Origin of the sequence: Streptomyces sp. NPDC020875 (assembly GCF_040641415.1) — a bacterium.
Classification (GTDB): Bacteria; Actinomycetota; Actinomycetes; order Streptomycetales; family Streptomycetaceae; genus Streptomyces.
Genome location: NZ_JBFADP010000029.1, coordinates 56,280 through 101,359, shown reverse-complemented (window position 1 = coordinate 101,359; position 45,080 = coordinate 56,280). Strand labels below are relative to the sequence as shown.

Genomic DNA, 45,080 nt, shown 5'->3' with positions numbered 1-45,080 from the left:
GCGCCGGTCTCCTCCCGCAGCCGGTGCAGGAAGGTCGAGCCGCCGGTGTTGACGGTGTCGTTGACCAGGATGGTGGTGATGATCTCCCGGCGCAGGGGGCGGGCGACGGCCCGGCGGGGGCGTTTGGCGGTGCTTGGGCCGTACTGGTTAAGGGGTGTGCCGTTCCTGGTCGCTCGCCGGGAGTGGTGCGGTTGGCGCGAGCATGCGGCGGGCGGTTGAGGGATGTCGTTTCCGGTGGTTGATTCCGTGGTCCGAGCGGGCTTTCGACGTGGGTGTCGTCGGGTGCTGGACGCTGACTCCTCGGTTGATGGCCGGCGGTTCATCGTTGAGCGGTGCTGATCGGGACGGCTCGTACGACGGACGGACGTACCGGGCGCCCGGGACCGGGCCCGGCCCCGTGGTGACCGTGACACCACCACGGACCCGACTCGGTCACTCCGGCGCTTCCCGGGCCACCCCGGGATCCGCGCCCCGGTACGAGGCGGGGACCCGGGTCAGACCAGGGGTATCGGCTCGGCGCCCGCCGCGGGCGACCACGCGGCGAGGGGAAGCGCCCCCGAGTGCCCGAATTCGGCGAAGACCGTGACCGGTTCGCCGCCGGAGAGGGCGATGAGCTTCCAGAGGCCGGGTCTGGAGAGCGCGGCCGGTGCCAGCGGGATCGCCGCGTCGCCGGTCGCGTCGGCCAGTTGCCATCCGTCGGCGGTGCCGTCGCCGGAGGGGACGGGGACCGGGACGACTCGGGTGAGCGTCACCGGCCGGCTCTCCAGCCACGGGTCTTCGGCCAGGGCCCGCCCGTAGGAGGCGAGGGCGGCCGTCACCGGGCCGCCCGGTGGCGGGGCGGCCGGTTCGCCGGTGATCCGGTGGTCGTCGCGCAGCTCGGCCCGGAGCTGTCCCGCTCCGGCGTGAAACACCAGTTCACCCGCCAGTTCGCCCCCGACGGGCAGGGCGAGCCCGGGGGAGCGGCCGGCCGCTCCGAAGGAGAGCAGCAGGGCCGTACGGCCGGATTCGGCGCCGTGGACCCAAACGCGGCGGGTGGTGACCTTGCCGTCGGACGAGTCGTACTGCGCGAGGACGCGCCAGCGGTCCCGTACGGCCGGACCGGCGGCCGGGGAGCTGATCCCCACCCTGGTGCGGACCGTCGCGGCCAGCGGCTCGGGCAGGGTGTCCCGGCCCAGCCAGGCCGTGTCCAGCAGATGGATCAGGGCGCATTCCTCCAGCAGCCGGACGTGCCAGCCGGGGCCCGAGCCGGGGATGGCCCCCAGCTCCCGAACCCGGGCCGCGAGGCCGGGCGCCTGGGCGTCGACCATCCGGGCCGCGGTCTCCTCCCAGAGGCCGTATCCGCCGTGGTCCGCCGAGGCGAGTCCGCCGCGCAGCAGGTCCGCCAGGCGCTGTTCCAGTTCGGTCGCGCCCGCCGTGATCCGCTCGGCCCGGCGCTCGGCCCGGCGGCGGGCGGCGTCGGTGTCGGCGGCGCGGCCGGACCCGGCCGCGCCCGCCTCCGTACTCCCCGCATTCTCCGCACTATTCGCGTCCCGCTCGCGCTGCTGTTCCGCGCGCTTCCGCCGCCCGGCCAGCCACTCCCCGGCGAAGTCGGGTGCCGTGCCGCCGCTCACCGCGTGCTCGTCGCCCGCCCAGAGCAGCAGCAGCCCCAGCGCGTGCTTGCACGGGAACTTGCGGCTGGGGCAACTGCAGCTGTACGCGGGCCCGGTCGTGTCGACGACCGTCTGGTACGGCTTCTTGCCGCTGCCCTTGCACAACCCCCAGACGGCGCCCTCTCCGTCGCTTCCCGCGCCGGACCACGGTCCGGCCGTGGCGAGCTTGTTCCCCGCCTTCTGTGATGCCGCGTCAGGAGCCAGTGACAGCACCTGTTCCGGCGTCCAGCGAACCCCCGGTGCATTCATGTCTCCGACCGTACGCGGCACCACTGACAACGCCCCTGGAACCCGCCTCCACCTGCGGAAACGGTCAATTGTCAGTGGGGTGGTGCAGGGTGGTGAACAGCTCGGACCGACCTTGCGGAACGACGTTTGAGGGGGAGTCACACCCGTGTCCGGAACCATCGAAGAGACCACCGCGGCCAGCACCGGCGAAGACACTGGCGAAAGCACCGGCGACAGCGCCGGACAGCCGCCCGCAGACGCCCTGCGTCCGCACGCGGAGGACGCCTTCGCGGCCGAACTCGCCGCGCTGGCCGCCGCCGACGACCGGCCCCGCCCGGTCGGCTGGCGGATGTCGCCGTGGGCCGTATCCCTCTATCTGCTCGGCGGCACCCTGCCCGACGGCACGGTGATCACCCCGAAGTACGTGGGGCCCCGCCGGATCGTCGAGGTCGCGGTCACCACCCTCGCCACCGATCGCGCGCTGCTGCTGCTCGGCGTCCCGGGTACCGCGAAGACCTGGGTGTCGGAGCATCTCGCCGCCGCCGTCAGCGGTGACTCCACCCTGCTCGTCCAGGGCACGGCGGGTACGCCGGAGGAGGCCATCCGCTACGGCTGGAACTACGCCCAGCTGCTCGCCCACGGGCCCAGCCGGGACGCGCTCGTTCCCAGCCCGGTGATGCGCGCCATGCGGGACGGCATGACGGCCCGGGTGGAGGAGCTGACCCGGATCCCCGCCGATGTGCAGGACACCCTGATCACCATCCTCTCCGAGAAGACCCTGCCCGTGCCGGAGCTGGGCGAGGAGGTGCAGGCGGTCCGGGGCTTCAATCTGATCGCCACCGCCAACGACCGCGACCGGGGGGTCAACGAGCTGTCCAGCGCCCTGCGCCGCCGGTTCAACACGGTCGTGCTGCCGCTGCCCGCGACGGCCGACGACGAGGTCGACATCGTCTCCCGGCGGGTGGACCAGATCGGCAGGTCGCTCGATCTGCCCGCCGTGCCGGAGGGCGTCGAGGAGATCCGGCGCGTCGTCACCGTCTTCCGCGAGCTGCGCGACGGGGTCTCGTCCGACGGCCGTACCAAGCTCAAATCCCCGTCGGGGACCCTCTCGACGGCGGAGGCGATCTCCGTGGTCACGGGCGGTCTCGCCCTCTCCGCGCACTTCGGCGACGGGATACTGCGCCCCGCCGACATCGCGGCCGGGATCCTCGGCGCCGTGGTTCGCGACCCGGCGGCCGACCGGGTGATCTGGCAGGAGTATCTGGAGACCGTCGTCCGCGAGCGCGACGGCTGGAAGGACTTCTACCGCGCCTGCCGTGAGGTCAGCGCATGACCACGGCAGGGAAGGCGCCGACCGCGGCGCGGACCGGTCCGACCGGGCGGCCGACCCCGGCGGGTGCCGGACGTGTCGTCCCGACGGGCGCGCGAGCCGGGTCGGACGGGTCGCCCCTCCGGGCGGCCGTCCCGACCGGAGAACCCGTCCCGGCCGTTACCGGAAGCCCCGCGTCGCGAGCCGCGACCGCCGCGCCGGCCGGGCCGACCGGTCGGGCGGCGGCGGGACGTGCCGCCTCGGCGAGCGGGCCGGTCGCGTCCGGCGGGATGTCCGTCCGGGCGGCCGTCGTACCGGCGGGGGAGCCGGTGCCGACGGTGACCGTGTCCGCCGCGACGGCCGGGAAGCCCGTCGGGGTGGTGCCGGTGTCCGCGGCGTCGGCGGGCGGGCGAGCCGGGTCCGGCGGGACGCCTGTCCGGGCGGCGGGCGTCTCGGTCGGAGAGCCCGAACCGGTGGGGATCGCGACGGGCGCGATGACGGGAGCCGAGGCCACCGCGTCGGTGCGGAAGCCCGTCGGTGGCCGGGCAGGGTCCGGCGGGATGTCCGTCCGGGCGGCGGCCGTAACGGCCGGAGGGCCCGAACCGGCGGTGAACGCCACCGCCGAGACGGTTCGGGAGACCGCCCCCGAGGTGGCCGGAAGCCCCGTACCGGCCGCGCGGACCGCGCCGCCCGGTACTCGGAAGGGTGAGGTCGCGGCCGCGCGTACAGCCGGAGCTTGCCCGTCCGGTGACGGCGGGCCGCTGCTGCTGGGCGTACGGCATCACGGCCCCGGGTCCGCCCGGGCCGTCGCCGCCGCCCTGGCCGCCGCCGCGCCCGAGGCCGTACTGATCGAGGGACCGCCCGAGGGCGACGCCCTGCTGGCGCTCGCCGCCGACGAGGGGCTCCGGCCACCGGTCGCCCTGCTCGCGCACGCGGTGGACGACCCGGGGCGGGCCGCGTTCTGGCCCTTCGCCGAGTTCTCCCCCGAATGGGTGGCGATCCGCTGGGCCCTCGCCAACGACGTCCCGGTGCGCTTCATCGACCTGCCCGCCGCGCACTCCCTCGCCCTGTGCGGCGAACCGAAGCCGGGCGCCGACGGCGGTACCGGCACCCCGGACGAGCCCGAGGGCACCGACAGCACCGCCGACACGGACACCACCGGCACGGGGGCCGAGGCGGCGCCGGACGCGGTTCCGGGGGGATCCGCGTCCGGCCCCGCCGAGGACGGCGGGCCCGTACTCGTACCCGTACCCGACCCCGCCGCCGAGCCCGGTTCCCCGGAGTCCGAGGACGCCGACCCCGACCGGATGCGGATCGACCCGCTCGCCGCCCTCGCCGAGGCCGCCGGATACGACGACCCCGAACGCTGGTGGGAGGACGTCGTCGAACACCGCGGCTCCGACGACCCGTTCGCCGCCTTCACCGCCCTCGCCGAGGCCATGGCCGCCCTCCGGGAGACCTACGGCCACGGCGGACACGAGCGGGACCTGGTCCGCGAGGCCCATATGCGGCTCCGGCTGCGGGCCGCCCGCAAGGAGTTCGGCGACCGGATCGCCGTCGTCTGCGGCGCCTGGCACGTCCCGGCGCTCGCCGAGAAGACGACCATCACCGCGGACAAGGCCCTCCTGAAGGGGCTGCCCAAGGTCAGGACCGAGACCACCTGGGTGCCGTGGACGCACCGGCGGCTGGCCCGCGGCAGCGGCTACGGCGCCGGAATCGACTCGCCCGGCTGGTACGGGCATCTCTTCAGCGCCCCCGACCGGCCCGTCGAGCGATGGCTCACCAAGGTCGCCGGACTCCTCAGGGACGAGGATATGGGCGTCTCGTCGGCCCATGTCATCGAGGCCGTACGGCTCGCCGGGACCCTCGCCGTGATGCGCGGTCGCCCCCTGCCCGGCCTCACCGAGACCACCGACGCGATCAGGGCCGTGATGTGCGACGGCTCCGACGTCCCGCTCGAACTGGTCCGGGACCGGCTGATCGTCGGCGACGTCCTCGGCGAGGTCCCCGACTCGGCGCCCGCCGTCCCCCTCCAGCGCGATCTCACCCGGCTCCAGCGCAGTCTGCGGCTGAAGCCCGAGGCGCTGGAACGCACCCTCGAACTCGACCTCCGCAAGGACACCGACACGGCCAAGAGCCGGCTGCTGCACCGGCTGCGGCTGCTCGGCGTCGACTGGGGCGTCCCCGCCGCCGGACGGACCGGGACCGGCACCTTCCGCGAGACCTGGCGGCTCCGCTGGGAACCCGAACTCCACGTCAAGATCGCCGAGGCCGGGGTCTGGGGGACCACCGTGCTCGCCGCCGCCACCGCCAGGGCCGAACACGACGCGGCGGTCGCCACCGAACTCTCCGCCATCACGGTCCTCGCCGAACAGTGCCTCCTCGCGGAACTCACCGACGCCCTGCCCGTGGTGATGCGGACCCTCGCCGACCGCGCGGCGCTCGACAGCGACGTCGCCCATCTCGCCGAGGCCCTGCCCGCCCTCGCCCGCGCCCTGCGCTACGGCGACGTACGGACCACGGACACCGCCGCCCTCGCCGGGGTCGCCACCGGCCTCGCCGACCGGATCTGCGTCGGACTGCCGCCCGCCTGCGCCGGACTCGACGCGGACGGTGCCGCCGCCATGCGGGAGCGGCTCGACTCCGTCCACACCGCGATCGGACTCCTCCCCGGCGCCGGGGACCTGCCCGACCGCTGGCGGGACGTGCTCGGCGTACTCGCCGCCCGGGACACCGTCGCCGGGGTCATCAGGGGCCGGGCCGCCCGGCTCCTCCTCGACGACGGCGAACTCGCCGAGGACGAGGCCGCCCGGCTGATGGCCCTCGCCCTCTCCCCGGGCACCCCGCCCCCCGACGCCGCCGCCTGGATCGAGGGCTTCGTCGGCGGCGCGTCCGGCGGCGGCATGCTCCTGCTCCACGACGAACGCCTGCTCGGCCTGGTCGACGACTGGCTCACCGGAGTCCACCCGGACGCCTTCACCGACGTACTGCCGCTGCTGCGCCGCACCTTCTCGGCCTACGAGCCGGGACTCCGCCGCACCCTGGGCGAACTGGTCCGGCGGGGCGCGGGCACCGGAGTCCGGGCCGCCGCCGCCGGATCCGCCGCGGACACCGCCGCCGTCCCCGGCTTCGGCCCCGGCCTCGACCAGGACCGGGCCGACGCCGTCCTGCCCGTACTGCGCCTGCTGCTCGGCGCCCCCGACGACCGCTCCGTACACCTTCAGGAGGTGGCGACATGACCACCGACCACACCATCGCGCCCGCCCCGGCCGCCGGTCCGGCCCCGGCCGCCGGGCCCGACGCCGCGCGGGAGCGGCTGCGGCGCTGGCGGCTCGTCCTCGGCGGCGACCAGGCCGACGGCACCGGCTGCTCCCTCGAAGGCCGCGACGCCGCCATGGACGCCACCCTCACCGCGCTCTACGGCTCAGGCCGGGGCGACGGCTCCGGCCGCGGCGGCTCCCGCGGCGCCGGGCTCGGCGCCTCCGCGCCCTCCGTCGCCCGCTGGCTCGGCGACATCCGGACGTACTTCCCCGGCTCCGTCGTCCAGGTCATGCAGCGGGACGCCATCGACCGGCTCGATCTGTCGGCCCTGCTGCTGGAGCCGGAGATGCTGGAGGCCGTCGAGGCCGACGTCCATCTCGTCGGAACCCTGCTCTCCCTCAACCGGGCGATGCCCGAGACCACCAAGGAGACCGCGCGGGCCGTGGTCCGCAAGGTGGTCGAGAAGCTGGAGAAGCAGCTCGCCACCCGGACGAAGTCGACCCTCACCGGCGCCCTCGACCGCTCGGCCCGGATCAGCCGCCCCCGCCACCGGGACATCGACTGGGACCGTACGATCCGCGCCAATCTGAAGAACTACCTCCCCGAGTACCGCACGGTCGTCCCCGAACGGCTGATCGGCTACGGCCGGGCGTCCCAGTCGGTCAAGAAGGAGGTGGTGCTCTGTATCGACCAATCGGGTTCCATGGCGGCGTCCGTCGTCTACGCCTCCGTCTTCGGCGCGGTCCTCGCCTCCATGCGCTCCATCGCCACCCGTCTGGTGGTCTTCGACACCGCCGTCGTCGACCTCACCGACCAGCTCGACGACCCGGTGGACGTCCTCTTCGGCACCCAGCTCGGCGGCGGTACCGACATCAACCGCGCCCTCGCCTACTGCCAGGAGCGCATCACCCGTCCGGCCGATACCGTCGTCGTCCTGATCAGTGACCTCTACGAGGGCGGAATCCGGGAGGGAATGCTGAAGCGGGTCGCGGCGATGCAGGCCGCCGGGGTCCAGTTCGTCACCCTGCTCGCCCTCTCCGACGAGGGCGCCCCCGCCTACGACCGGGAACACGCGGCGGCCCTCGCGGCGCTCGGCGCGCCCGCCTTCGCCTGCACTCCCGACCTCTTCCCGGACATCATGGCCGCGGCCATCGAGAAGCGCCCGCTGCCCATACCGGACACCGCGGCGCGCTGACCGCCGGGCCAGTAAGGGCCCCGGTCCCGGGCCCGTCCCGTGGGCGATCTGTGACTGTTATCACCACCCATGTGTGAGCTGCAATTTAGGAGGCCACGTTCCACGGGGATAACCTGCGAGACGGACATGCCGCGTGCCGGTCAACCGTGTGCGCCTCCCTTGTGACGATCGCAGTCACGTTGCCCTCCGCGGCACGCCCACGCCTACTAGGAACCGCGATCATCAGAAAAGGGACGGACGCGCGTGGACCTGTTCGAGTACCAGGCGAGGGACCTCTTCGCCAAGCACGGCGTACCGGTGCTGGCCGGTGAAGTCATCGACACGCCTGACGCGGCGCGCGCGGCGACCGAGCGGATGGGCGGCAAGTCCGTCGTCAAGGCGCAGGTCAAGGTCGGCGGCCGGGGCAAGGCCGGTGGCGTCAAGCTCGCCGCCAGCCCGGACGAGGCGGTCGAGAAGGCCGGTCAGATCCTCGGAATGGACATCAAGGGCCACACGGTCCACAAGGTGATGATCGCGGAGACCGCGCCCGACATCGCCGACGAGTACTACGTCTCGTACCTCCTCGACCGGACCAACCGGACCTTCCTGGCCATGGCTTCCGTCGAGGGCGGCATGGACATCGAGGAGGTCGCGGCCACCAAGCCCGAGGCCCTCGCCAAGGTCCCGGTCGACGCCAGTGTCGGCGTCACCCCGGAGAAGGCCGCCGAGATCGTCGCCGCCGCGAAGTTCCCGGCCGAGGTCGCCGACCAGGTCGCCGACATCCTCGTCACCCTGTGGAAGACCTTCGTCGCCGAGGACGCGCTCCTCGTCGAGGTCAACCCGCTGGCCAAGGTCGCCGACGGCCGGGTCATCGCGCTGGACGGCAAGGTGTCCCTGGACGCCAACGCCGACTTCCGCCAGCCGGACCACGAGGCCCTGGAGGACAAGGCCGCGGCCAACCCGCTGGAGGCCGCCGCCAAGGCCAAGAACCTCAACTACGTCAAGCTGGACGGCGAGGTCGGCATCATCGGCAACGGTGCCGGTCTGGTCATGTCCACCCTCGATGTGGTCGCCTACGCGGGCGAGGCCCACGGCGGCGTCAAGCCCGCCAACTTCCTCGACATCGGCGGCGGTGCCTCCGCCGAGGTGATGGCGAACGGCCTGGAGATCATCCTGGGCGACCCGGACGTCAAGTCCGTGTTCGTCAACGTCTTCGGCGGCATCACCGCCTGCGACGAGGTCGCCAACGGCATCGTCCAGGCCCTGGAGCTGCTGAAGACCAAGGGCGAGGACGTCACCAAGCCGCTCGTGGTCCGTCTCGACGGCAACAACGCGGAGCTCGGTCGCAAGATCCTCTCCGACGCCGCCCACCCGCTGGTCCAGCGGGTCGACACCATGGACGGCGCGGCCGACAAGGCCGCCGAGCTGGCCGCGAAGTAAGGGACGAGGGACTCCACCACCATGGCTATCTTCCTGACCAAGGACAGCAAGGTCATCGTCCAGGGCATGACCGGTGCCACGGGCATGAAGCACACCCGGCTGATGCTGGGCGACGGCACCAACATCGTCGGCGGCGTCAACCCGCGCAAGGCCGGTACGAGCGTCGACTTCGACGGCACCTCCGTACCCGTCTTCGGCACGGTCGCCGAGGCGATGAAGGAGACCGGCGCCGACGTCTCCGTCCTCTTCGTCCCGCCGGCCTTCGCCAAGGCCGCCGTGATCGAGGCCATCGACGCCGAGATCCCGCTCGCCGTCGTGATCACCGAGGGCATCGCGGTCCACGACTCCGCCGCCTTCTGGGCGTACGCGGTCGCCAAGGGCAACAAGACCCGGATCATCGGTCCGAACTGTCCCGGCCTGATCACCCCCGGCCAGTCCAACGCGGGCATCATCCCGGGCGACATCACCAAGCCCGGCAAGATCGGCCTGGTCTCCAAGTCCGGCACGCTGACCTACCAGATGATGTACGAGCTGCGCGACATCGGCTTCACGTCGGCGGTCGGCATCGGCGGCGACCCGGTCATCGGCACCACCCACATCGACGCCCTCGCGGCTTTCGAGGCCGACCCGGAGACCGAGCTGATCGTGATGATCGGTGAGATCGGCGGCGACGCCGAGGAGCGCGCGGCGGACTTCATCAAGGCGAACGTCACCAAGCCGGTCGTCGGCTACGTCGCGGGCTTCACCGCCCCCGAGGGCAAGACGATGGGCCACGCCGGTGCGATCGTGTCCGGCTCGTCCGGCACCGCGCAGGCGAAGAAGGAGGCCCTCGAGGCCGCCGGTGTCCAGGTCGGCAAGACGCCGACGGAGACGGCGAAGCTGGCGCGGGCGATCCTCTCCGCGTGATCGATCCTCTGCGGTCGGGTGGTCCTCCGGGGCGCGCCCGCCGCGGAGCTGTGGCCCGGGCCCGTACCCCACTCAGGGGGTACGGGCCCGGCCCCGTTTCCCCCCGGGCCCCGCGCCCGGGCGTGCTCCTCGGGAAGGTGCCGCTCCTCCGGGCAGGCGACAGTGCCTCCTCCGGAGGAGTCCCGACCGCGGCCCGGCCGTGGCTGTTCGCGCAGTTCCCCGCGCCCCTGGGTTGCTCTCCTCGCCGCCCTTGCCGAGAGGCGGGCCCCACTTTTCAGGGCCGCTGCCGGGGAGAGCATTTAGGGGCGCGGGGAACTGCGCGAGCAACCGACGACCGCGGGTGGTCGGCATTGTCGGGTGGGGATCGCCCACGGGTTCCGGGGTATGACGCTCAGCCGGAGGGCTAAGGCGCTGGGGGTCCCCATTGCCGAAGGCATAGGGGGCGGAACTGCGCGACCAGCCACGACGGCGCGCGGTCGGCATTGTCGGGTGGGGACCGTCCACGGGTTCCGGGGGAGAGGGTCAGCGGGGGAGAGGGGTGAGGCGGGCGGGGGTCGCGGCGGGGTGGGTGGAGAGTTGGTCGCGGAGTGCCTGTTCCGCCGGGGTGAGGTGTTCGGGGCCCGCGTGGCCGGGGACGCCGCCGACGCGCTGCCCGGGGGACACCTCGGGGATGTACCGGGTCGGCGCCGTCGCCAGGGTCATCCCCGTCAGGCTGATCACGGCCACCGTCGCGGTGAGCGCCGCCCGGGTCCAGAACCAGGCCCGCCGCTCTCCCGTGGTCCGTACCGTCGCCGCCGGAGCGGGCTGCTGCCCGGGGCCGCTGTCCGCCAGCAGTGCCGTGAGCCGGGCGCGCAGCGCGTCGGGTTCCGCCAGGTCGGGCAGCCGTTGGGCGACCGCCTCCCGGGCGTGCAGCAGTCGGTGGGCCGCCGCCGGGGTGGTCGCCTCGGTCTCCGCCGCCGTTTCGGGCAGGTCCAGCCCGAGGCCGTCGTAGAGCAGTACGGTCCGCCGGTACGAGGGCGGCAGTTCGAGGAGTACGGCCAGCAGTTCCCGGCCCGCCCGGTCCAGCGGTGGTGCGTCGGGGTGCCGGTGGGCGGCTCGCAGCCGGTGCCACGGCGAGAGGGCGAGTTCGTACGCCGTCGCCCGTACCCAGCCGACCGGGTCCCGGTCTCGGGCGACTTCGGGCCAGCGCTGCCACGCGGTGTGGAAGGCGCGTTCGACGGATTCCTGTGCCAGCCGCAGTCGCCCGGTCAGCAGATACGTCTGCCGTACGAGGCCGGGCGCGGCATGGCCGTACAGGGTGTCGAACGCCTCCGCCGGGGTGCGGGCGGCGGCCAGTCCGGGGGGCAGCAGAGGCGCGGGTGGTGCGGGCGGTACAGGTTCGGGTGCCACGTGCTCCGGCTCGGCGGCCGGAGCGACGGCCGGGGCGGCGGATTCCGGGGGCCCCGCCGGGCCCGCCGGGGCTTCTACGGGTGCCGCCGCCTCGGGCTCCGGAGCGGCGGCCGTCAGCGGTGGTTGACCGATCGGGTGTTCGGGCTCCGGTGGCGCGGGGGCGCTCGATGCGTCCAAGGGCGCGAGCAGCTTGGCGTACGCCTCCCGGCGGCGCCCGCGAGGTTCACTCCGCCCGGTCTCCCAGGCCCGTACCGTCGCTTTCGTGACCCCGAGGACCCTGGCGAGCTGCTCCTCGGTCATCGAGCGGGCCTCGCGCAGTCTGCGCCGTTCCTTGGGTGCGGGCAGGGATGATTCCCCGGACTGAGGATCGGGGGAGGGGGTGGTGCTCCGGGTCATGAAGGGCCCCCCGGACCGGTGCACTTTTCATAGAAGTACATAAACGTATATTGAGCGACACTACGGTCATTCGCCTGTTACGCCGGGAAAGCGCGTGTCGTTGGGAGCATGGCCCGGTGACCCAGACGACCGATCACGGCCCCGCCTTCCCCCAGATCCCGGTCCAGGTGCAGGGCGGCCGGAGAGCGGCGCTCGCGGGCTGTCTGCTGCGCGGCGCGACCGCCGCCGGGCTCGGGCTCGGCGTTCTGACCGTTCTGGTGATGGTGGTGTGGATCAGTTCCCCCTATCCCGACAGCGGTCCGCACGGCGCGCTCCGGGTCGCGGCCTCCCTCTGGCTGCTGGCCCACGGCACCGAACTCGTACGATCCGACAGTCTCTACGGCGCCGTCGCGCCGGTCGGAATCACTCCGCTGCTGCTGGTCCTGCTGCCCGCCCTGCTGGTGCACCGGGCCGCCCGCGACCCCCTCGTGCCCGATCCCGAGGGGCGCCGCCCCCGCCCGTCCGCACGCGGTGCCGTGGTCGCCGTGACCCTCGGATATCTGCTGGTCGGGCTGGCCACGACCGCCTACGCGGCCGGTGGCGCGATCGCCCCGGACCCGCTGAGCGCCGTCGGCCATCTGCTGCTGCTCGTCCCGGTCGCCGCGACGGCGGGTGCCTGGACCGCGAACGGCCGCCCCTGCGGACCGCTGTCGGGCCGGCTCCCGGACAGGCTTCGGATCGGGCTGACCAGGGCGTTCTTGCCGGGCAGCCGGGCCGGGGCCGCCGTCCGGACCGCGACGGCGGCCACCGCCGTACTGCTCGGCGGCGGTGCCCTGCTGGTGGCGGTGTCCCTGGTCTGGCACGCCGACGCCACCCAGGACTCCTTCCTCCATCTCTCGGCCGTCTGGTCGGGGCGGCTCGCGGTTCTGCTGCTGGGGATCGTGCTGGTGCCCAATGCGGCGGTATGGGCTGCTTCGTATGGTCTGGGCCCCGGCTTCGCCGTCGGTACGGAGGCGACCGCGACGCCCCTGGCGCTCTACGGCGACCCGGCGCTGCCGCCCTTTCCCCTGGTCGCGGTCGTCCCCGGCGAGGGCCCGGGGACCTGGCTGAACTGGTCGGCCGTGGTGGTTCCGGTGGCGGCGGGGCTGGCGGTCGGCTGGTTCGCCGCCGCGCCCCGGGGCGGCCCGGCGGGGCGCGCGGGCGGTGCGGGGAGCTTCGTACGCCGTCGGGACACGGCGCTCGACGCGCTGCTGGGGGCCGTGCTGTGCGGGGTCGCGGCGGCGCTGCTCGCGGCGGCGTCGGGTGGTCCGCTGGGTACTCACCGGCTGGCGGAGTTCGGTCCGGTGTGGTGGCTGACGGGGGCGGCGGCGCTGGTGTGGACGGCGGTGCTCGGGGTACCGGTGGCGCTGGTGCTGCGGATCTGGCGCGAGCGGGGTACGGGACGGCCGTGGTACCGGCCCTCGCCACCCGGAACCGGAACCGGAACGGCCGACGCGCTCTCCACGGCACCCGGCGCGGGCATGCCCGGGCCACCCGCGCCGGGCCCGGCCACCGGAGGCGACGCCCCGGGAACAGGCACGGGAGCAGGTACGGGCACGGGCACGGCGCCACGCGTGTCCCTCCGGCGGCCCCCGCGCACCCGCCCGGTGTCCGCCCCCGCCGAGGCGCGCGCCCAGGGGCCGAAGACCGGGGCCGACGCGAAGCCGGACGCCCGCCCGGCCGCCGAGCCCGACGCAAAGGCGGTACGCAAGGACCCCGAGCCCCCGGCGCGGGCGTCGGCGCTGGAGGTACTGGACGCCCTGGACGAGGCGGCGGGGCCGTACGACTTCCTGCCTCCGACGCCTCCGACGCCCGCGACGTCTCCGATGCCCCCGGCCGCCACGTCGGATCCGGCCCGCCCGTGGGCGGCCCCGCCGAGTCCGTGGCCGTCGGCCCCCGGCGCCGTACCGAAGCGGACCCGGAAGCCGAGGCAGAAGCCGGACCCGGCTCCGAAGCCCACCCCCACGGACCAGCCCCACGACTGAACCGCGACCGCGACCGCGACCACTACCGAAGCCGCAACCGCAACCGCATCCGGAACCGGAAACGGAGCCGGAAGCAGGCCGTACGCCGACGGGCCCGGTCCGGGGAATCCCCCGGACCGGGCCCGCCGTCGGCCAGGTGGCCGGATCAGTCCTTGACGCCGTAGACGTCCCGCAGCGGCTCCGGCAGCTTGCTGTTGCACGCGGACTGCGCCGTCTTCGTCAGCGCGTCCCGCTCACAGACGAAGAAGTCGCGGTAGACCAGCTGCGCCGTGTACATCGAGCCCACCACCAGCAGGGTGACCGCTGACATCACCAGACCGGCGATGGCGCTGGTCTTCTGGGTGCGCCGGACCACCTGCGGGGTCAGCCCGCCGGCCTGCGACGCCTGGTCCGGGGCCTTCGGGCCGGTCCGCAGCGCGCTGATCGCCCAGTACAGACCGGGCGCGGCGAGCAGCAGGCCGATCTCCGGGAAGTCGAAGAAGAGCGTGAAGAACAGGGCCCAGAGGCCCGCGATCATGGCGTAGCGGGCATGTCGCTGCGCCGGGTCGGTGGGGTCCCATCTGGGCCCCGGCTTCCGGTCGCCGCCGTCCTGGGAGTTGGAGCCGGGGCGGCCGCCGAAGCCGCCGTTGGAGGAGCGGCCGGGCTGGCGGCTGCTCCACTGGCCGCCCCAGCCCGAGCGGCCACCGGACGAACCGGAACCGGAATCGCCGGACCCGGAGCCGTCGCCCGAGCCGCTGCCGCCGTTTCCGCCATTGCCCCCGGACGAACCGGAACCGGAACCGGAACCGGGTCCGCCGTCGCCGTCCGTGGCGGTGCCGTCGGGATGGCGCGGCTGCCAGGGCTGGTCCGGCCTGCCCTCCGGCGGCGGCGCGAAGGGATTGTTGTCGTCGGTGGACTGGCGCTCCCGCGGCAACAGGAGGTCCGTACGGCGGCGTCGGTCCCGCATCTGGTGAACGTCTTCCCCTCAGACCCGGTGCACGGTTCGTGTGCTGCCGGTCTTTGTGTCGTCGTCGTGCCCGTCGGGGACGGGTGGTTGTCCCCTGACGCTACCTCCCGGGCGCGCCCCCGTCCCGTGGGGGCCGTTCTGTGTGCCGGTATCGTTGCTGACGGTCGGCCCTTTCGTAGAGTTCCCCGTATTGAGGGACACGATTCGTTTGTACGACCACACAAAGTCGAGCCGTACACGAAAGAGACCCCGCCGTGGCCCCCGCTCCTGACCGATCCGACCACGACCAGGCCCGCCGCGACCCCTCCTCACCGGCCCGGATCGTCGTCCTCGTATCCGGTTCCGGAACGAATCTCCAGGCCCTGCTCGACGCGATCGACGCCGATCCGAACGGTCCGGACGGCTTCGGCGCCCGGATCGTCGCCGTCGGGGCCGACCGCTCCGGCATCGCCGGTCTGGACCGGGCCGAGCGCGCCGGGCTGCCGACGTTCGTCCGCCGGGTGAAGGACTTCCCGAGCCGTGAGGCGTGGGACGCGGCGCTGGCCGAGGCCACCGCCGGATACGAGCCCGATCTGGTCGTCTCGGCGGGCTTCATGAAGATCGTGGGCAAGGAGTTCCTCGCCCGTTTCGGCGGGCGCTGCGTCAATACGCACCCCGCCCTGCTGCCCAGTTTTCCCGGCGCCCACGGGGTGCGGGACGCACTCGCGTACGGCGCCAAGGTCACCGGGTGCACCGTCCACTTCGTCGACGACGGTGTCGACACCGGGCCGATCATCGCGCAGGGCGTGGTGGAGGTCCGGGACGAGGACGACGAAGCCGCTCTGCACGAGCGCATCAAGGAAATCGAGCGCGCGCTGCTCGTCGAAGTCGTCGGCCGGCTGGCCAGGGACGGCTATCGCATCGAGGGACGAAAGGTTGTTTTCCCGTGACTGTTGAGGCTGCCACGAGCGGCAAGCGGCCCATCCGGCGGGCGCTGATCAGCGTGTACGACAAGTCGGGCCTCGAGGACCTGGCCCGCGGCCTGCACGCGGCGGGTGTCCAGCTCGTCTCCACCGGCTCCACCGCCGGGCGGATCGCCGCGGCCGGGGTCCCGGTCGGCAGGGTCGAGGACCTGACCGGTTTCCCCGAGTGCCTGGACGGCCGGGTCAAGACCCTGCATCCGCGGGTCCACGCCGGGATCCTCGCCGACCTGCGGCTGGACTCCCACCGCGAGCAGCTGGCCGAGCTGGGCGTCGAGCCCTTCGATCTGGTGGTCGTGAACCTGTACCCGTTCCGGGCGACCGTCGCGTCCGGCGCGGAGTACGACGAGTGCGTGGAGCAGATCGATATCGGCGGCCCCTCGATGGTCCGGGCCGCCGCCAAGAACCATCCGTCGGTGGCGGTTGTCACCAGCCCCGGCCAGTACGCGGACGTGCTGAAGGCCGTCGCGGACGACGGGTTCGGCCTGGCCGCCCGGCGGCGTCTTGCGGCCGCGGCGTTCGCGCACACCGCCGCGTACGACGTCGATGTCGCCAACTGGTTCGCGGACCGGATCCCGGCGCTGGAGGCCGCCGAGTCGGCCGGGGACGGTTCCGGCGAGCAGGCCGAGGCCGACACCGCCCCCGCGTTCCCCGAGTTCCTGGGCGCGACCTACCGGCGGGCCGGGGTGCTGCGCTACGGCGAGAACCCGCACCAGGGCGCGGCGCTCTACGTCGACGGCACCGGCGGGCTGCCCGGCGCCGAGCAGTTGCACGGCAAGGAGATGTCGTACAACAACTACACGGACACCGAGGCCGCCTGGCGCGCCGCCTGGGACCACACCGAGCCGTGTGTCGCGATCATCAAGCACGCCAACCCGTGCGGGATCGCGATCGGCGCGGATGTCGCCGAGGCCCACCGCAAGGCGCACGCCTGCGACCCCCTCTCCGCCTTCGGCGGGGTGATCGCGGTCAACCGGCCGGTGTCGGTGGCGATGGCCGAGCAGGTCGCCGAGATCTTCACCGAGGTCGTCGTGGCCCCGGCCTACGAGGACGGCGCGGTCGAGGTCCTGGCGAAGAAGAAGAACATCCGGGTCCTGCGGTGCGCGGACGCGCCCGGGTCGGCCGTGGAGCTGAAGCCCATCGAGGGCGGCGCGCTGCTCCAGGTCACCGACCGGCTCCAGGCCGCCGGTGACGACCCGGCGAACTGGACCCTGGCGACCGGCGAGCCGCTGTCGGACGCCGAGCTGGCCGAGCTGGCGTTCGCCTGGCGGGCCTGCCGGGCCGTCAAGTCGAACGCGATCCTGCTCGCCAAGGACGGCGCGTCCGTCGGCGTCGGGATGGGCCAGGTCAACCGGGTCGACTCGGCGAAGCTGGCGGTCGAGCGGGCCGGGGCGGAGCGGGCCCGGGGCTCGTACGCCGCGTCCGACGCCTTCTTCCCGTTCCCGGACGGGGCGGAGATCCTGATCGAGGCCGGGGTGAAGGCGATCGTCCAGCCCGGCGGTTCGGTCCGGGACGAGCTGGTGGCGGAGGCCGCCCGCAAGGCGGGGGCGACGATGTACTTCACCGGGACGCGGCACTTCTTCCACTGATTCGCAGGCAGCCTTACGCGGCGAGGCCGCGCACCCCGGGGAGGGTGCGCGGCCTCGTGCGTACGGGTCCGCCGCGACGGCGGACAGGACCGGCCGTCGGGAAGCGGATTCAGACCTTGACGACGACGGTGGAGCAGACCTTGTCGGCGAACGTCTGCTTCTTGTCGTCCCACAGCGGCCAGAGGTAGCCGACGTAGCAGGGCAGGCCGTCGAGGATGTGGGCGAGGTACCGGACGACGGCCATACCGAAGCCCACGGTCTGTCCGTCGCGCTCGCGCAGCAGCTTGATGCCCGCGGCCTTCTTGCCGGGGGTCTGGCCGGTGCTGCCCTCCTGGGCCTTCAGCCCCAGCATCAGACCGATCATCAGTACCCAGCCCGCGAGCATGAGGATGCCCGATTCGGCGACGGCGCCGATCGTGCCGAGCACGATGTACGGGACCAGCACGATCAGCATGTCGATCAGGAACGCGCCGACGCGCAGCCCCCAGTGCGCCAGCTCGGGCATCCCGCCCGGGCCGCCGGGGAAGCCGCCGCCCGGGTAGGCGTCGTAGGGCTGGACCTGGGGCGGGGGAGCGGGGTAGCCGTACTGGGGCTGGCCGTACGCGGGCTGGCCCTGCTGCTGCGGATAGCCGTAGCCGGGCTGCTGGCCGTACGGTTGCTGCGGCGGCTGCTGGCCCTGGGGCTGGCCGTAGGGGTTGTTGGGGTCGCCGAAACTCATGGCGAGATTCCTCCGTTGGATGGTGCGCCGGGGATGGCGCGGCCCGTGCGGGAGGAGAGCAGCGAGCGGGTCTGCGGATTTTCCCCCCGAACCCGCCGCGGCACGATAACCCCATCATCGTGTGCTTCTTACAGACGTATTGTCCAGCCGGTGGGACGAGTGTTGTGCAAGCGCAATCTGTGGTTTCGACCGTTTTCCGCACCGTGGAAGGGCGATCGGGCGCGGGAGGAGGGGCCGGAGCGGGCCCGGGATTGGAACCGGGACGGGTCCATCCGCGAGGATGGGGGTATGACCGCCCAGATTCTCGATGGCAAGGCCACCGCAGCCGCGATCAAGTCCGAACTGACCGCCCGCGTGGCGGCGCTCAAGGAGAAGGGAGTGGTCCCCGGTCTCGGCACCCTGCTGGTCGGCGACGACCCGGGCAGCCGCTGGTACGTCAACGGGAAACACCGCGACTGCGCCCAGGTCGGCATCGGGTCGATCCAGCGCGAACTCCCCGACACCGCCACGCAGGAGGAGATCGAGGCGGTCGTCCGGGAGCTGAACGAGAACCCCGAGTGCACCGGTTACATCGTCCAGTTGCCGCTGCCGAAGGGCATCGACACCAATCGCGTCCTGGAGCTGATGGACCCGGCGAAGGACGCCGACGGGCTGCACCCGGTGAGCCTGGGACGGCTGGTGCTCGGCGTGCCGGGGCCGCTGCCCTGCACCCCGTACGGCATCGTCCAGCTCCTCCGGCACCACGACGTCGAGATCGCCGGGGCCAATGTGGTGGTCGTCGGCCGGGGGATCACCATCGGGCGGCCGATGCCGCTGGTGCTCACCCGTAAGTCGGAGAACGCCACCGTGACGCAGTGCCACACCGGTACGCGTGACCTCTCCGCCCATCTCCGGCAGGCGGACATCATCGTCGCGGCGGCCGGAGTGCCGCATCTGATCAAGCCCGAGGACGTCAAGCCGGGCGCCGCGGTGCTCGACGTCGGTGTCAGCCGGGACGAGCACGGCAAGATCGTCGGGGATGTCCACCCCGGAGTCGCCGAGGTCGCGGGCTGGGTCGCGCCCAACCCCGGCGGTGTCGGTCCGATGACCCGGGCCCAGCTGCTGGTGAACGTCGTCGAGGCGGCGGAGCGCGCGGCGGGGACGCGGGACTGACGCGGAACCGGCGGAGCGGCGGGAGCGACGGAGGAGAGCGGCCATGGCCGTGACGACGAACGACGACCGGGGTGCCGGTACGGGTACGACAGGTGCCTCGGGTGCCGGTGGTGCGGGTGGTGCCGGTGACGGCGGAGGGTCCCCCGGGACGCCGGACGACCGCGACGGCGCCCGCCCGGCCGCCGCGCGGGACGCGGACCCGGCAGACGGTTCCGGTTCCGGGACGGCGGGCTCCCGGGACGCGGATTCGGGTACGGGTACGGGTACGGACAACGACGCGGCTACGGGTACGGATGCGGATTCCGCTTCCGAGCACGGATCCGGACCCGGTGACGGAGCCGATCCGGCGAACGGGGACGTAAGCGGCGCCGAGCAAGGTGCCGACACTGGCAGCGACGCCGACAGCGACGCCGAGTCGGGTTCCGGTACGGGCTCGACGCGTCGTCCGCCCGCCCTGACGCAGGACACCGCCCGTCCCGAGGGCGGCGGCCGGGCCGCTCCCGGCGACGCCCCCGCCCCCGCCCGGCAGTGGCCCCTGCTCGCCGTCCTCGGACTGGTCGGCCTCGGTCTGGTGATCGTCGGTACGGATCCGTTCGCCGAGGCGGCCCGGGTCGGCACCCTGCTGATCGGCGCCGCGCTGATCGGCGCCGGAGTGCTCCGGCGGCTGATCCCCTCGGTGGGCATGCTGGCCGTACGGTCCCGCTTCACCGACATGGTCACCTACGGCCTGTTCGGCTCGATGATCAGCCTGCTCGCCCTGATGCTCCAGCCCGACCCCTGGCTGGAGATCCCGTTCCTGGAGGACTTCGTCCACTTCCTCGTGGGACGCGAGTGACCGGCTGACCCGCAGACGGCCGCCTCGGCGGACCGTATCTCGCGACCGATCGACGACAGCCCGCCCGCCGTCCCGTGAACCGGGGCGGCGGGCGTCGTCGTCCCAACCACCGGGGCCGTTGTGACCCGTGGCACGGAGATGACCATTCCGCCGCGGTGTGATCGTCGGTCCGGGATGGGAGACTGGACCGTCGGGCCGTGAGGCGCGCCTGAGGCGCACGGCACGCGGAACGGGGGAGCCGCGCCGCCGCCGCGAGGACGCTCGCCCCGGCCCGGGACCGGACGGATGTCCGGGGAACGCAGGGGGGTTGGACATGCCGGAGTGGAAGGCGCTGCCGGAGGGGCTCGATCCGGACATCCGGGCACTCACCGAGGAGCTGCGCCGGATCGTCGACGCGGGCGGGCTCGACATCGCCGGGCTCTCGGTCGCCACCGGCTTCGGCGTCACGTCGTGGGAGCGGTATCTCGACGGCCGGGTCCTGCCGCCGCAACGGGCGATCGCGGCGCTCGCGGAGCGTACCGGGACGAGTGGCCACGGCCTCGCGTCGCTGCGCTCCCGGGCCGAACGGGCCTGGCACCGGCTGGAGGCCGGACGGGACCGGGCCACGGAGCAACTGCGGGTGGCGCGGACCCGCAGCTGGGCGTCGGTGCCCGGTGGCGTACCGGGCTCGCCCGCCTCCACTTCGCCCTCGTCCCCTCCCTCGCCCTCCTCCTCTTCAGCCCCTTCCTCCTCTTCCTCTTCCTCCTCCGCCTCCTCTTCTGCCTCTTCCGCTTCCGTCGGCTCCTCGCCGTCGTCCGCTGCGGTCGCGGGCCCCGGTCCGGACGGCGGGAGCGATGCCGTCACCGACGACGGCCGACCCGTGTGGAACGCCGTACTGCCCGACGACGGGGGCCCCGCGACCCCGCCGCAGGGCGCGTACCGGGTACCCGAAGGCGGTGGCCGGGCCGCCGCCCGCCGGGCCCGGCGGGCGGCCGAGGCAGCGGCGGCGGCCGCCGCCGGAACCGCCCCGGCCGAGCCCGGAGCCCCCGGGACCGCCGCCGGACCGGCGCGTACGGCCTCCGGCGCCGAGGCTCCCGCCGCCACGGCCGGTTCACCCGCCCCGCCGCCCGCCCCGGCCGCGTCCGGGGGGCTCGACAAGCGCCGCGTCCTGCTCTTCCTGTCGGGTGTCGTCGGCGCGCTGGTCCTGGTCGCCGCGGCCGTTCTCCTCACCGACCTCGGCGGTACGGGCGGCGGTGACGACGGCCGGAACGACCGTACGGAGACGGTGGCGAAGGTTCCGCCCGCGTCGTCCGCCGGTACGAAGCCCCGCCCGGGCGGCGGCGAGGAAACCGGGGGCGAGGAAACCGGCGGCGAGTCCGCCGCACCGCCCGCGAACGTCAAGTGCGTCGGCGCCACCTGTACCGGGAAGAGCCCGGAGGCCATGGGCTGCGGCGGCGACCTGGTCCGTACCGTCTCCCAGGCGACCGTCGGCAAGGCCAGGATCGAGGTCCGCTTCAGCCAGGTCTGCCAGGCGGCCTGGGCCCGGCTCGTGGACGCCTCCACCGGCGACTCCGTCGAGATCAGCGTCGGCGGCGAGGGCCTCCAGCGGGGCACGGTCAACGGCGAGAGCGATGCCTACACCCCGATGACGGCCGCCGTGAAGGGCTCCGACGCCAAGGCGTGCGCCGAACTGACCAACGGCACCACGGCGTGCACGGTGGTCCAGTGACTCACGGCGTACGCGGTGGTCCGCTGACCCGGGGCTGACCCGCGGCGCCCGGCGGCCCGTGGCGGCGTGAGCGCGTGGTGGGCGCGGCAGTGAGCAAGGCAACGAGGGGGCGAACGACCGGCGCGGCCCGGGTCGGATAGCCTGACCGCTGGGAAATCTCTTCACATCAAGATTCGTGAGAAGCGGCTCATGAGGACCCCGGTCCGACCGGCGCCGCCGACCCGGGGAAGGGTGCGGGGAGAGATCCGACCCAGGGGCAGGTGCCCCCACCGCCAGCTGTCTTACGGAGATCGCCATGACCCGCACTCCCGTCAACGTCACCGTGACCGGCGCGGCCGGCCAGATCGGCTACGCGCTGCTGTTCCGCATCGCCTCCGGCCACCTGCTCGGCCCGGACGTGCCGGTCAAGCTGCGCCTTCTTGAGATCACCCCCGCTCTCGGCGCCGCCCAGGGCACCGCCATGGAGCTGGACGACTGCGCGTTCCCGCTGCTCCGCGGGATCGACATCACCGACGACCCGAACGTCGCCTTCGACGGTGCCAACGTGGCCCTCCTGGTCGGCGCCCGCCCCCGGACCAAGGGCATGGAGCGCGGCGACCTGCTGGAGGCCAACGGCGGCATCTTCAAGCCGCAGGGCAAGGCCATCAACGACCACGCCGCGGACGACATCAAGGTCCTCGTGGTCGGCAACCCGGCCAACACCAACGCGCTGATCGCCCAGGCCGCCGCGCCGGACGTACCGGCCGAGCGGTTCACCGCGATGACCCGGCTCGACCACAACCGCGCGATCTCCCAGCTCGCCGCGAAGACCGGTGCCGCCGTCTCCGACATCAAGCGGCTGACGATCTGGGGCAACCACTCGGCCACCCAGTACCCGGACATCTTCCACGCGGAGATCGCGGGCAAGAACGCCGCCGAGGTCGTCTCCGACGAGCAGTGGCTGGCCGACACCTTCATCCCGACCGTCGCCAAGCGCGGCGCGGCGATCATCGAGGCCCGTGGCGCGTCCTCGGCGGCTTCGGCGGCCAACGCGGCGATCGACCACGTCCACACCTGGGTGAACGGCACCGCCGACGGCGACTGGACCTCCATGGGCATCCCGTCGGACGGCTCCTACGGCGTCCCGGAGGGCCTGATCTCCTCCTTCCCGGTCACCACCAAGAACGGCACGTACGAGATCGTCCAGGGTCTTGAGATCAACGAGTTCTCCCGGCCCCGGATCGACGCGTCGGTCAAGGAGCTGGCGGAGGAGCGCGACGCGGTGCGCGCCCTCGGCCTGATCTGAGTCGTAGCACCGGTACGACGGACCCCGGGTCCGGCCCCTCGATGAAGGGGGCCGGACCCGGGGTCCGCGTCGTTCGTGCCGCCGGTACGGGTCCCCAGGCACCGGACTCCGTAGCCCCGTAGCCCCGAACACCCCGCGCACCGGCCCGTCCCCGCCGCTCCGGCGCCGCTACTGGCCGTACCCCTCCGGCGCGGGGACCGCGTCCTCGGCCGCGCGGCTGGTGGCCTCCCAGGCCCGCCAGGTCTCCAGCCGTGCCTCCGTCGTGGTCATGGCGACGTCGTAGGCGAGGCCGCCCAGCAGCAGCCGGAGCGGCGGGTCGTCGGAGGCGACCAGCTTCAGCACGGCGTCCGCGGCGAGTTCGGGGAGGCTGTCCCTGGAGCCCTCGGCGAACTGCTCGTGGAGTTCGGTCCGCAGCTCCGCGTAGACGTCCAGCGGCTCCGTCATCGTCAGGCCCTTGGTGTAGAGCCCCGTCCAGTAGCCGCCGGGCTCCACGAGGGTGACCTTGACGCCGAACCGGGCCGCCTCCGCCGCGAGCGACTCGCTCAGCCCCTCCAGGGCGAACTTGCTGGCGCTGTAGAGCCCGGTGAGGGGGAAGCCGCCGAGCGCGCCGATGCTGGAGATCTGCACGATATGGCCGGAGCGCCGGGCCCGGAGGTGGGGGAGGGCGGCCTGGCTGACCCAGAGCGCCCCGAAGAAGTTGGTGTCGAGCTGGGCGCGGGCCTGCTCCTCGGTGAACTCCTCGATCATGCCCATGGCCAGGTAGCCGGCGTTGTTGACGACCACGTCGAGCCGGCCGAAGTGGTCGACGGCCCGGTCGACGGCGGCGATCACGGCCGTACGGTCGGTGACGTCGAGGGGGAGGGCGAGCAGTCGTCGCTCTCCGTGAGCAGCGGTCAGTTCGTCGAGCGGTCCGATGTCCCGGGCCGCCGCGACGACCCGGTCGCCCGCGGCCAGCGCCGCCTCGGTGAAAGCCCGGCCCAGGCCGCGGCTGGCGCCGGTGATGAACCAGACACGGTCGGCTGAAGTGGTCACAGCGGGCTCCTTACAGGGCGTGACGAACAAGCGCGATGCTTACGGTTTGCGAGACGGTGCGTCTCGTTCCGTGGTGTCGACTGTAGACCGCCGGGAGAGTGTTGGCAAGACGGTTCGTCTCGTCTTGTTGGGAGGGGTGTCCGGTGGCTGCCGTGCCACGTGGGGTGAAAGTTCTTTCATCCGGCCGGGGGCGACCTTCGTGCGGCTCTGCCCCTTGAGTCCCCGGTCAGGGCCCGGACGTGCCGTATTCGCGCGGGGCATAAGGGACATGAGAATCACGGTGTAAAGGTCCAGACCTATTGACGCGTTGGTCTAGTCCTCTTAATGTCTCGTTCACCTCTGCGGATCCGGCCCCGGGACGAGCACAGCCCCCGGGACCAACGTGCCCACCCCCCATGCCAGTTGAGCTAGGCCGAACACCCTGCGTCCTGTTGACGGACGCGGGCCCCCCACCTGGAGGATCCGAACGTGCTGTCCCCCCGACGAACGAGAGCGACGCTGTTCGCCGCCGGTGCCGCCGCCGTCGGCGCGCTGCTGGCGACGACGCTCTCGTCAGGCGTGTCTCAGGCCGCCTCACCGAATTCCTCGTGTCGCCCCGAGGGGCTGTACACGACCCCGGGCGTCGACGTCCCGTACTGCTCCGTCTACGACGCCGACGGCCGCGAGAAGATGGGCGCCGACCACCAGCGCCGCATCATCGGCTACTTCGCCAACTGGCGTACCGGCAAGGACGGCAGGCCCGCGTACCTCGCCAACAACATCCCGTGGGACAAGATCACCCACATCAACTACGCGTTCGCGGGCATCGACTCCGCCGACAAGATCACCGTCGGCGCCGACAACGCGGACAACCCCAACACCGGGATGACCTGGCCGGGCGTCGCCGGGGCCGAGATGGACCCGGCCCTGCCGTACAAGGGCCACTTCAACCTGCTGAACAAGTTCAAGAAGCAGCACCCGAACGTCAAGACGCTGATCTCGGTCGGCGGCTGGACGGACAGCGGTGGCTTCTACAAGACCACCACGAACGCCGACGGCTCGGTCAACCAGGCGGGCATCAACACCTTCGCCGACTCGGCCGTCGAGTTCATCCGCAAGTACGGGTTCAACGGCGTCGACATCGACTACGAGTACCCGACCTCGATGAAGGACGCGGGCAACCCGGCCGACTGGCCGATCGCCAACGCCCGCCGCGCCGGGCTCAACAAGAGCTACAGCGTGCTGATGAAGACCCTGCGGGAGAAGCTGGACCGCGCCAGCGCCACCGACGGCAAGCACTACCTGCTGACCGTCGCCGCGCCGTCCTCCGGCTACCTGCTGCGCGGCATGGAGACGTTCGAGACCACGAAGTACCTCGACTACCTCAACATCATGTCGTACGACCTGCACGGCACGTGGAACGAGCACGTGGGTCCGAACGCCGCCCTCTTCGACGACGGCAAGGACTCCGAGCTGGCGGGTGCCGGGATCTACAACACCGCGCAGTACGGCGGGATCGGCTACCTCAACACGGACTGGGCGTACCGCTACTTCCGCGGCTCGATGCCGGCCGGCCGGATCAACATCGGCGTGCCGACCTACACCCGCGGCTGGAAGAACGTCCAGGGCGGCACCGACGGCCTCTGGGGCAAGTCGGCGGCCACCACCTGCCCGCCCGGCTCCGGTCTGACCAAGTGCGGTGACGGTGCCGTCGGCATCGACAACGTCTGGCACGACAAGGACACCAACGGTCAGGAGTCCCCGGCGGGCTTCAACCCGATGTGGCACGCCAAGAACCTGGAGAAGGGGATCGTCCCCGACTACCTGCCGAAGTTCGGGCTGCCCGCGGACACCAAGCTGACCGGCGCCTACGTCCGCAAGTACGACTCGACCCTGGTCGCGCCGTGGCTGTGGAACGCGCAGAAGAAGGTCTTCATCTCCACCGAGGACGAGCAGTCCATCGGCGCGAAGGCCGACTACGTGGTCAACAACGGCCTCGGCGGCACCATGATCTGGGAGCTGGCGGGCGACTACGACTACAACGCCGCCAAGGGCCAGTACGAGCCCGGCTCGTCGCTGATCAGCCTGATGTACAACAAGTACAAGGCGGCGACCCCGTACGGCGCGAAGAAGTCGAACATCACGCTGCCGACCGAGGCGATCAACGTCGGTGTCGAGTTCAACCAGTTCGCGCTCGGGGACAGCAACTACCCGATCAGCCCGAAGCTGAAGATCACCAACAACACCAAGGCGACCCTGCCCGGCGGTACGGAGTTCCAGTTCGACTACGCGACCTCCGCGCCGAACAACGCCAAGGACCAGTCCGGCTTCGGTGCGAAGATCATCCGCAGCGACCACACCGGTCCCAACGTGGGCGGTCTGAAGGGTGACTTCCACCGCGTGTCGCTGAAGCTCCCGGCCTGGCAGACGGTGGCCCCGGGTGCCTCGGTCGAGCTGGACTTCGTCTACTACCTGCCGACCTCGACCCCGTCGAACTGGACCGTCACCTTCGGTGGCAAGTCCTACTCCATCGCGGCCGACCTGGCCCGCGGTACGACGCTCGTCGAGCCCGGTGACGGCGGTGCCACCAACGGCGGTGCCAACAACGGTGGCGCGAACAACGGCGGTGCCAACAATGGTGGCGCGAACAACGGTGGGGCCAACAACGGCGGTGCGAACAACGGTGGCGCGAACGGCGCCGGTGGCACCTGCACCGCGACCCCGTGGGCCGCGACCTCCGAGTACGGCAGCGGTGTGACCGTCTCCCACCAGGGCAAGAACTGGAAGTCCAAGTGGTGGACGAAGGGCGAGGAGCCCGGAACCAGCCAGTGGGGCCCCTGGCAGGACCTCGGTCCCTGCTGAACGACCGGATGACCACCCGATGACGGGTACGCGCCGGGCGGGATGACCCCGGCGCGTACCGACCACCGGTCACCAGGACCGAACAACAACTGAAGACACAACTGAAGACACAACCGAAGAGACAACTGAACAGATCCGCTGACAACCCGGCGGCGCAGTCCCTGACCCTGCGCCGCCGGGTTTTCGTATGCCCGGACGGCGTTCGGCGGGCAGCGGTCGGCGGGCGAGGTCGGCGGACCGCCGGGTGGGTGTCGGGAAACCCGGGCGCGATGCGATTACCGGAACTGTGCAGGGGATGTCAATGAAGTCCGCACGGAAAGTCAATTCGCGGGCGGCCGGGGCCCGTAGATTCGAGCAGGAACGGGTGCCCCTGTTCACCGGGGAGGACCGCGGCGCTCCCGGCTATTCGCCGGCTGGGAGCCGACCGTGACCGACCCGGCGGGCCCGTCCTCCGCCGCCCGCGTTCGGCGGAGGACGGGACCCGAGGAGTGCGGAGCAGTCCGTACGGCTCAGTCGCCGCTGACCGGGAACGGGAACATCCCCGGCTCGTAGTGGCCGGGCACCATCCGGGCGGTGAGGGAGAGCCGGTTCCAGACGTTGATGAGGTTGATCGCCGAGATCACCCCGGTCAGCTCGGCAGGCTCGAACTCCTTGGCCGCCCGCTCCACGACGTCGTCCGGGACGAATCCGTCCGTCGGGACCGTGATCGCCTCGGTCAGATCGAGGGCGGCGACCTCCTTGGCGGTGTAGAAGTGGCGGGATTCCCGCCAGGCCGAGAGCTGGACGATCCGCTCCACGGTCTCGCCCGCCGCCAGCGCGTCCTTGGTGTGCATATCGATACAGAACGCGCAGCGGTTGATCTGCGAGGCGCGGATCTTCACCAGTTCGTGCAGAACCGGGTCGACCACCTTGTGGACGGCCCGGTCCAGCTGGTTCAGCGCCCGGTGGACGCCCGGGTCGAGGGCGCCGAGATCGATCCTGGGGGTGTGTTCGGGTAACCGCTCGGGGGCCCGTTCCGCCGCCGGGGCGGTGGCCGACTCGTCCTGACTTCCGTTGGATGTCGTCATACGGAGGAATCTAGTGCCGGGCCCTACCGCCGTACGCGAACGGAACCGGCCGGGTTCGGATCCGGTCCGAACCCGGCCCCGGCGGGGGCTTCGATCCGGCCTACCCCGCGAGAACCGCCCGCAGCTGGTCCAGCCCCCAGTCCAGGTCCTCCTTGGTGATCACCAGCGGTGGGGCGAACCGTATCGTCGAGCCGTGGGTGTCCTTCACCAGCACCCCGCGTTCCATCATCCGCTCGGAGATCGCCCGGCCGGTGCCGTACGCGGGGGAGATGTCGACGCCCGCCCAGAGCCCCCGGCCCCGGACCGCCTCGACCGCGTCGCCGCCGGTGAGCGCCCCCAGCTCGCGGTGGAGATGTTCGCCCAGCTCGGCCGCCCGCTGCTGGTACTCGCCGGTGCGCAGCATGTCGACCACCTCCAGCGCCACCGCGCAGGCCAGCGGGTTCCCGCCGAAGGTCGAACCGTGCTCACCGGGCCGGAACACCCCGAGCACTTCCCGGGACGACACCACCGCCGAAACCGGCACGATCCCGCCGCCGAGGGCCTTGCCGAGGATGTACACATCGGGCACGACGTCCTCGTGCTCACAGGCGAAGGTCCGGCCCGTCCGGCCGAGACCGGACTGGATCTCGTCGGCCATGAAGAGGATGTTCCGCTCCCGGGTCAGCCTGCGGACCGCGGGGAGATAGCCCGGCGGCGGGACCAGGACCCCGGCCTCGCCCTGGATGGGTTCCAGCAGTACGGCGACGGTGTTCTCGGTGAGGGCGGCTTCCATCGCGGTCAGGTCCCCGTACGGCACGATCTCGAAGCCGGGGGTGTACGGGCCGTAGTCCGCCCGGGCCTCGGGGTCCGTCGAGAAGCTGATCACCGTGGTGGTCCGGCCGTGGAAGTTGTTCCCGGCGACCACGATCTTCGCCATGTTGTCGGGGACGCCCTTGATCCGGTAGCCCCATTTGCGGGCGGTCTTCACCGCCGTCTCCACGGCTTCCGCGCCGGTGTTCATCGGCAGCACCATCTCCATGCCGCACAGCTCGGCGACCTTGGTACAGAAGTCGGCGAACCGGTCGTGGTGGAACGCCCTGGAGGTGAGGGTGACCCGTTCCAGCTGGGCCTTGGCCGCCGCGATCAGCCTGCGGTTGCCGTGACCGAAGTTGAGGGCCGAGTAGCCGGCGAGCAGATCGAGATAGCGGCGGCCCTCGACATCGGTCATCCAGGAGCCCTCGGCCGTCGCCACGACGACGGGCAGGGGGTGGTAGTTGTGCGCGCTGTACGCCTCCGCGGTGGCGATGGCGTGCTCAGAAGCAGTCACGGGATCTCCGTTCTCAGGGCGAGCCGGACGGTCCTTCCGGTGGAGCGGGATCGCCGCCCCTGTTCCTATGGTCACTCACCGGCCGGACCGGGAAACCTCCGTACCGGGGCGGGTCGCGCCGTACGGCCCCGGAGGGCCCGGCGGATCCGCGCGCGGGCCGGTTCCGGCGCCGTACGGAACACCCCGCCGCCGGACCCCCTTGGCATAGGGTGGCGGTACGCGCGGCGACTGGCGTACGGGGAGATCACCCCGAGGGAACCGTGCGCGCAGGAGCACACGCGGTGCCGCCCGCCTGGGTACCCCGGCCCACTCGTGAGCCCGGAGGACACCATGACTCTTCCCCTGCCCCATCCCGCACTCGCCGCCGCCGATCCCGAGCTCGCCGGTCTCGTCGCCGACGAGGAGCGGCTCCAGGCCGAGACGCTGCGGATGATCCCCAGCGAGAACTATGTCTCCCACGCCGTGCTGGAAGCCTCCGGCACGGTCCTCCAGAACAAGTACAGCGAGGGCTATCCGGGCCGTCGCTACTACGAGGGCCAGCAGGTCATCGACCAGGTCGAACGGCTGGCCGTGGCCCGGGCCAAGGCGCTCTTCGGCGTCGAGCACGCCAATGTCCAGCCCTACTCCGGCTCCCCGGCCAATCTCGCCGTCTATCTGGCCTTCGCCCGGCCCGGCGACACCGTGATGGGCATGGCCCTGCCGATGGGCGGCCATCTCACCCACGGCTGGGGTGTCTCGGCGACCGGCACCTGGTTCAACGGCGTCCGGTACGGCGTCCGCGCGGACACCGGTCTGATCGACTTCGACGAGGTCCGCGAGATCGCCCTCAAGGAGCGGCCGAAGATCATCTTCTGTGGTGGTACGGCCCTGCCCAGGACCATCGACTTCGCGGCCTTCGCCGAGATCGCCCGGGAGTCCGGCGCGGTCCTGGTCGCCGATGTCGCCCATATCGCCGGGCTGATCGCCGGCGGCGCCCACCCCTCGCCCGTCCCCCACGCCGATGTGGTCTCCACCACCACCCACAAGACCCTCAGGGGCCCGCGCGGGGCGATGCTGATGTGCCGCGAGGAGCATGCCAAGGCCATCGACAAGGCCGTCTTCCCCGGTCTCCAGGGCGGCCCCCACAACCAGACCACCGCCGCGATCGCCGTAGCGCTCCACGAGGCCGCCAGCCCCGCCTTCCGTACCTACGCCCATGCCGTCGTCGCCAACGCCCGCGCCCTCGCGGACGCCCTGCTTGCCAAGGGCTTCGACCTGGTCTCCGGCGGTACCGACAACCATCTGATCCTGATGGACCTGACCGGCCGCGACGTCCCCGGCAAGATCGCCGCGAAGGCCCTCGACCGGGCCGGAATCGTCGTCAACTACAACACCGTCCCCTACGACCCCAGGAAGCCCTTCGACCCCTCCGGCATCCGGCTCGGCACCCCGTCCCTCACCTCCCGCGGGCTGACCGCCGACCACATGCCGACGGTCGCCGACTGGATCGACCGCGCGGTGACCGCCGCCCGCTCGGGCGACGAGGACACCCTCACCAGGATCCGAACCGAGGTCGCCGCCCTGATGTCCGAGCACCCCGCCCCGGGCCTCCCCGTCTGACCGCCGCCCTCCGGGCCCGGACCCGCCGGGGTCCGGGCCCCGCTCCCGCGGCCCCCGCAAGGGCCCGCGGGCCCGGTCGCGAGCCTCCGCCCGGCCCGGTCCCGGCCCCGTCCCGGCCTCGTTCCGGCTTTTCTCCACCGGCGGCCCGAGCCCGGTCCGGCACCTGAGAGAATGAGGCCCATGGCAACCGTCCGACCTCGCGCCCTGTCCGGGATCCAGCCCACCGCGGGCTCGTTCCACCTCGGGAACTATCTCGGGGCGATCCGCCAGTACGTGGCGCTGCAAGAGACCCACGACGCCTTCTACATGGTCGTCGACCTGCACGCGATCACCGTTCCGCAGGACCCCGCCGAGCTGCGCGCCAATACCCGGCTCGCGGTGGCCCAGCTCCTCGCGGCCGGTCTCGACCCGGATCGCTGCACCCTCTTCGTCCAGAGTCACGTTCCGGAGCACGCCCAGCTCGGCTGGGTGATGAACTGCCTGACGGGCTTCGGCGAGGCGTCGCGGATGACCCAGTTCAAGGACAAGTCCGCCAGGCAGGGCGCGGACCGGGCCACCGTCGGTCTCTTCACCTACCCCGTGCTCCAGGTCGCGGACATCCTGCTCTACCAGGCGGACTCCGTCCCGGTCGGTGAGGACCAGCGGCAGCACATCGAGCTGACCCGGGATCTCGCCGAGCGGTTCAACACCCGGTTCGGCGACACCTTCACCATTCCCGCGCCGCACATCGTCAAGGAGGTCGCCAAGATCTACGACCTCCAGGACCCGGCGATCAAGATGAGCAAGTCGGCCTCCACGCCCAAGGGCCTGGTCAATCTGCTCGACGAGCCCAAGGCGACCGCGAAGAAGATCAAGAGCGCGGTCACCGACACCGGGACCGTCGTCTCCTACGACCCGGTGGAGAAGGCCGGGATCAGCAATCTGCTGACGATCTACGCCACCCTCACCGGGCGCTCGATCCCCGATCTCGTGAAGGAGTACGAGGGCCGGATGTACGGGGCGCTGAAGACGGACCTCGCCGAGGTCGTCGTGGAGTTCGTCACGCCGTTCCGGGAGCGTACCCAGGCATATCTGGACGATCCGGAGACGCTGGACTCGATCCTCGCCAAGGGCGCGGAGAAGGCCCGCGCGGTCGCGGCCGAGACGCTGGCGGCGGCGTACGACCGGGTCGGCTTCCTGCCCGCCAAGCACTGACGGCCCCGGCGTCCGGTCCGGGCGGCGCGGTACGGCGGGCGACGGGCGGCGGCGCCCAGCAGGTACGGGCCGCTTTCGTGGCCCGTTCGGACCAATTGATGGTGTGTTCTGCGTCTCTGGCCGATCCGCCGCCCACCGGCCACACTGGCGGCGGACGGCCCGCCGCGAGAACGCGCCGCACCACCGGACGCATGATGACGCAGTACGAACGACACAGCGGCAGCCAGCGGCAGTCACGACGCGATGGACGGGAGAAAGACGTGGGGACCGTAACGCTCGGCGTTTCGATCGCGGTCCCGGAGCCTCACGGCAGCTTCCTCCAGGAGCGGCGTGCGGGCTTCGGGGACCCCGTCGCGCACTGCATCCCCACCCATGTCACCCTGCTGCCGCCCACCGAGGTCGACCGGGAGTCCCTGCCGACCGTGGACGCGCATCTGCGCGAGGTCGCGGCGGTGGGCAGGCCGTTCGTGATGCGACTCGCCGGTACGGGAACGTTCCGCCCGGTCTCCCCGGTCGTCTTCGTCAACGTCGTCGCGGGCGCCGCCGCCTGCGCCCGGCTCCAGGAGCGGGTCAGGGGCGGCTCCGGTCCGCTCGCCCGTGAGCTGCAGTTCCCGTACCACCCGCATGTCACGGTCGCCCATGCCATCGACGACGCGGCGATGGACCGGGCCTACGGGGAGCTGGCCGCCTTCGAGGCGTCCTGGACCTGTGGTTCCTTCGCCCTGTACGAGCAGGGCGCGGACGGGGTCTGGCGGAAGCTGCGGACGTACACCTTCGGCGGCGGGCTCGGCGCCGTACCCGCCCAGGGCGCCCCCGTCGAAGAACGCACCGAACGCACCGAGTCCGCCGACCCCGCCCACACCACCTGACGTCTGACGCCTGACGGCGACGGATCAGACCGGGAGCCTCCGGAACAGCGGTCGCGGTACGTGCCGCAGCGCCGCCATCACCAGCCGCAGCGCCCCCGGCACCCACACCACGTCCGATCCCCGCCGCAGCCCCTGCTCCACGGCGAGCGCGACCGCCTCGGGCGTGGTCGCCAGCGGTACGTCCGGCAGCCCCGCGGTCATCCTGGTCCGGACGAACCCGGGCCTGACCACCATCACCCGCGCGCCGGTCCCGTGCAGCGCGTCCCCGAGGCCCTGGGCGAAGGCGTCGAGCCCGGCCTTGCTGGAGCCGTAGATGAAGTTGCTCCGGCGGGCGCGCTCCCCGGCGACGGACGAGAGCACCACGAGCGATCCGTGGCCCTGGTTCTGGAGAGCCGTGGCGCAGACGAGTCCGGCGGAGACGGCGCCCGTGTAGTTGGTCTGGGCGACGCGGACGGCGGCGGCCGGGTCGCCCTCGTCGTTGGCCTGGTCGCCGAGTACCCCGAAGGCGAGCAGCACCAGATCGAGGTCTCCCTCCGCGAACACCTTTCCGAGGACTTCCTCGTGCGCGGCCGGGTCGAGCGCGTCGAACGGGACCGTACGGACCTCGGCGCCGAGGGCGCGCAGCCCGTCCGCCGCGGTATCCAGTTCGGCCGAGGGGCGGCCCGCGAGCCAGACGGTCCGGGTCCGGCGGGCGATCATCCGCCGGGCGACGGCGAGCCCGATCTCGGAGGTGCCGCCGAGGACGAGCAGGGATTGCGGGGCGCCGAAGGCGTCTTTCATCGAGGTGCTCCTTCACGAGACGAGACGGAACGAGAACAGGGCGGAACGCGATCAGGTGGCGGTCAGAGAGCGAGCCGGCGGGCCAGGTCGGAGGTGAAGACCCGGTCGGCGCCGGTACGGGCCCGCAGCTCGCGGAAGTCGTCGAGCCTCGGGTACATCGCGGCCAGCAGCTCGGGCCTGAGCCGGGAGTCCTTGGCCAGATAGACCCGGCCCCCGGCGGCCACGACCTCCTCGTCCAGTTCGTCCAGGAACGATCCGAGTCCGGGCAGGCCCGCCGGGATGTCCAGCGCCAGGGTCCAGCCGGGCACCGGGAACGACAGCCAGCCCGGGTCGCCCGCCCCGAACCGCTTCAGTACGGCGAGGAAGGACGGGCAGCGGCGCCGGGAGATCCGCCGGACGATCCGGCGCAGCGTCTCCTCCCGGCCGTGTCCGACCACGAACTGGTACTGGACGAAGCCGTTCCGGCCGTAGATCCGGTTCCAGTGGGGCACCCCGTCCAGTGGATGGAAGAAGGAGGTGAGCCGCTGGATCCGGCCGGTGGCGGCCCGGGGCGAGGTCCGGTACCAGAGTTCGTTGAAGAGCCCGACCGTGGCCCGGTTGAGCAGCCCCGGCGGTACGGCGGCGGGGGCGGCGGGCAGTCCGCCGGGGCGGAAGGCGAGCGGGGCGCGCCGGGCGCGGGCGGGGAGCGCGTCGAGCGGCGCGTGCTCCCCCCGGGTGAGTACGGAGCGCCCGGTGGCCCGGCCGCGCGCCAGCAGATCGATCCAGGCGACGGAGTAGCGGTGCCGCTCGCCGTCGGCGGAGAGCCGGGCGAGCGCGTCGTCCAGATCGGTGGCGCGTTCGGTGTCGACCAGCATGTACGAGCTCTCCACCCGGTGCAGCCGGACGGCGGCGGTCAGCACCACGCCCGTCAGGCCCATACCGCCCGCCGTGGCGTCGAAGAGTTCGGTGCCGGGTGTCACGGTCCGTACGGTGCCGTCCGCCGTGAGCAGGTCGAAGGCGTCGACATGCCGGGTGAACCCACCGCTGACGTGGTGGTTCTTCCCGTGGATATCGGCGCCGACCGCCCCGCCGACGGTGACGTAGCGGGTGCCGGGGGAGACCGGGACGAACCAGCCCAGCGGCAGCAGCAGCTCCATCAGCCGGTGCAGGCTGACCCCGGCGTCGCAGACGACGGTGCCCGCGGTCGCGTCGATCGAGTGGATCCGGTCGAGGCCCGTCATATCGAGGACGCAGCCGCCCGCGTTCTGCGCCGCGTCGCCGTAGGCCCGGCCGAGCCCCCGGGCGATTCCGCCGCGCGCGCCCCACTCCCGTACGGCCGCCGCGGTCTGTTCCGGGGTCCGGGGGCGGCGGACGTATGCCGTCGTGGACGCGGTACGGCCCCAGCCCGTGACGGACACGAACGGGTCGTCGGCGTCGGCGAGCGGGGTGGTACGGATGTCGGCAGCCATACTCGTGACGGTATCGCCGCTTATGCCCACATTTTTGGAGTGCCTCGGGGACTCGCCGAAACGGGTGATTAAAGGAGTGTCATCCGATCGTGGCGTGAAAGTCGGCGTACGGGCCAGAAGAGTCCCCCGTGCCCGCGGCGGCTGCTGAAGCCGATGGGGCGCACGGGGCGAATCGGCGACGGACGGTGCCGGGAAGGGGCGGTGGAGCGTGGGACACACGGACGGCGGCGGTACGGGTACGGAGGCGCCGACCCCGCCCGGCTCCGGCACGCCCGGTCGGGGCCGGGCCGGGACCGCGGCTCCCCGGTCCGCCCGCCGGTCTGCCCGCCGGGGCCCCGGCCCGCGCGCCTTCGACCCGCGAAGAACCGGCGTCAGGCCCCTCGGCCCTCGTACCTTCGGCCTCCTCACCTTCGGCCCTCGGGCCCTCGATCTGCGGTGGTCCGGTCTCCGGTCGCTCGACTCGCGCGTGCTCGCCGTACTGCGGGCGGGCGGCGACCGCCCCGCCGTCGCCTCGGCCGCCCGGGTCCTCTCCCACGCCGGGGAGCACGCGGCGCTCTGGCTCGCCGCCGGGCTCACCGGTGCCGCCGTCGATCCCGCCCGCCGCCCGGCGTGGCTGCGGGCCACCGCCGTCGTCGCGGGCGCCCATCTCGCGGGGATGGCCGTCAAGCGGGTGGTACGCCGCCCGAGGCCGCCCGGGTACGAGGGGCGCGGTGCCCTCGTCCGTACCGCCGGACGTCACTCCTTCCCCAGCTGTCACGCCGCTTCCGCCACCGCCGCCGTGTTCGCCTTCGGCGCGCTGCCGGCCGGGCCCGCGGCCGGATCCGGAGCCCCGGGCGCCGGATCCCCCGGGCCCGGCGCCGTTCCGGCCGTCGTCGCCGCCGCGATGTGCGTCTCCCGGGTCGTCGCCGGGGTCCACTACCCGAGCGATGTGGTCGCCGGTGCCCTCATCGGCGGCCTCACGGCCAAGGCGGCGGCCGCCCGCAGGCCCGATCTCCGCAAGGCCCTCACCCGCCCCGGGAGGCCCCAGTGACCACCGAACACCGGTTCGTCCTGCTGGACCGGCCCGAGCGACCCGAAAACGGAACCGGGGACGACACCGGAAACGGAACCGGAACGAAGGTCCCCGCCCCCGCCGGGCCCGTCCGGGGTACGGGCATCCGCGGCGTCGCCGCCGTACTGGCCGGTCTCGTCCGGACCACCCGCCCCCGCCAATGGGTGAAGAACGTCCTGGTCGCCGCCGCGCCCGCCGCCGCGGGCGAACTGGACGACCCCAGCAACGCGGCCCGGCTCGCCGTCGTCTTCGTCCTCTTCACGGCCGCCGCCGCGGCCGTCTATCTGATCAACGACGCCCGCGACGCCGAGGCCGACCGGGCCCACCCGGAGAAGCGCCACCGCCCGGTCGCCGCCGGGATCGTGCCCGTTCCCCTCGCCCACGCCACCGGCGCGCTGCTCGCCGTGCTCGCCGTCACCGGCGCCCTCGCGCTCTGCAACGCCATGACCGGCGCGCTGATCGGCGCGTATCTGGTGATGCAACTCGCCTACTGCGTCCGGCTGAAACACGTCCTGGTCGTCGACATGGCCGTGGTGACCACCGGATTCCTGATGCGGGCGATGATCGGCGGGGTCGCGCTGGCCATCCCCCTCTCCCGGTGGTTTCTGATCACCACCGGCTTCGGGGCGCTGTTCATGGTCGCGGCCAAGCGCTACTCGGAGGCCGTACGGATGGCGGACGCGGAGGGCGGCCGGGGCGCGACCCGTGCGCTGCTCGGCGAGTACACCACCGGCTATCTGCGGTTCGTCTGGCAGCTCGCGGCCGGGGTCGCCGTCCTGGGCTACTGCCTGTGGGCCCTGGAGGGCGGCGGTACGGCCACCGGGACGGCGCTGCTGCCGTGGCGTCAGCTCTCGGTGATCGCCTTCATCCTGGCGGTGCTGCGGTACGCGGTCTTCGCCGACCGGGGCGCGGCCGGGGCGCCCGAGGACGTCGTCCTGGGCGACCGCGCGCTGGCCGTCATCGGTGTGGTGTGGGCGGCGATGTACGGGCTGGCGGTCGCCGGACTGTGAGAGTCCCGCGTCCCGGGGCGCTCCGGGGGCCGTCGACACCGTGACGGAAGAGTCGGCAGGTCGGGAGGTTGGCGGCGGACTGAGGGGTAGGCGTAGCCCATGGACTGGTTGAGCAGGCTTCCCGTCGTCGGGCCGTGGTTCGTCCGGCTGACGCGGACGCACCCCTGGCACACCTACGAGACGCTGGAGCGGGTGCACTGGACGCGGCTCGCCGCCGCCATCACCTTCCTCAGCTTCCTCGCCATGTTCCCGTTGATCAGCCTCGCGGTCGCGGTCGGCGCGGCGCTGCTCAGCAAGGACCGGCTGGGCCGGCTGGAGGAGCGGATCGGCGACCAGGTGCCGGGCATCTCGGACCAGCTGGACGTATCGGCCCTGGCCGCCAACGCGGGGACCGTGGGGCTGGTCTCGGGCGCCCTGCTGCTGCTCACCGGCGTCGGCTGGGTGGGGTCGATAAGGGACTGCCTGCGGGCCGTGTGGGGGCTCGACGATCTCGACCAGGGCAATCCGTTCGTCCGCAAGGCGTGGGACACGGCGATTCTGCTGGGGCTCGGGGCGACCGCCCTGGCGTCCTTCGCGGCCTCGGCGCTCGGCTCGACGGCGGTGGGGTGGACGGCGGACCGGTTCGGCCTCGACGGCGGCGGATCCGGTGTGGCGCTCCGGGTCGTGGCGATCGTGATCGCCGTCGCCGCCGACTTCCTGATCCTGCTCTATCTGCTGACGCTGCTGCCGGGGGTGCAGCCGCCGCGCCGGCGGCTGGTGGTCGCGGGACTGATCGGCGCCGTCGGCTTCGAGGCGCTGAAGCTGCTGATCGGCGGATATATCCGGGAGGTCGCGGGGCGCAGTCTGTACGGGGCGTTCGGTGTCCCGGTCGCCCTGCTGCTCTGGATCAATCTGACCGCGAAGCTGCTGTTGTTCTGCGCGGCCTGGACGGCGACCCGGGAGCCGGGCGAGGAAACCGAGGCGGAAGCGGATACGAAACCGGAACCGGAACCGGAACCGGAAACAAAATCGGAGCCGGAACCGGAATCAGATGCCGACGACGGACGGAAGCCGTCCGGCCCGCCCGGCGAACGGACCTGAGGCCCGCCCGCCGTCCGGCCGTACGACTCCGGTCCCGTACGACTCCGAAGCCGTACGGCCCCCGGATCAGGCCCGGCGCCTCGGCCAGCGGCGGTTGACCAGGAACACCCCGGCCGCGAGGACCACCAGCACGCCGCCCGCGATCGCCAGGGCCGTTCCCACACCGCCCGACGACGTCCCCGCCTGCCCGGCGGACGCCTTCTTCGTCCGGTCCGTCTGGGCGGAGTGCTTGTCCGGGCCCGCGCCCACCGGCGGCGTCGCCGAGCGGGGCGCGACGAGTTCGCCCACCGGGGTGACCTTGCCCGCCGCCGCGAAGCCCCAATCGAACAGTCGCGCGGTCTCCTTGTAGACGGCCTGCCGCTCGCCGGAGTCCGGGTTCATCACGGTCACCAGGAGGACCTTGCCGTTGCGTTCGGCGACCCCGGTGAAGGTGGCCCCGGCCTGGGACGTATTGCCGTTCTTGACGCCCGCGATCCCCGGATAGGGCGCCACCCCGTCCCCGGTGATCAGCCGGTTCGTGTTGACGATCTCGAAGCTCTCCCGCTTCCCGTCCACCACCTTGCCCGGGAACTTGGCCTTGGCCGTGGCCGCGTAGTCCCGGAAGTCCTTCTTCTGGAGGCCGCTGCGGGCGATCAGGGTGAGGTCGTACGCGGACGAGACCTGGCCCGGCGCGTCGTACCCGTCCGGCGACACGACCTGGGTGTCCAGCGCCTGGAGCTCCTCCGCGTGGGCCTGCATGTCCCGCACGGTTTTCGCGATTCCGCCGTTCATCGCCGCGAGGACGTGCACCGCGTCGTTCCCGGAGACCAGGAAGACTCCGTTCCACAGATCGTGGGCGGTGTACGTCAGCCCCTCCTTCACGCCCACGGCGCTGCTGCCGGGCCCCACGCCCTCCGTGTCCTGCCAGCTCACCTTGTGGGTGTCCGTCTTGGGCAGCTTGGGCAGCAGGGCGTCCGCGAAGAGCATCTTCATCGTGGAGGCGGGCGGCAGCCGCCAGTGCGCGTTGTGCGAGGCGAGGACGTCGCCGCTCTCCGCGTCGGCGACGATCCACGACCGGGCGCTGAGGGCCGACGGCAGTACGGGCGCGCCCGCTCCCAGCTTCACCTGGGTTCCGGGCAGCCCCAGCTGCGTACCGCCGACCGTGGACATCGTGGCCGGGGGCGCGGGCTGCTTGCGGGCGGGCGCGCCCGGCTTGCCGTCGTCCGCCGGAGGCGGCGTGGAGGCCGAAGTCGAGGGGGAGGTCGAGGGGGAGGTCGAGGGGGAGGTCGAGGGGCCCGGGGTGGCGGGCGCGGTGACCCGGGTGACCGTCCTGTCCGGCGCGGCGGCGGTGGCGCCCTCGTGGGCCGACGCGAACGCGGGGGCGGCGGCGAACGCGGGCAGCAGCGACGCGGCGGCGGCCGTCAAGGCCGTTTTCTTCAGAACAGACACGGACCAGAAATTACCTGTCGGAGAGGAAAATATGCTTGTCGGGTCGGCGAGTCGCCGAGACGGCGGGCGGTCCGGGCGCGCCGCCCCACCGGCCGGGGCGTCATGACCCGTCCGACCCCGGCCGCCCGCACCCGTCCGCCGTCCGGATACTGGTCCCATGAAGCTCAGCCGCCCCGTCTCCTGGTTCCTGCTCGCCTTCGGGGCGTGGAGCTGGTTCATCTGGATATCTTTCGTCCGGAATCTCTGGAAGGACGGCAGCGGACTCGCCTTCGACGAAGCCGGTGACCCCACCGGCTACTTCTGGGTCCATCTGGTGCTCGCCGTCGTGTCGTTTCTTCTGGGGACGGTCATCGGCGTCATCGGGTTCCGGGGCGTCAGGGCGCTGCGACGGGATCAGGACGCGGTGGAACCCGCCGGGGTGGATCATGGTTCCGGCGGCCCGACCGGAGTCTGACTCCGGATCCGGGCACCAGCGGCGCGGCTGACGCGTTGAGATGCCCGGAGGGCCCCGGATCGGACCGGGTTCCCCGGCAGCGCACGGAGAACGAGGGAGCGGTCTGTGATCGTGGTCGTCCTGCTCGCGGTGGTCGCGGTGATCGCTCTGCTCGCGGCGGCGCACTGGTACATCTGGCGGAGACTCGTCCGCGATCTGACCACCAGCCGGAAGGCGCGCCGGACCGGCGCGGTGGTGCTGACCGTACTGCCGCTGATCTCCGTCGGGGCCCAGTTCTCGGCCCGCTCGGGGGTGCCGTTCGAGCTCCAGCAGGTCCTCGCCTGGCCGGGGTTCCTGTGGCTGGCGGTCCTGCTGTATCTGGTGCTGTTCCTGGTGGCGGGTGAGGTCATACGGTTCGGCTGGCTGAGGCTCGCCGCCCGGCGCGACGCCCGCGCGGGGACCGTCACGGTGCTCGCCGACTCCCCTGCCCCGGTGACCACCGAACCGGCACCGGCGCCGCTCCCGGCCCCCGAGCCCGCCTCCGGCACCGCCTCCGCCCCGGTCACCGTCGCCGAGCCGGAGGCCGCGCCCGTGGCCACCGCGCCCGCGTCCTCGGAGCCGGGTCCGGAGCCGGAGCCGAAGACCGCGCCCGCCCCCTCGGAGGCCGAGCCCCCGGCGCGGCCCGGCGGCGGTGTGTCCCGGCGCATGTTCGTCTCCCGGGTGGTCGGCGGGGGAGCTGCCGCCGCCGCTGTGGGGACCGTGGGCTTCGGCACGTACGGCGTACTCAACGGACCGACCCTCAAGCGGGTCACCGTCCCGCTGGCCAAACTCCCCAGGTCGGCCCATGGTTTCCGGATCGCCGTGGTCAGCGATATCCACCTCGGTCCGATCCTGGGCCGGGCCCACACCCAGCGGATCGTCGACACCATCAACCGGGCCAACCCCGATCTGGTCGCCATCGTCGGCGACATGGTCGACGGGAACGTCGAGGACCTCGGCCCGGCCGCCGAGCCGCTGACCGGTCTGGAGGCGCGCCACGGCTCGTTCTTCGTCACCGGCAACCACGAGTACTTCTCCGGCGCGCAGCAGTGGGTCGACCATGTCCGCGAGCTGGGGCTGCGCCCGCTGGAGAACGAGCGGGTGGAGATCGCGGCGGGCTTCGACCTCGCCGGGGTGGACGATCTGGCGGGCGAGACCGAGGGCAAGGGGCCCGACTTCGAGAAGGCGCTCGGTGACCGCGATCGCGGCCGTACCGCCGTACTCCTGGCCCATCAGCCCGTCGTCGTCCACGACGCCCGGAAGCACGGCGTCGACCTCCAGCTCTCCGGCCACACCCACGGCGGCCAGCTCTGGCCGGGGGAGTATCTGGCGGCCCTGGCCAATCCGACGGTCGAGGGTCTGGAGCGGTACGGGGACACCCAGCTGTACGTCACCCGGGGCGCGGGCGCGTGGGGGCCGCCGGTCCGGGTGGGCGCCGACTCCGATATCACCATGGTCCAGCTGGCGTCCCCGGAGGCGTGACACGGGGCCGGGGCCGGGTTCCGGAAAGGGGCGTCAGCCGGAGGCGCCCGGCCCCGCCGGACGGCCCCCGGCCCCTTCGCCCCGCCGGTCCGTCCCGTGCCCGGACCCCGGGGAGGCAGCCGCCTCCCCGGCCTCCGCCTCCCCGGCCTCCGCCGCCTTTGCCGCCTTTGCCGCGGTCCTCCGCCGTACGGACTTCTTCCGGGCGGCGACGGCGTCGGCGGTGGCCCGCCGGTCCGCCGCGCTCTGGGCCATCCCCGGCAGCAGGTCCGTCAGCAGCTCGTGTACGTCGGCCACGAGCGTCCGCAGCACCTTGAACCGGGCCAGGACGATGCCCTTCGCGGTGATCCTGGCCCCCTGGTCCGCCAGTCTGCGGGCCCGCTCGTGCCCTTCGGACCGGTCGAAGATCCAGGCCAGCACCATGCCCATCTGCGCCAGCCACATCATCTCCGGCAGGGTGTCCCTCAGCTCCGCCGGGACCTTCGTCCGCGACCCCGCCAGCACCTCCCGGTGGATGGCGACGGCCGCCTCCCGCGCGGGCTCCGACTCGACCGAGAAGGGGCTGAGCGGACTCTCCGGATCGGCCGCGTTCTTGAAGAACTGGGCCGCGAACTCGTGGTACGGCTCCGCGACGTCGAGCCAGGCGTTGAGCACTCCGGAGAGCCGGGCCCCCAGCTCGGTCTCCCGCTCCAACAGGGGCTGTACGGCCGCCCGGTGCTCGGCGCCGATCCGGTCGTAGAAGCCCTGGACGAGATGGTCCTTGGAGGCGAAGTAGTAGTACGCGTTCCCCACCGAGACCCCCGCCTCTTTGGCGATGGCCCGCATCGTGGTCCGGTCGTAACCGCGTTCCTGGAAGAGCCGCAACGCGGTTTCGAGGATCAGGGTGCGGGTCTGCTCGCTCTTGGGCGCTCGTGCGACGCTGACGCTGGCGTCGTTGGTCCGGTCGGTCACGCTGCCCGAGCCTAACCGGGCGGGGCGCACCGGTCGTCACAGGGCGGCCCGCCCGGCGGCACCTCGCGGGCCGACGCGCCGGTCGAGGCCCGGTACGCGGAGGCGGCGAGTACGGCGGCCCGGACGAACGGCCGCCCCGCCGGGGTCGCCAGCCGGCGGGCCGTCGCCCGGTGCGAGACCAGCGCCCAGAGGCAGACCAGGAACGCCGCGTCGTCCCGGTAGACCTGGCCCCGGTCGCCGACGACCGTGATCCGCCGGAGGGTCGTCGAGTGGTCGAGCCGGGGGAAGAGGGCCCGCGCCCGGTCGGACCCGGCGGGTACCAGGTCCAGCGGCACCAACTGGGGCTGGCGGAGCAGCCAGTTCCGCAGATGGGCGCAGAGCCCGCAGTCCGGGTCGTAGAGGACGGTGAGCCGCTGGACCGGTACGCCCCGGCATCTTCCGGCGCGCCGGACGGTGGTGCCCCGGCCGGGTCCGGCGGTGGTCATCGCTCGTCCGGGGTGTCCCGCGGCGCGGGCGGGGCCCAGCCCGCGGGGGTCCAGCCCGCGGGCGCCACCGGCGGAACCGACTCGTCCGCCATGCCGCGCCGCCGGAACCGGTTGAGGACGTAGACGTTGGTGAGATGCAGCAGACCCAGGACGAGCAGTACCACCCCGAACTTCACCGACAGCGCGTCGAACAGCTCCCGGGTGTCGGCGATCGACCCGGCGATCTTCAGATAGAGGGCGACGAAGCCCAGGTTGACCAGGTAGAAGCCGACGACCAGCAGATGGTTGACGGCATCGGCGAGCTTCTCGTCCCCCTGGGTCACATCGGCGAGGAAGACCCGGCCGTTGTGGCTGAGCGTGCGGGCGACCCAGACGGTCAGCGCCACGCTGACCGGTAGATAGACCAGATATCCGACGACGTGGAGATCCATGTCGCGACCTTTCTGAACGTGTTCAAAAGACCGACACCAGGAATGTAGCCCTGTTTTTGAACATGTTCAACGCGGAACTGGCGCTTCCGGAACGCGACTTGGGGCGGTGGCCGGGAGAAGCCCGGCGGCGGGCCGGGAGCCGGGCGCGAGGCGGCGACCCCGCCGGGGCGCCGGTCCGCCGGAAAAAGGCACGTGACCGGGGCGGGGCGCGGGGTAGAGTCCGCCGCGATGCTGACATATGACATGACAGGTACACCCGACGGCGGCCACGACGTCGTTCTGCTGCACTCCACGGTCTGCGACCGCCGGATGTGGGACTCCCAGTACGAGGCGATCGCGGCGGCCGGACACCGCGTCGTCCGGGGCGACTTCCGCGGCTTCGGCGACACGCCCTGCGGCAGCGGCTCCTACAGCGACGCCGATGACGTCCTGGCCCTGATGGACTCCGCCGGTATGGACCGGGCGGTGCTGATCGGCGCCTCGTACGGCGGCCGGACCGCCCTGGAGATCGCCCTGCGCGCCCCCGGCCGGGTCGCCGGGCTCGTTCTGCTCTGCGCCGGACTCCCCGGCATCCCCGACAGCCCCGAGATGACGGCCTTCGAGGAGCGCGAGGTCGGACTCGTCGAGTACGGCGACCTGGACGAGGCGGCGGCGCTCTCCGCGCGGACGTTCCTCGGGCCCGAGGCCGACGAGAAGACCCTGGCCGCCGTGGCCGGAATGCAACTGCGGGCGTACGAGGTCCAGCTCGCCGAAGCCGAGGAGTACAGCGGCGACGGGGAGTACGACCCGGCCGCGCTCACCGCCGTCACGGTCCCCGCCCTGGTGGTCTCCGGCGACCACGACCTGCCGGAGTTCGGCGCGGCGGCGGACCGGCTGACGGAGCTGCTGCCCGCCGCCCGCCGCCTGCGGCTGCCGTGGGCAGGCCATCTGCCGGGCCTGGAGCGCCCGGCGGAGATCGACGCCCTGCTGACGGAGTACCTCGCGGAGACGCCCCGCTGAGCCGCCGTACGGTCCGCCGGTGAGCCGTGAGGCCGCCGATGGCCGTACACGGATGAGCCGTACGACCCGCTGACGGGCCGTACGGCTCATTCGCGTGGGCGCCGCCCCGCCCGGGTCGTCACATGGAGCTGACCGAACGGGCGTAGTTCACCTGCCCCATGACCTGCTGGAAGGTCATGGCGTCCCGGGCCGGGATCATCGTCGCGTGATGACGGCCGCCGCTGGTGACGGTGACCTGGATATAGCCGGTGGTCTTCCGCTCCTTCATCAGCAGGAACAGCAGCCCCAGCAGACAGGCGAAGAAGAAGATCACCGCCAGCACGATCGCATGGGCCGGGATCTTCTCCTCCGTCCGGGACATGTCCACGGCGTTCCAGACCGCGCCGCGCAGCGGCATGTTCCCGGACGGGGTGATGATGGTGTCCGGCAGGACCGTGATGTCCCCGATCGACACCAGCGGCGTCCCGCCGCCGGCCGCCGGCTGGGCGGGCACCGGCAGGCCCGCCGCCCCCGGCATACCGGGCATGGTCGGGCTGTAGTTCCCGGCCGGGTCCGGATAGCCGTAGCCGGGCGCCGGAGAGCCGTACGCGGGCGTACCGGGCGCGGCCTCC

37 protein-coding genes (1 of these 37 only partly in view) are annotated in these 45,080 nt (G+C 72.6%); 22 read left to right on the top strand and 15 right to left on the bottom strand.

The window, feature by feature from the left end:
* A partial coding sequence (locus tag AB0G74_RS18750; RefSeq protein ID WP_361147464.1) for a hypothetical protein occupies positions 1 to 323 on the bottom strand: 323 nt, incomplete at its 3' end.
* A gap of 171 nt (positions 324 to 494) precedes the next feature.
* Entirely contained in the window at positions 495 to 1,898 is a 1,404-nt protein-coding gene (locus AB0G74_RS18745; RefSeq protein WP_361147461.1) for an SWIM zinc finger family protein, read from the bottom strand.
* A gap of 145 nt (positions 1,899 to 2,043) precedes the next feature.
* Between AB0G74_RS18745 and AB0G74_RS18740 the strand changes: the two genes are divergently transcribed.
* The 5 genes from AB0G74_RS18740 (at position 2,044) to sucD (ending at position 9,967) form a co-directional block, all read left to right on the top strand.
* Entirely contained in the window at positions 2,044 to 3,210 is a 1,167-nt protein-coding gene (locus tag AB0G74_RS18740) for an AAA family ATPase (protein ID WP_361147458.1), read from the top strand.
* A 266-nt stretch (positions 3,211 to 3,476) separates the two neighbouring features.
* The gene (locus AB0G74_RS18735; RefSeq protein WP_361147455.1) at positions 3,477 to 6,425 is read left to right on the top strand and encodes a DUF5682 family protein; all 2,949 of its coding nucleotides are present in this window, start codon (positions 3,477 to 3,479) and stop codon (positions 6,423 to 6,425) included.
* Positions 6,422 to 7,642, top strand: a complete 1,221-nt coding sequence (locus AB0G74_RS18730; RefSeq protein WP_361147452.1) for a VWA domain-containing protein — start codon at positions 6,422 to 6,424, stop codon at positions 7,640 to 7,642. The genes AB0G74_RS18735 and AB0G74_RS18730 overlap by 4 nt, the downstream gene beginning before the upstream one ends.
* Positions 7,643 to 7,885: 243 nt before the next feature.
* Positions 7,886 to 9,061, top strand: coding sequence for an ADP-forming succinate--CoA ligase subunit beta (gene sucC, locus AB0G74_RS18725; RefSeq protein ID WP_361147449.1), 1,176 nt, complete (start codon positions 7,886 to 7,888; stop codon positions 9,059 to 9,061).
* 21 nt (positions 9,062 to 9,082) lie between these two features.
* Positions 9,083 to 9,967, top strand: a complete 885-nt coding sequence (gene sucD / locus AB0G74_RS18720; RefSeq protein WP_361147445.1) for a succinate--CoA ligase subunit alpha — start codon at positions 9,083 to 9,085, stop codon at positions 9,965 to 9,967.
* Between the two features lie 522 nt (positions 9,968 to 10,489).
* Here the strand turns inward: sucD and AB0G74_RS18715 are convergent.
* Positions 10,490 to 11,752 carry a helix-turn-helix domain-containing protein gene (locus tag AB0G74_RS18715; protein ID WP_361147442.1) on the bottom strand — a complete coding sequence of 421 codons (1,263 nt, stop codon included), beginning with the start codon at positions 11,750 to 11,752 and terminating at the stop codon, positions 10,490 to 10,492.
* A 116-nt stretch (positions 11,753 to 11,868) separates the two neighbouring features.
* Between AB0G74_RS18715 and AB0G74_RS18710 the strand changes: the two genes are divergently transcribed.
* Positions 11,869 to 13,755 carry a DUF6350 family protein gene (locus AB0G74_RS18710; RefSeq protein WP_361147439.1) on the top strand — a complete coding sequence of 629 codons (1,887 nt, stop codon included), beginning with the start codon at positions 11,869 to 11,871 and terminating at the stop codon, positions 13,753 to 13,755.
* A 145-nt stretch (positions 13,756 to 13,900) separates the two neighbouring features.
* Here AB0G74_RS18710 and AB0G74_RS18705 read toward each other — a convergent pair whose 3' ends face one another.
* Positions 13,901 to 14,701 (bottom strand): hypothetical protein, encoded by an 801-nt coding sequence (locus tag AB0G74_RS18705; protein WP_361147437.1) that lies wholly within the window; start codon positions 14,699 to 14,701, stop codon positions 13,901 to 13,903.
* Positions 14,702 to 14,955: 254 nt separating this feature from the next.
* On the opposite strand from AB0G74_RS18705, the gene purN reads away from it, so the two are divergent.
* Entirely contained in the window at positions 14,956 to 15,630 is a 675-nt protein-coding gene (gene purN, locus AB0G74_RS18700) for a phosphoribosylglycinamide formyltransferase (protein ID WP_361147436.1), read from the top strand.
* Positions 15,627 to 17,249, top strand: a complete 1,623-nt coding sequence (gene purH, locus AB0G74_RS18695) for a bifunctional phosphoribosylaminoimidazolecarboxamide formyltransferase/IMP cyclohydrolase (RefSeq protein WP_361147435.1) — start codon at positions 15,627 to 15,629, stop codon at positions 17,247 to 17,249. The genes purN and purH overlap by 4 nt, the downstream gene beginning before the upstream one ends.
* A gap of 109 nt (positions 17,250 to 17,358) precedes the next feature.
* Here purH and AB0G74_RS18690 read toward each other — a convergent pair whose 3' ends face one another.
* Positions 17,359 to 17,967: an RDD family protein gene (locus tag AB0G74_RS18690; RefSeq protein WP_361147434.1), complete on the bottom strand. Its 609-nt coding sequence runs from the start codon at positions 17,965 to 17,967 to the stop codon at positions 17,359 to 17,361.
* Between the two features lie 288 nt (positions 17,968 to 18,255).
* Here AB0G74_RS18690 and AB0G74_RS18685 point away from each other — a divergent pair, with 288 nt between their 5' ends.
* The 4 genes from AB0G74_RS18685 to AB0G74_RS18670 all read left to right on the top strand — a co-directional run bounded on the left by AB0G74_RS18685 (position 18,256) and on the right by AB0G74_RS18670 (position 22,947).
* On the top strand, positions 18,256 to 19,119 hold the full coding sequence (locus tag AB0G74_RS18685; RefSeq protein WP_361147431.1) for a bifunctional methylenetetrahydrofolate dehydrogenase/methenyltetrahydrofolate cyclohydrolase: 864 nt from the start codon (positions 18,256 to 18,258) through the stop codon (positions 19,117 to 19,119).
* Positions 19,120 to 19,162: 43 nt separating this feature from the next.
* Entirely contained in the window at positions 19,163 to 19,954 is a 792-nt protein-coding gene (locus AB0G74_RS18680; RefSeq protein WP_361147428.1) for a DUF3017 domain-containing protein, read from the top strand.
* Between the two features lie 313 nt (positions 19,955 to 20,267).
* Entirely contained in the window at positions 20,268 to 21,662 is a 1,395-nt protein-coding gene (locus tag AB0G74_RS18675; RefSeq protein ID WP_361147425.1) for a DUF2690 domain-containing protein, read from the top strand.
* Between the two features lie 295 nt (positions 21,663 to 21,957).
* Positions 21,958 to 22,947 carry a malate dehydrogenase gene (locus tag AB0G74_RS18670; protein WP_361147422.1) on the top strand — a complete coding sequence of 330 codons (990 nt, stop codon included), beginning with the start codon at positions 21,958 to 21,960 and terminating at the stop codon, positions 22,945 to 22,947.
* A gap of 168 nt (positions 22,948 to 23,115) precedes the next feature.
* Here AB0G74_RS18670 and AB0G74_RS18665 read toward each other — a convergent pair whose 3' ends face one another.
* The gene (locus tag AB0G74_RS18665; RefSeq protein ID WP_361147418.1) at positions 23,116 to 23,979 is read right to left on the bottom strand and encodes an SDR family NAD(P)-dependent oxidoreductase; all 864 of its coding nucleotides are present in this window, start codon (positions 23,977 to 23,979) and stop codon (positions 23,116 to 23,118) included.
* Positions 23,980 to 24,447: 468 nt separating this feature from the next.
* On the opposite strand from AB0G74_RS18665, the gene AB0G74_RS18660 reads away from it, so the two are divergent.
* Positions 24,448 to 26,820 (top strand): glycosyl hydrolase family 18 protein, encoded by a 2,373-nt coding sequence (locus tag AB0G74_RS18660; RefSeq protein WP_361147415.1) that lies wholly within the window; start codon positions 24,448 to 24,450, stop codon positions 26,818 to 26,820.
* Positions 26,821 to 27,329: 509 nt separating this feature from the next.
* Here AB0G74_RS18660 and AB0G74_RS18655 read toward each other — a convergent pair.
* Together AB0G74_RS18655 and rocD are read right to left on the bottom strand one after the other, a co-directional pair.
* Positions 27,330 to 27,887, bottom strand: a complete 558-nt coding sequence (locus AB0G74_RS18655) for a carboxymuconolactone decarboxylase family protein (RefSeq protein WP_361147412.1) — start codon at positions 27,885 to 27,887, stop codon at positions 27,330 to 27,332.
* A 100-nt stretch (positions 27,888 to 27,987) separates the two neighbouring features.
* Entirely contained in the window at positions 27,988 to 29,193 is a 1,206-nt protein-coding gene (rocD, locus tag AB0G74_RS18650) for an ornithine--oxo-acid transaminase (protein ID WP_361147409.1), read from the bottom strand.
* Positions 29,194 to 29,523: 330 nt separating this feature from the next.
* Between rocD and glyA the strand changes: the two genes are divergently transcribed.
* From glyA to AB0G74_RS18635, 3 genes are all read left to right on the top strand, one after another.
* Positions 29,524 to 30,792: a serine hydroxymethyltransferase gene (gene glyA, locus AB0G74_RS18645; protein ID WP_361147406.1), complete on the top strand. Its 1,269-nt coding sequence runs from the start codon at positions 29,524 to 29,526 to the stop codon at positions 30,790 to 30,792.
* A gap of 180 nt (positions 30,793 to 30,972) precedes the next feature.
* Positions 30,973 to 31,986 (top strand): tryptophan--tRNA ligase, encoded by a 1,014-nt coding sequence (trpS, locus tag AB0G74_RS18640; RefSeq protein ID WP_361147403.1) that lies wholly within the window; start codon positions 30,973 to 30,975, stop codon positions 31,984 to 31,986.
* A gap of 260 nt (positions 31,987 to 32,246) precedes the next feature.
* Positions 32,247 to 32,855 (top strand): 2'-5' RNA ligase family protein, encoded by a 609-nt coding sequence (locus AB0G74_RS18635; protein WP_361147400.1) that lies wholly within the window; start codon positions 32,247 to 32,249, stop codon positions 32,853 to 32,855.
* Positions 32,856 to 32,879: 24 nt separating this feature from the next.
* Here AB0G74_RS18635 and AB0G74_RS18630 read toward each other — a convergent pair whose 3' ends face one another.
* Positions 32,880 to 33,635, bottom strand: coding sequence for a decaprenylphospho-beta-D-erythro-pentofuranosid-2-ulose 2-reductase (locus AB0G74_RS18630; RefSeq protein WP_361147397.1), 756 nt, complete (start codon positions 33,633 to 33,635; stop codon positions 32,880 to 32,882).
* Positions 33,636 to 33,697: 62 nt separating this feature from the next.
* Positions 33,698 to 35,083: an FAD-binding oxidoreductase gene (locus AB0G74_RS18625; RefSeq protein WP_361147394.1), complete on the bottom strand. Its 1,386-nt coding sequence runs from the start codon at positions 35,081 to 35,083 to the stop codon at positions 33,698 to 33,700.
* A gap of 208 nt (positions 35,084 to 35,291) precedes the next feature.
* On the opposite strand from AB0G74_RS18625, the gene AB0G74_RS18620 reads away from it, so the two are divergent.
* The 3 genes from AB0G74_RS18620 (at position 35,292) to AB0G74_RS18610 (ending at position 38,224) form a co-directional block, all read left to right on the top strand.
* The gene (locus AB0G74_RS18620; protein WP_361147391.1) at positions 35,292 to 36,113 is read left to right on the top strand and encodes a phosphatase PAP2 family protein; all 822 of its coding nucleotides are present in this window, start codon (positions 35,292 to 35,294) and stop codon (positions 36,111 to 36,113) included.
* A 125-nt stretch (positions 36,114 to 36,238) separates the two neighbouring features.
* Positions 36,239 to 37,144 (top strand): decaprenyl-phosphate phosphoribosyltransferase, encoded by a 906-nt coding sequence (locus AB0G74_RS18615; RefSeq protein WP_361147482.1) that lies wholly within the window; start codon positions 36,239 to 36,241, stop codon positions 37,142 to 37,144.
* 99 nt (positions 37,145 to 37,243) lie between these two features.
* A complete protein-coding gene (locus tag AB0G74_RS18610) occupies positions 37,244 to 38,224 on the top strand; it encodes a YihY/virulence factor BrkB family protein (RefSeq protein WP_361147388.1) in 981 nt (326 codons plus the stop codon).
* Positions 38,225 to 38,290: 66 nt separating this feature from the next.
* Here the strand turns inward: AB0G74_RS18610 and AB0G74_RS18605 are convergent, their stop codons facing one another.
* The gene (locus tag AB0G74_RS18605) at positions 38,291 to 39,652 is read right to left on the bottom strand and encodes a D-alanyl-D-alanine carboxypeptidase (RefSeq protein ID WP_361147385.1); all 1,362 of its coding nucleotides are present in this window, start codon (positions 39,650 to 39,652) and stop codon (positions 38,291 to 38,293) included.
* A gap of 157 nt (positions 39,653 to 39,809) precedes the next feature.
* Between AB0G74_RS18605 and AB0G74_RS18600 the strand changes: the two genes are divergently transcribed.
* Both AB0G74_RS18600 and AB0G74_RS18595 read left to right on the top strand, forming a co-directional pair.
* Entirely contained in the window at positions 39,810 to 40,106 is a 297-nt protein-coding gene (locus tag AB0G74_RS18600; protein ID WP_361147382.1) for a hypothetical protein, read from the top strand.
* A gap of 105 nt (positions 40,107 to 40,211) precedes the next feature.
* Entirely contained in the window at positions 40,212 to 41,606 is a 1,395-nt protein-coding gene (locus AB0G74_RS18595) for a metallophosphoesterase (RefSeq protein WP_361147379.1), read from the top strand.
* Between the two features lie 33 nt (positions 41,607 to 41,639).
* On the opposite strand, the gene AB0G74_RS18590 is transcribed toward AB0G74_RS18595, so the two are convergent.
* Genes AB0G74_RS18590 through AB0G74_RS18580 form a run of 3 tightly spaced genes read right to left on the bottom strand, consistent with a single transcriptional unit; the run spans position 41,640 to position 43,470 of the window.
* Entirely contained in the window at positions 41,640 to 42,554 is a 915-nt protein-coding gene (locus tag AB0G74_RS18590) for a TetR family transcriptional regulator (protein WP_361147377.1), read from the bottom strand.
* Between the two features lie 11 nt (positions 42,555 to 42,565).
* Positions 42,566 to 43,039 (bottom strand): DCC1-like thiol-disulfide oxidoreductase family protein, encoded by a 474-nt coding sequence (locus tag AB0G74_RS18585; protein WP_361147374.1) that lies wholly within the window; start codon positions 43,037 to 43,039, stop codon positions 42,566 to 42,568.
* On the bottom strand, positions 43,036 to 43,470 hold the full coding sequence (locus tag AB0G74_RS18580; RefSeq protein WP_361147371.1) for a hypothetical protein: 435 nt from the start codon (positions 43,468 to 43,470) through the stop codon (positions 43,036 to 43,038). Before AB0G74_RS18580 ends, AB0G74_RS18585 begins: the two co-directional genes overlap by 4 nt.
* Before the next feature lie 228 nt (positions 43,471 to 43,698).
* On the opposite strand from AB0G74_RS18580, the gene AB0G74_RS18575 reads away from it, so the two are divergent.
* Positions 43,699 to 44,469 carry an alpha/beta hydrolase gene (locus tag AB0G74_RS18575; RefSeq protein WP_361147368.1) on the top strand — a complete coding sequence of 257 codons (771 nt, stop codon included), beginning with the start codon at positions 43,699 to 43,701 and terminating at the stop codon, positions 44,467 to 44,469.
* Positions 44,470 to 44,587: 118 nt separating this feature from the next.
* Here AB0G74_RS18575 and AB0G74_RS18570 read toward each other — a convergent pair whose 3' ends face one another.
* Positions 44,588 to 45,080: the 3' portion of a hypothetical protein gene (locus AB0G74_RS18570; protein ID WP_361147366.1), read on the bottom strand. The gene runs 89 nt beyond the window's last position; only the last 493 of its 582 coding nucleotides appear in the window; its start codon lies beyond the right edge, outside the window; it ends in the stop codon at positions 44,588 to 44,590.

Bases quoted from the DNA above. Each gene is read 5' to 3' on its own strand.
- AB0G74_RS18745 (WP_361147461.1), bottom strand. From the start codon at position 1,898: ATGAATGCACCGGGGGTTCGCTGGACGCCGGAACAGGTGCTGTCACTG.
- AB0G74_RS18735 (WP_361147455.1), top strand. From the start codon at position 3,477: ATGTCCGTCCGGGCGGCCGTCGTACCGGCGGGGGAGCCGGTGCCGACG.
- AB0G74_RS18730 (WP_361147452.1), top strand. From the start codon at position 6,422: ATGACCACCGACCACACCATCGCGCCCGCCCCGGCCGCCGGTCCGGCC.
- sucD (WP_361147445.1), top strand. From the start codon at position 9,083: ATGGCTATCTTCCTGACCAAGGACAGCAAGGTCATCGTCCAGGGCATG.
- AB0G74_RS18715 (WP_361147442.1), bottom strand. From the start codon at position 11,752: ATGACCCGGAGCACCACCCCCTCCCCCGATCCTCAGTCCGGGGAATCA.
- AB0G74_RS18705 (WP_361147437.1), bottom strand. From the start codon at position 14,701: ATGCGGGACCGACGCCGCCGTACGGACCTCCTGTTGCCGCGGGAGCGC.
- AB0G74_RS18690 (WP_361147434.1), bottom strand. From the start codon at position 17,967: ATGAGTTTCGGCGACCCCAACAACCCCTACGGCCAGCCCCAGGGCCAG.
- AB0G74_RS18685 (WP_361147431.1), top strand. From the start codon at position 18,256: ATGACCGCCCAGATTCTCGATGGCAAGGCCACCGCAGCCGCGATCAAG.
- AB0G74_RS18680 (WP_361147428.1), top strand. From the start codon at position 19,163: ATGGCCGTGACGACGAACGACGACCGGGGTGCCGGTACGGGTACGACA.
- AB0G74_RS18675 (WP_361147425.1), top strand. From the start codon at position 20,268: ATGCCGGAGTGGAAGGCGCTGCCGGAGGGGCTCGATCCGGACATCCGG.
- AB0G74_RS18670 (WP_361147422.1), top strand. From the start codon at position 21,958: ATGACCCGCACTCCCGTCAACGTCACCGTGACCGGCGCGGCCGGCCAG.
- AB0G74_RS18655 (WP_361147412.1), bottom strand. From the start codon at position 27,887: ATGACGACATCCAACGGAAGTCAGGACGAGTCGGCCACCGCCCCGGCG.
- glyA (WP_361147406.1), top strand. From the start codon at position 29,524: ATGACTCTTCCCCTGCCCCATCCCGCACTCGCCGCCGCCGATCCCGAG.
- trpS (WP_361147403.1), top strand. From the start codon at position 30,973: ATGGCAACCGTCCGACCTCGCGCCCTGTCCGGGATCCAGCCCACCGCG.
- AB0G74_RS18630 (WP_361147397.1), bottom strand. From the start codon at position 33,635: ATGAAAGACGCCTTCGGCGCCCCGCAATCCCTGCTCGTCCTCGGCGGC.
- AB0G74_RS18625 (WP_361147394.1), bottom strand. From the start codon at position 35,083: ATGGCTGCCGACATCCGTACCACCCCGCTCGCCGACGCCGACGACCCG.
- AB0G74_RS18610 (WP_361147388.1), top strand. From the start codon at position 37,244: ATGGACTGGTTGAGCAGGCTTCCCGTCGTCGGGCCGTGGTTCGTCCGG.
- AB0G74_RS18600 (WP_361147382.1), top strand. From the start codon at position 39,810: ATGAAGCTCAGCCGCCCCGTCTCCTGGTTCCTGCTCGCCTTCGGGGCG.
- AB0G74_RS18585 (WP_361147374.1), bottom strand. From the start codon at position 43,039: ATGACCACCGCCGGACCCGGCCGGGGCACCACCGTCCGGCGCGCCGGA.
- AB0G74_RS18580 (WP_361147371.1), bottom strand. From the start codon at position 43,470: ATGGATCTCCACGTCGTCGGATATCTGGTCTATCTACCGGTCAGCGTG.
- AB0G74_RS18575 (WP_361147368.1), top strand. From the start codon at position 43,699: ATGCTGACATATGACATGACAGGTACACCCGACGGCGGCCACGACGTC.